This is a genomic window from Ruegeria sp. AD9 (assembly GCF_056542305.1).
Window position 1 is genome coordinate 54547 of the sequence record NZ_JBQFZP010000013.1, and the last position, 52856, is coordinate 107402.

At 58.8% G+C, this 52856-nt stretch carries 67 protein-coding genes (2 of these 67 only partly in view); 35 read left to right on the forward strand and 32 right to left on the reverse strand.

Annotation, left to right across the window (positions count from 1 at the left end):
- A protein-coding gene (locus ACR0AM_RS16655) for a hypothetical protein (RefSeq protein ID WP_480494675.1) crosses the window boundary here: on the reverse strand, positions 1–131 show its start. The gene continues 295 nt to the left of window position 1, outside the view; only the first 131 of its 426 coding nucleotides appear in the window; it begins with the start codon at positions 129–131; its stop codon lies off the left edge, out of view.
- Positions 132–157: 26 nt separating this feature from the next.
- On the reverse strand, positions 158–1351 hold the full coding sequence (locus tag ACR0AM_RS16660) for an aminotransferase-like domain-containing protein (protein ID WP_480554740.1): 1194 nt from the start codon (positions 1349–1351) through the stop codon (positions 158–160).
- Positions 1352–1501: 150 nt separating this feature from the next.
- Between ACR0AM_RS16660 and ACR0AM_RS16665 the strand changes: the two genes are divergently transcribed.
- A complete protein-coding gene (locus ACR0AM_RS16665) occupies positions 1502–2272 on the forward strand; it encodes an FCD domain-containing protein (RefSeq protein ID WP_267365974.1) in 771 nt (256 codons plus the stop codon).
- Positions 2273–2302: 30 nt separating this feature from the next.
- On the opposite strand, the gene ACR0AM_RS16670 is transcribed toward ACR0AM_RS16665, so the two are convergent.
- The 7 genes from ACR0AM_RS16670 to ACR0AM_RS16700 all read right to left on the reverse strand — a co-directional run bounded on the left by ACR0AM_RS16670 (position 2303) and on the right by ACR0AM_RS16700 (position 7031).
- Positions 2303–3157, reverse strand: coding sequence for a hypothetical protein (locus ACR0AM_RS16670; RefSeq protein WP_480623511.1), 855 nt, complete (start codon positions 3155–3157; stop codon positions 2303–2305).
- A gap of 180 nt (positions 3158–3337) precedes the next feature.
- Positions 3338–3898, reverse strand: coding sequence for a F0F1 ATP synthase subunit B (locus ACR0AM_RS16675; protein WP_480494680.1), 561 nt, complete (start codon positions 3896–3898; stop codon positions 3338–3340).
- 5 nt (positions 3899–3903) lie between these two features.
- Positions 3904–4455: a F0F1 ATP synthase subunit B' gene (locus ACR0AM_RS16680; protein ID WP_480623512.1), complete on the reverse strand. Its 552-nt coding sequence runs from the start codon at positions 4453–4455 to the stop codon at positions 3904–3906.
- A gap of 86 nt (positions 4456–4541) precedes the next feature.
- Positions 4542–4766: a F0F1 ATP synthase subunit C gene (locus ACR0AM_RS16685; RefSeq protein ID WP_005981269.1), complete on the reverse strand. Its 225-nt coding sequence runs from the start codon at positions 4764–4766 to the stop codon at positions 4542–4544.
- Positions 4767–4814: 48 nt separating this feature from the next.
- Positions 4815–5600 (reverse strand): F0F1 ATP synthase subunit A, encoded by a 786-nt coding sequence (locus tag ACR0AM_RS16690; RefSeq protein WP_267366759.1) that lies wholly within the window; start codon positions 5598–5600, stop codon positions 4815–4817.
- A gap of 2 nt (positions 5601–5602) precedes the next feature.
- Positions 5603–5935 (reverse strand): AtpZ/AtpI family protein, encoded by a 333-nt coding sequence (locus tag ACR0AM_RS16695; protein ID WP_480473911.1) that lies wholly within the window; start codon positions 5933–5935, stop codon positions 5603–5605.
- A 184-nt stretch (positions 5936–6119) separates the two neighbouring features.
- The gene (locus ACR0AM_RS16700; RefSeq protein ID WP_480494686.1) at positions 6120–7031 is read right to left on the reverse strand and encodes a DMT family transporter; all 912 of its coding nucleotides are present in this window, start codon (positions 7029–7031) and stop codon (positions 6120–6122) included.
- Positions 7032–7115: 84 nt separating this feature from the next.
- On the opposite strand from ACR0AM_RS16700, the gene ACR0AM_RS16705 reads away from it, so the two are divergent.
- Entirely contained in the window at positions 7116–7451 is a 336-nt protein-coding gene (locus tag ACR0AM_RS16705; protein ID WP_480473915.1) for an ArsR/SmtB family transcription factor, read from the forward strand.
- Here the strand turns inward: ACR0AM_RS16705 and ACR0AM_RS16710 are convergent.
- From ACR0AM_RS16710 to ACR0AM_RS16720, 3 genes are all read right to left on the reverse strand, one after another.
- Positions 7448–7861, reverse strand: coding sequence for a universal stress protein (locus ACR0AM_RS16710; RefSeq protein ID WP_480473917.1), 414 nt, complete (start codon positions 7859–7861; stop codon positions 7448–7450). The genes ACR0AM_RS16705 and ACR0AM_RS16710 overlap by 4 nt on opposite strands.
- Positions 7862–7986: 125 nt before the next feature.
- The gene (locus ACR0AM_RS16715) at positions 7987–8901 is read right to left on the reverse strand and encodes a DMT family transporter (protein WP_480623513.1); all 915 of its coding nucleotides are present in this window, start codon (positions 8899–8901) and stop codon (positions 7987–7989) included.
- Positions 8898–9776, reverse strand: a complete 879-nt coding sequence (locus ACR0AM_RS16720) for a LysR family transcriptional regulator (RefSeq protein WP_480623539.1) — start codon at positions 9774–9776, stop codon at positions 8898–8900. The genes ACR0AM_RS16715 and ACR0AM_RS16720 overlap by 4 nt, the downstream gene beginning before the upstream one ends.
- Before the next feature lie 119 nt (positions 9777–9895).
- On the opposite strand from ACR0AM_RS16720, the gene ACR0AM_RS16725 reads away from it, so the two are divergent.
- Positions 9896–10477, forward strand: coding sequence for an FMN-dependent NADH-azoreductase (locus tag ACR0AM_RS16725; RefSeq protein ID WP_480623514.1), 582 nt, complete (start codon positions 9896–9898; stop codon positions 10475–10477).
- A 72-nt stretch (positions 10478–10549) separates the two neighbouring features.
- A complete protein-coding gene (locus tag ACR0AM_RS16730) occupies positions 10550–11287 on the forward strand; it encodes an aspartate/glutamate racemase family protein (protein WP_480538732.1) in 738 nt (245 codons plus the stop codon).
- Here the strand turns inward: ACR0AM_RS16730 and ACR0AM_RS16735 are convergent, their stop codons facing one another.
- Positions 11288–11818, reverse strand: coding sequence for a prolyl-tRNA synthetase associated domain-containing protein (locus tag ACR0AM_RS16735; protein ID WP_480519429.1), 531 nt, complete (start codon positions 11816–11818; stop codon positions 11288–11290).
- An 87-nt stretch (positions 11819–11905) separates the two neighbouring features.
- On the opposite strand from ACR0AM_RS16735, the gene ACR0AM_RS16740 reads away from it, so the two are divergent.
- Entirely contained in the window at positions 11906–12421 is a 516-nt protein-coding gene (locus ACR0AM_RS16740; protein ID WP_480623515.1) for a hypothetical protein, read from the forward strand.
- Between the two features lie 3 nt (positions 12422–12424).
- Here the strand turns inward: ACR0AM_RS16740 and ACR0AM_RS16745 are convergent, their stop codons facing one another.
- On the reverse strand, positions 12425–13312 hold the full coding sequence (locus ACR0AM_RS16745; RefSeq protein ID WP_480623516.1) for a sulfotransferase domain-containing protein: 888 nt from the start codon (positions 13310–13312) through the stop codon (positions 12425–12427).
- Between the two features lie 259 nt (positions 13313–13571).
- Between ACR0AM_RS16745 and ffh the strand changes: the two genes are divergently transcribed.
- The 11 genes from ffh to ACR0AM_RS16800 all read left to right on the forward strand — a co-directional run bounded on the left by ffh (position 13572) and on the right by ACR0AM_RS16800 (position 20432).
- Positions 13572–15080, forward strand: a complete 1509-nt coding sequence (gene ffh / locus ACR0AM_RS16750) for a signal recognition particle protein (protein ID WP_480494694.1) — start codon at positions 13572–13574, stop codon at positions 15078–15080.
- Complete coding sequence (locus ACR0AM_RS16755; RefSeq protein WP_480623517.1) at positions 15080–15634, forward strand: GNAT family N-acetyltransferase; 555 nt, start codon at positions 15080–15082, stop codon at positions 15632–15634. The genes ffh and ACR0AM_RS16755 overlap by 1 nt, the downstream gene beginning before the upstream one ends.
- Positions 15631–16173: a GNAT family N-acetyltransferase gene (locus tag ACR0AM_RS16760; protein ID WP_480473928.1), complete on the forward strand. Its 543-nt coding sequence runs from the start codon at positions 15631–15633 to the stop codon at positions 16171–16173. The genes ACR0AM_RS16755 and ACR0AM_RS16760 overlap by 4 nt, the downstream gene beginning before the upstream one ends.
- Positions 16170–16466 (forward strand): chorismate mutase, encoded by a 297-nt coding sequence (locus ACR0AM_RS16765; protein ID WP_209506121.1) that lies wholly within the window; start codon positions 16170–16172, stop codon positions 16464–16466. The genes ACR0AM_RS16760 and ACR0AM_RS16765 overlap by 4 nt, the downstream gene beginning before the upstream one ends.
- A 95-nt stretch (positions 16467–16561) precedes the next feature.
- The gene (gene rpsP / locus ACR0AM_RS16770; protein WP_480623518.1) at positions 16562–16951 is read left to right on the forward strand and encodes a 30S ribosomal protein S16; all 390 of its coding nucleotides are present in this window, start codon (positions 16562–16564) and stop codon (positions 16949–16951) included.
- Between the two features lie 12 nt (positions 16952–16963).
- Positions 16964–17599, forward strand: a complete 636-nt coding sequence (gene bluB / locus ACR0AM_RS16775; protein WP_480519417.1) for a 5,6-dimethylbenzimidazole synthase — start codon at positions 16964–16966, stop codon at positions 17597–17599.
- A gap of 6 nt (positions 17600–17605) precedes the next feature.
- A complete protein-coding gene (locus tag ACR0AM_RS16780; RefSeq protein ID WP_162896811.1) occupies positions 17606–17755 on the forward strand; it encodes a hypothetical protein in 150 nt (49 codons plus the stop codon).
- Complete coding sequence (rimM, locus tag ACR0AM_RS16785) at positions 17748–18251, forward strand: ribosome maturation factor RimM (RefSeq protein ID WP_480519415.1); 504 nt, start codon at positions 17748–17750, stop codon at positions 18249–18251. Before ACR0AM_RS16780 ends, rimM begins: the two co-directional genes overlap by 8 nt.
- Positions 18251–19066, forward strand: coding sequence for a hypothetical protein (locus ACR0AM_RS16790; RefSeq protein ID WP_480623519.1), 816 nt, complete (start codon positions 18251–18253; stop codon positions 19064–19066). The genes rimM and ACR0AM_RS16790 overlap by 1 nt, the downstream gene beginning before the upstream one ends.
- Positions 19063–19872: a tRNA (guanosine(37)-N1)-methyltransferase TrmD gene (gene trmD, locus ACR0AM_RS16795; protein ID WP_480623520.1), complete on the forward strand. Its 810-nt coding sequence runs from the start codon at positions 19063–19065 to the stop codon at positions 19870–19872. Before ACR0AM_RS16790 ends, trmD begins: the two co-directional genes overlap by 4 nt.
- Before the next feature lie 134 nt (positions 19873–20006).
- Positions 20007–20432 (forward strand): hypothetical protein, encoded by a 426-nt coding sequence (locus tag ACR0AM_RS16800; protein ID WP_480473933.1) that lies wholly within the window; start codon positions 20007–20009, stop codon positions 20430–20432.
- On the opposite strand, the gene ACR0AM_RS16805 is transcribed toward ACR0AM_RS16800, so the two are convergent.
- Complete coding sequence (locus tag ACR0AM_RS16805) at positions 20429–21229, reverse strand: glycoside hydrolase family 25 protein (protein WP_480473934.1); 801 nt, start codon at positions 21227–21229, stop codon at positions 20429–20431. The two genes, ACR0AM_RS16800 and ACR0AM_RS16805, sit on opposite strands and share 4 nt — an antisense overlap.
- Positions 21230–21608: 379 nt before the next feature.
- Here ACR0AM_RS16805 and rplS point away from each other — a divergent pair, with 379 nt between their 5' ends.
- Both rplS and rpmE read left to right on the forward strand, forming a co-directional pair.
- Positions 21609–21992, forward strand: a complete 384-nt coding sequence (rplS, locus tag ACR0AM_RS16810; protein ID WP_480473935.1) for a 50S ribosomal protein L19 — start codon at positions 21609–21611, stop codon at positions 21990–21992.
- A gap of 11 nt (positions 21993–22003) precedes the next feature.
- The gene (gene rpmE / locus ACR0AM_RS16815) at positions 22004–22225 is read left to right on the forward strand and encodes a 50S ribosomal protein L31 (protein ID WP_480473936.1); all 222 of its coding nucleotides are present in this window, start codon (positions 22004–22006) and stop codon (positions 22223–22225) included.
- 54 nt (positions 22226–22279) lie between these two features.
- Here rpmE and ACR0AM_RS16820 read toward each other — a convergent pair whose 3' ends face one another.
- Complete coding sequence (locus ACR0AM_RS16820) at positions 22280–23890, reverse strand: MFS transporter (RefSeq protein WP_480623521.1); 1611 nt, start codon at positions 23888–23890, stop codon at positions 22280–22282.
- Positions 23891–24376: 486 nt separating this feature from the next.
- Between ACR0AM_RS16820 and ACR0AM_RS16825 the strand changes: the two genes are divergently transcribed.
- Positions 24377–25186, forward strand: coding sequence for a division plane positioning ATPase MipZ (locus ACR0AM_RS16825; RefSeq protein ID WP_480473938.1), 810 nt, complete (start codon positions 24377–24379; stop codon positions 25184–25186).
- A 73-nt stretch (positions 25187–25259) separates the two neighbouring features.
- Here the strand turns inward: ACR0AM_RS16825 and ACR0AM_RS16830 are convergent, their stop codons facing one another.
- From ACR0AM_RS16830 to ACR0AM_RS16840, 3 genes are all read right to left on the reverse strand, one after another.
- The gene (locus ACR0AM_RS16830; protein ID WP_480623522.1) at positions 25260–25865 is read right to left on the reverse strand and encodes a PIN domain-containing protein; all 606 of its coding nucleotides are present in this window, start codon (positions 25863–25865) and stop codon (positions 25260–25262) included.
- Between the two features lie 239 nt (positions 25866–26104).
- On the reverse strand, positions 26105–27376 hold the full coding sequence (locus ACR0AM_RS16835; RefSeq protein ID WP_480623523.1) for an adenylate/guanylate cyclase domain-containing protein: 1272 nt from the start codon (positions 27374–27376) through the stop codon (positions 26105–26107).
- 39 nt (positions 27377–27415) lie between these two features.
- A complete protein-coding gene (locus ACR0AM_RS16840) occupies positions 27416–27868 on the reverse strand; it encodes a MarR family winged helix-turn-helix transcriptional regulator (RefSeq protein WP_480623524.1) in 453 nt (150 codons plus the stop codon).
- 57 nt (positions 27869–27925) lie between these two features.
- Between ACR0AM_RS16840 and hmgA the strand changes: the two genes are divergently transcribed.
- The 8 genes from hmgA (at position 27926) to ACR0AM_RS16880 (ending at position 34811) form a co-directional block, all read left to right on the forward strand.
- Positions 27926–29281, forward strand: a complete 1356-nt coding sequence (hmgA, locus tag ACR0AM_RS16845; RefSeq protein ID WP_267365046.1) for a homogentisate 1,2-dioxygenase — start codon at positions 27926–27928, stop codon at positions 29279–29281.
- Between the two features lie 36 nt (positions 29282–29317).
- A complete protein-coding gene (locus ACR0AM_RS16850) occupies positions 29318–29452 on the forward strand; it encodes a hypothetical protein (RefSeq protein WP_480473942.1) in 135 nt (44 codons plus the stop codon).
- 44 nt (positions 29453–29496) lie between these two features.
- A complete protein-coding gene (gene fahA / locus ACR0AM_RS16855; RefSeq protein WP_480623525.1) occupies positions 29497–30753 on the forward strand; it encodes a fumarylacetoacetase in 1257 nt (418 codons plus the stop codon).
- A gap of 87 nt (positions 30754–30840) precedes the next feature.
- The gene (locus tag ACR0AM_RS16860) at positions 30841–31791 is read left to right on the forward strand and encodes an MBL fold metallo-hydrolase (RefSeq protein ID WP_209598814.1); all 951 of its coding nucleotides are present in this window, start codon (positions 30841–30843) and stop codon (positions 31789–31791) included.
- Positions 31792–31925: 134 nt separating this feature from the next.
- On the forward strand, positions 31926–33536 hold the full coding sequence (locus ACR0AM_RS16865) for an FAD-dependent oxidoreductase (protein WP_480623526.1): 1611 nt from the start codon (positions 31926–31928) through the stop codon (positions 33534–33536).
- A gap of 5 nt (positions 33537–33541) precedes the next feature.
- Positions 33542–33739, forward strand: coding sequence for a DUF2783 domain-containing protein (locus ACR0AM_RS16870; protein WP_480519396.1), 198 nt, complete (start codon positions 33542–33544; stop codon positions 33737–33739).
- A gap of 11 nt (positions 33740–33750) precedes the next feature.
- Positions 33751–34389 carry a maleylacetoacetate isomerase gene (gene maiA, locus ACR0AM_RS16875; protein ID WP_480623527.1) on the forward strand — a complete coding sequence of 213 codons (639 nt, stop codon included), beginning with the start codon at positions 33751–33753 and terminating at the stop codon, positions 34387–34389.
- 86 nt (positions 34390–34475) lie between these two features.
- The gene (locus ACR0AM_RS16880) at positions 34476–34811 is read left to right on the forward strand and encodes a DOPA 4,5-dioxygenase family protein (RefSeq protein WP_480494725.1); all 336 of its coding nucleotides are present in this window, start codon (positions 34476–34478) and stop codon (positions 34809–34811) included.
- Here ACR0AM_RS16880 and ACR0AM_RS16885 read toward each other — a convergent pair.
- A complete protein-coding gene (locus ACR0AM_RS16885; RefSeq protein WP_480623528.1) occupies positions 34808–36436 on the reverse strand; it encodes an acyl-CoA synthetase in 1629 nt (542 codons plus the stop codon). The two genes, ACR0AM_RS16880 and ACR0AM_RS16885, sit on opposite strands and share 4 nt — an antisense overlap.
- 221 nt (positions 36437–36657) lie before the next feature.
- Here ACR0AM_RS16885 and ACR0AM_RS16890 point away from each other — a divergent pair, with 221 nt between their 5' ends.
- On the forward strand, positions 36658–38049 hold the full coding sequence (locus tag ACR0AM_RS16890) for an aminotransferase family protein (protein ID WP_209506068.1): 1392 nt from the start codon (positions 36658–36660) through the stop codon (positions 38047–38049).
- Positions 38050–38138: 89 nt separating this feature from the next.
- Here the strand turns inward: ACR0AM_RS16890 and ACR0AM_RS16895 are convergent, their stop codons facing one another.
- The 5 genes from ACR0AM_RS16895 to ACR0AM_RS16915 form a co-directional block, all read right to left on the reverse strand.
- Complete coding sequence (locus ACR0AM_RS16895) at positions 38139–38948, reverse strand: hypothetical protein (RefSeq protein ID WP_480623529.1); 810 nt, start codon at positions 38946–38948, stop codon at positions 38139–38141.
- A gap of 68 nt (positions 38949–39016) precedes the next feature.
- Positions 39017–39382 carry a 50S ribosomal protein L20 gene (gene rplT / locus ACR0AM_RS16900; protein ID WP_039523695.1) on the reverse strand — a complete coding sequence of 122 codons (366 nt, stop codon included), beginning with the start codon at positions 39380–39382 and terminating at the stop codon, positions 39017–39019.
- A 15-nt stretch (positions 39383–39397) separates the two neighbouring features.
- Positions 39398–39598, reverse strand: a complete 201-nt coding sequence (rpmI, locus tag ACR0AM_RS16905; protein ID WP_010443552.1) for a 50S ribosomal protein L35 — start codon at positions 39596–39598, stop codon at positions 39398–39400.
- A 183-nt stretch (positions 39599–39781) separates the two neighbouring features.
- Positions 39782–41332, reverse strand: a complete 1551-nt coding sequence (locus tag ACR0AM_RS16910; protein WP_480559601.1) for an alanine/glycine:cation symporter family protein — start codon at positions 41330–41332, stop codon at positions 39782–39784.
- Between the two features lie 13 nt (positions 41333–41345).
- Entirely contained in the window at positions 41346–41783 is a 438-nt protein-coding gene (locus tag ACR0AM_RS16915; RefSeq protein WP_480473950.1) for a universal stress protein, read from the reverse strand.
- Between the two features lie 208 nt (positions 41784–41991).
- Between ACR0AM_RS16915 and ACR0AM_RS16920 the strand changes: the two genes are divergently transcribed.
- A complete protein-coding gene (locus ACR0AM_RS16920) occupies positions 41992–42426 on the forward strand; it encodes an Lrp/AsnC ligand binding domain-containing protein (protein ID WP_480476823.1) in 435 nt (144 codons plus the stop codon).
- A 32-nt stretch (positions 42427–42458) separates the two neighbouring features.
- Here the strand turns inward: ACR0AM_RS16920 and pyk are convergent, their stop codons facing one another.
- A complete protein-coding gene (pyk, locus tag ACR0AM_RS16925) occupies positions 42459–43904 on the reverse strand; it encodes a pyruvate kinase (protein ID WP_480623530.1) in 1446 nt (481 codons plus the stop codon).
- Between the two features lie 143 nt (positions 43905–44047).
- On the opposite strand from pyk, the gene ACR0AM_RS16930 reads away from it, so the two are divergent.
- The 3 genes from ACR0AM_RS16930 (at position 44048) to ACR0AM_RS16940 (ending at position 45514) form a co-directional block, all read left to right on the forward strand.
- On the forward strand, positions 44048–44785 hold the full coding sequence (locus ACR0AM_RS16930; protein WP_480623531.1) for an N-formylglutamate amidohydrolase: 738 nt from the start codon (positions 44048–44050) through the stop codon (positions 44783–44785).
- Positions 44786–44871: 86 nt separating this feature from the next.
- A complete protein-coding gene (locus ACR0AM_RS16935; RefSeq protein WP_267365128.1) occupies positions 44872–45111 on the forward strand; it encodes a DUF6868 family protein in 240 nt (79 codons plus the stop codon).
- A gap of 88 nt (positions 45112–45199) precedes the next feature.
- Positions 45200–45514, forward strand: coding sequence for a DUF1244 domain-containing protein (locus ACR0AM_RS16940; RefSeq protein ID WP_480623532.1), 315 nt, complete (start codon positions 45200–45202; stop codon positions 45512–45514).
- A 43-nt stretch (positions 45515–45557) separates the two neighbouring features.
- On the opposite strand, the gene ACR0AM_RS16945 is transcribed toward ACR0AM_RS16940, so the two are convergent.
- The 3 genes from ACR0AM_RS16945 to dgcN form a co-directional block, all read right to left on the reverse strand.
- Entirely contained in the window at positions 45558–46418 is an 861-nt protein-coding gene (locus tag ACR0AM_RS16945) for a D-amino-acid transaminase (protein ID WP_480473955.1), read from the reverse strand.
- Positions 46419–46428: 10 nt separating this feature from the next.
- Positions 46429–47394: an N-acetyl-D-Glu racemase DgcA gene (gene dgcA, locus ACR0AM_RS16950; RefSeq protein WP_480623533.1), complete on the reverse strand. Its 966-nt coding sequence runs from the start codon at positions 47392–47394 to the stop codon at positions 46429–46431.
- A 74-nt stretch (positions 47395–47468) separates the two neighbouring features.
- A complete protein-coding gene (dgcN, locus tag ACR0AM_RS16955) occupies positions 47469–48470 on the reverse strand; it encodes an N-acetyltransferase DgcN (RefSeq protein WP_480473957.1) in 1002 nt (333 codons plus the stop codon).
- Between the two features lie 295 nt (positions 48471–48765).
- On the opposite strand from dgcN, the gene ACR0AM_RS16960 reads away from it, so the two are divergent.
- Positions 48766–49728: an L-malyl-CoA/beta-methylmalyl-CoA lyase gene (locus ACR0AM_RS16960; RefSeq protein ID WP_480623534.1), complete on the forward strand. Its 963-nt coding sequence runs from the start codon at positions 48766–48768 to the stop codon at positions 49726–49728.
- 54 nt (positions 49729–49782) lie between these two features.
- On the opposite strand, the gene ACR0AM_RS16965 is transcribed toward ACR0AM_RS16960, so the two are convergent.
- Both ACR0AM_RS16965 and ACR0AM_RS16970 read right to left on the reverse strand, forming a co-directional pair.
- Entirely contained in the window at positions 49783–50361 is a 579-nt protein-coding gene (locus ACR0AM_RS16965; protein ID WP_480554768.1) for a PA14 domain-containing protein, read from the reverse strand.
- A 119-nt stretch (positions 50362–50480) separates the two neighbouring features.
- Positions 50481–50933, reverse strand: a complete 453-nt coding sequence (locus tag ACR0AM_RS16970; protein ID WP_480623535.1) for an Lrp/AsnC family transcriptional regulator — start codon at positions 50931–50933, stop codon at positions 50481–50483.
- A gap of 73 nt (positions 50934–51006) precedes the next feature.
- On the opposite strand from ACR0AM_RS16970, the gene ACR0AM_RS16975 reads away from it, so the two are divergent.
- Together ACR0AM_RS16975 and ACR0AM_RS16980 are read left to right on the forward strand one after the other, a co-directional pair.
- Positions 51007–51603 (forward strand): LysE family translocator, encoded by a 597-nt coding sequence (locus tag ACR0AM_RS16975; RefSeq protein ID WP_480623536.1) that lies wholly within the window; start codon positions 51007–51009, stop codon positions 51601–51603.
- A 185-nt stretch (positions 51604–51788) separates the two neighbouring features.
- Positions 51789–52751, forward strand: a complete 963-nt coding sequence (locus ACR0AM_RS16980) for an acetyl-CoA carboxylase carboxyltransferase subunit alpha (protein ID WP_480605856.1) — start codon at positions 51789–51791, stop codon at positions 52749–52751.
- Positions 52752–52754: 3 nt separating this feature from the next.
- Here the strand turns inward: ACR0AM_RS16980 and ACR0AM_RS16985 are convergent, their stop codons facing one another.
- Positions 52755–52856: the final stretch of a lytic murein transglycosylase gene (locus tag ACR0AM_RS16985; protein WP_480623537.1), read on the reverse strand. 1029 nt of this gene lie beyond the right edge of the window; 102 of the gene's 1131 nt are visible here — the last part of the coding sequence; its start codon lies beyond the right edge, outside the window — the gene reads right to left on this strand; it ends in the stop codon at positions 52755–52757.

Consider the following 52856-nt stretch of genomic DNA (forward strand, 5'->3'; position numbering starts at 1 on the left):
CGCACGTCGAACACACTGCCGTTCACCGCCACGCGGGTGGCAGGAACGTCGCGGAAATGCGGGGTCCCGGCGGCGCAGGCGGCCAGCAGAAGAGGTGCGAGAAACCGGATCATGCCGCAGAGTTGCAGCATATTGGTTAACAGAACATTTCCGGACGTCAGGCCCGCAGAACCTCGCCCAACCGGCGGATGCCTTCGCGGATCGTCGCCTCGTCCGAGTTCGAGAAGCTGAGCCGGATCGTGTTTGCCCCGCTGCCGTCTGGGAAAAACGCCTGCCCCGGCACAAAGGCCACTTTCACCGTATCCAGCGCATGCGCCAGCAGGTCAGACCCGCTGATCCCCGCCGGGAGTGTCACCCAGACGAACATACCGCCTTCGGGGCGCGTCCACGCCACCCCGTCGGGCATGTGCTGTTGCAGCGCATCCAGCATCGCATCACGGCGCGCGCGGTAAGTGTCGCGCACTTTCGGGATATGGGTGTCAAAGCACGCTTCCGCGACCTGATGCACGGCCATCTGGTTGATGGTCGCCGAATGCAGATCCGCCGCCTGTTTCAGCAGAACCATCTGCGAGATGATCGGCTTGGCCGCAACCACCCACCCCATGCGCAGACCCGGTGACAGGGTTTTCGAGAAGCTGCCACAGTATATCGTCCGGCAGTTTTCGATCGACCCCTTGCGCGCCTGTTCCAGAGCCAGGATCGGCGGGATCGGATCACCGTCATAGCGCAGCGCCTGATAGGCACCGTCTTCGATCAACGCGCAGTCCAGTTCGTCGGTCAGGTCCAGCAAGGCCTCACGGCCAGGGCGAGTCAGGGTTTCGCCTGTCGGGTTGGCAAAATCGGGCGACAGATAGGCGAATTTCACGGCGCCATTCCCTGCCGCAGCCCTGAATTCATCGGCCCCCTTGTTGCCATTGAGCCGGTCAAAGCGCGGCTCATATGCGTTGAACGCGGCAAGAGCGCCCAGATAGGTGGGCCACCCGACCAAGGCCGTGTCGCCGGGGGACAGGAACAGCTTGCCCAGATAATCCAGCGCCTGCTGCGAGCCCGAGGTGATCAGGACGTTATCCATATCACATTCCACCCCGATCTCGCGCATGTGCTGCACCAGCCACCGGCGCAGGGGCGCATAGCCTTCGCTGACCGAATACTGCAGCGCCTGCGCCTGCATGTCCGGCCCCAATGCCTGCTGAAACGCCTGCGCGAAAGCCTCAGCCGGGAAAAGCGCGGGGTCCGGAATGCCACCGGCAAACGAAATGATACCGGGCTGATCGAGCAGTTTCAGCAGCTCGCGGATTTCTGACGCCTTCATCCGGGAGGCCCGGGTGGCAAACAAAGGGTGTTGGGACATGAGGCTCCTCCGATCTCATTTCGGCGCAGCCTATGCTTTATCAAATTAAAGTCAACACTTCTGACCTAATATTTCAGCGGATTTGACCGGGTATTCTTGAACAGCCCCCCTGTCCATGGTCAAATGAGTTGACCAATTTCGGAACGAACCATGCCTTTTCAGAAAGTTCAGACGGAAAAACTGTCGCTTGCGGTCGTTCGCCAGATCGAGCTGTTGATCCTGCGCGGCATCCTGCGCCCCGGTGAGCGTCTGCCGCCCGAGCGTGAGTTGGCCGAACGGATGGGCGTGTCGCGCCCGTCCCTGCGCGATGCGGTGTCCGAGCTTCAGGAACAGGGGTTGCTGACAACAAAAGCCGGGTCCGGGATCTATGTGGCCGAGGTTTTGGGGTCGGCCTTTTCGCCAGCACTGATCCGGTTATTCAGCAGCCATGACGAGGCCGTATTCGATTACCTGTCCTTTCGCCGCGACATGGAGGGGCTGGCGGCAGAACGGGCCGCGCGGCTGGGATCAGAGAGCGACCTGAAGGTTGTTCAGGCGATCTATGACAAGATGCGGGCGGCCCATGACCGGAACGCCGCGGACCAAGAGGCGCAGCTGGATGCCGAGTTTCACATGGCCATCATCGAAGCCAGCCACAATGTGGTGATGCTGCACATGATGCGGTCAATGTATGACCTGCTGGTGCAGGGAGTGTTCTATAACCGACGGACAATGTTCCGGCAGCGCGCGACCCGCGAGGCCATTCTGGACCAGCACAGCACTATCAACGCAGCCCTTCAGGCCCGCGATCCGGCAGCCGCACGTCAGGCCGTCGAAACGCATTTGAGCTTTGTCGAGCGCTGCATGATCGATCAGCAGAAGGCAGAGCGGAACGAGGCCGTTGCGCAGCAAAGGTTGCAGCACGAAACCCGTCAGGCCTAGCGCTTTCCGAAGGCCTTCCGGGAGCGGAGCTCAGGCGGCCCCGGTCTCGGCCTGGATCAGGTGTGACGGGAAGGGTGTGCCACTGCCTTCGCCCAGATCGTCATTCGGGGCGATGGTTGTCAGGGCCGGGTCGATGAACAGCCGCGCGCCCCGGTCCCTGAGGTGTTTATGCAGCATCACATGTTCGCACACGAGGTCGCCCTTTTCATCCCGGCAGGAATAGCGCAGGCCACGCAGGGCGCGTGTCTTGTACAATCCTGCGCCGCCAAAGGCGCTATCGACCGGTATCAGGGGCATATCGGACGGAATGTGATACTGGCGGTCGAAAACCGCTGATTTCAGCAGAACTTTCCGCCATTTGCGGCGCCCGAACAGGGGCTTGCGCGTTGTCCGAATTCTTTGCCAGACGTCTTCGTCGCACCAGCCTGCGCAGCGCAGGGCATAGATATCGTAATAGGCCGGTTTGGAATTGGCGAAGACACCTTCCCAGCGTGGTACGGAACGTTGTGCGGCCGTCAGAACCGTCTGAGCGTCCAGACAGACATTCGGCCCGTTCAGATCCAGCACCAAGGTCAGGTCGTGACCGCTGTCGCGTTCTTCCAGCCTGTTGAGGACAGCGTTTCTGGCCGCCGTGATGCGCTCGACCCGGTCTGGCAGTCTGGACGCCAGACCGTCCATGCGGACAAGGTCCACATTCGGGTCGCGGCGCGCGAATTCGGACAGAACCCGATCCGTACGATCGGTGTTGTCGTTTGTCGCAATGGTCACGGAATAGCGGTGCAAGCGGGTGGTCAGGTCTTCGATCCTGTTGATGCTTTCGATCAGCGCGGCCCCGCCGTTTCTGACCACCCCAACAATATTCATCGAAACGTTTTCGCCTGCCACGGCCCGTCTTTCCCTGTTCTTTTTGCACCCGTCGATCCCGAAGGGGACCTTCAGACCCTCAGAAGGGTACAGAATCCGGGTGATGTTCCGGTCAATACAATCAGCCCCGCCCCCAAAACAAAAGACCCGACAGCGCAATGCTCTCGGGTCATCTGCGTTTTTTACCTGTCGGTGTCCCCGTCAGTGCAGCTTGGCGCCCACATCTGCGATCGAGACCTCGATCAGCTTGTTCGCCTGCGCGGCTGTCATCTGCTTGGCCAGAACCGAGCCGGCAGCGGCAATCGCAACCGAAACGGCCTGATCGCGCACGTCTTTCACAGCCGAGGCTTCGGCCGAGGCAATCTGGTCCTGCGCAGCAGCCAGACGGCGTTCGATCGACTTTTCGAGATCGACCTTCGCCTGGTCCGCAGCCAGAGCCGCGTCCTGTTTGGCCGCCTCGACAATCGCATCAGCCTGTGCCTGCACTTCACGCTGCTTGCGCTCGTACGAGGCCAGCAGGCTGCGTGCTTCTTCATGCAGGGCGCGGGCTTCGTCCAGCTCGGCCTTGATGCCTTCGGCACGGTTGTCCAGCGCACCGCCGATCATGCCCGGCACCTTGAAGTAGAACAGGACCGCGATGAAAACGATGAAGCCCAGAAGGACCACAAAGTCGGTGTTGCCAAGCGAGAAGAACGGGCCGCTTGCAGCCAGCGCGGGGCTGGCGGCACCAACGATCAGGATAAGGGCAAGAGTGTTCCGCATGTCACTTATCCTTTCATCTGCGTGCCAATGGCACTGTCGATGGCTTTGGCATCCGCCTCGCCGCCCAGCGCGGTGACCAGTTCAGCCGCCGTATCCTTGGCGACCACTTGAATGCTTTCCAGCGCACCGGCACGGATTTCGGCAATTGCCTTTTCCGATTCAGCCGCCTTTGCAGCGATTTCCGCATCCGCCCTGGCAATCGCGTCATCCAGACCAGCCTGGATTTCAGCACGGGCTTCGGCCGCGATACGCTGCGCTTCGGCACGGGCATCGGCCAGCGCCTTGTTATAGGCCTCTTCGGCCTCGACCGCTTTGGCCTTCAGATCTTCGGCCGCAGCCAGGTCATTTGTAATGGTCCCCCGGCGCTCGGCCAGGATTGCCGCGATGCGGGGCAGAGCCACGCGAGACAGGACCAGAAAGATGACGACCAGCGTAATGACCAGCCAGAAAATCTGGTTGGGGAACCAATCGAAGCAGAGCTGCGGCATCCCGATGGCAGAGCCATGCGAGTCGACGCACGCGCCAACTACTTCTTCGCTAATGGGTTCAGTCGCCATGATGTCCTCCGTCGGAACGTTGTCTTTACAACAGGTGGGCCGCTATGGCTTGGACCCACCTGCGCGTAAGGATCAGGTTCCGCAGATTAGACGGCGAACATCAGCAGCAGCGAGACCAGGAATGCGAAGATCCCCAGGGCTTCTGCGAATGCGATACCGATGAACAGGGTTGCGGTCTGCGAAGCAGCCGCCGAAGGGTTGCGCAGGGCGCCGGCAAGGAAGTTGCCTGCAACGTTGCCCACCCCGATTGCGGCTGCGCCGGAACCGATTGCTGCCAGGCCTGCGCCGATGTGTGCGAGATCGCCTTCCATGATGTTTCTCCTTACGAATTGGAAGTTTCGATGTTGGGTTGTCGGACCTTAGTGCGAAGGATGCAGCGCATCTTTCAGATAAACACAGGTCAGAATGGTGAATACGTAGGCCTGAATGAAGGCCACAAGGACCTCGAGACCATACATTGCGGTGATCGCCAGAACTGACACAGGCGAAATCAGGGAAATTGCGGCAAAGCCTGCAAACACCTTGATCACCGCGTGGCCTGCCATGACGTTACCGGCAAGACGAATGGAGTGGCTGACGGGGCGTACGAAGTACGAGATCAGCTCGATGATCGCCAGGATCGGGCGCAGCGCCAGCGGCGCGCTGGAGACCCAGAACAGGCCCAGGAACGCGGCACCGTTCTTGACGAAACCCAGAATGGTCACGGTCAGGAACACGGCCAGCGCCAGCGGGATTGTCACGGCGAAATGCGATGTGGTGGTGAACGAGGTTGGGATCAGACCCAGGAAGTTCGCGGTCACAATGAACATGAACAGGGTCATGACATAGGGGAAGAACTTGACGCCGTCCTTGCCGCAGATGTCTTCCAGCATCTTGTAGATGAAGCCATAGGCCAGTTCCGCAATCGACTGCATCCGGGTCGGGACGATGGCGCGCTTTGACGTGCTGAGAACCAGCAGGCCAAAGATCGCCACGATGGCCAGGAACAGCCACAGGGTCACGTTGGTGGGCGTGTACCAGGCAATCTCGCCACCGAACAGCGGCTTGACGATGAACTGGTCCATCGGGTGAAACACCAGGCTGCTGGCTTCTGCTGCGTGGTCTGCGCCTTCGGCGCCGTGTGCTGCGGTGGTCTCGCTTGCCACGTTCAGTCCCTCTCGTCCTTTTCGGCCTGCATATCGGCCGCTTGTTTATCTTGAACCTCTTGCGCGCTGCGGAGCATAACCTTCACGCCCGCGACAAGGCCCAGCAATGTGAACAGCACCAGAAAGATCGGGATCGTCCCGAGCAGGCTGTCCAGCCCGTATCCGATGCCAAATCCGATCCCAAGACCGGAAACCATTTCGATGACCATCCTCCAGGCAAGCTCGCCCCCGGATATGTCACTGTCAGCGCGGGCAGCCGGCTTTCTGGCCTTTTTCGCCGCCTCGATCTTGGCCTCAAGCTGCGCCATACGCTGCTTTTGGTCGTCATCGGTCACGGACGGAATCCTCGCGCTGTCTTGCGCATGGTGCTAAGGCGCGAAAGGCGCAGAGTCAACGGCGTTGATGGTGTGAAATGACGCAGGCTAATAAATTGTTTTTAAACTGTTATTTTTGGCTTGCTCGCCCGATCGAATTGCCTGCCTTTGGCCTGAGCGGCAGTAATCGCCCCAAAACCCATATTCAACCTTTTGGTTGATCTTTGCGCGCTAGCTGCGGCCACAGGCGTCGAACAAGGCGTCCGTCGATCAGCAAGAGCCCGGCAAAAATCGCCGCCATGCCCATCAAATGTTCGGGTTGCAGAGTTTCCCCCAAAACCCAGGTTCCAAGTATCAGGGCGGAAACCGGTGCGATCAGCGTGACGGTCGAAATGTTGGTTGGCCCGACTCTGGGCAGCAACCAGTAGAAGGCAATGAAAGCGGCCGAGGTCAGCACAAATCCGATCATCAACAACGAAAGCCATGTTTCAGTGCGCTCGATCATCGGCAGGCCTTCACGCCAAAGTGCCAAGGGTAAAATTGCCAAGGCCGCCCCGGTCAGTGCCAGGGCGACCAGCACCACCGGCTGCATGTCGCGGAAGGCCCGCGCAATGTTGACAGAAAACGCGTAACATATGGGTGCGCACAGGGTCAGCAGAACCGCCCAGAACTGAGATGTTTCGCCATTGTGCAAAATCGGGACGGACAACACGACAATCCCAATGAAGCCGCACACGACGCCAAGGGATTTCAACAGCGTCGCACGCTCGCTTCCCGGCCAGAAATGCGAAACGATAACGGCAAAGGCCGGTGTTGTCGCATTCACGATCCCTGCCACGCCGGACGCGATATGCTGCTGCCCAAGCGCATAGAACGCAAATGGTGCAGCATAGCTGAGCGCCCCGAACCCCAGCAGTCCAATGGCGCGCCCGAGTGTCAGGTGAACCGGCATACGGGCGGCAATCACATAGATCCAACAGCCCAGCGCCCCAAATGCAACCCGTCCCAACGATACGGATAACGGCCCAAGTTCGCGCAACAATATGGCGTTGAACATGAAAGACATGCCCCACCCGATGCCAAGGACGCAGATCACCAGCCAGTATTTCAGCGCCATTGCCGCCCCCTTTGTGCATCACCGCTGCACAGTGACGTGATAGGGTAAATTGTCAAACGGGTTCTCGCCCATTAGGAAAGACCCATGTCCAACGATCTCGACACCGTGTTCGCGGCCCTTGCCGACCCCACCCGCCGCGCCATTCTGGCGATGCTGCTGGAGGACGATATGGCCGTGACGGATGTCGCCGAGCCGTTCGAGATGTCGCTGGCGGCGATCTCGAAACATCTGGTCATCCTGACTAAAGCCGGGCTGATATCACAGGAAAAGCGCGGCCGGGTGAAGTGGTGCAAGCTGGAACCCGACGCGTTGCGCACTGCTTCGGTCTGGATGCAGGGGTTCGGCCAGTTCGAACCCATCAACCTGGATGCGTTCGAACGGTTTCTGGAAGTCGAGCTTCCGATCTCGGATGAGGCCTAGCGCACGACGAAAACCGACATGCTGGCATGTTTGGCCAGATATCCGGCGTGGCTGGAAAAGATGTAGTCGGTGATCCGGGGCGCGTGGGTGCCCACGATGATCAGGTCTGCACCAATCTCTTCCGCCGCGCGGGTCAGGTCGCTGTCCACTTCGGCAGCAACATCAACCGAGTGTATCTTGCGCACCGCGACCTCGCCCGCGCCTTCTGATACAAGCTGTTCGGTGAAGTCGGCCAGTTGCTTGTCTATCTCGGCCTCGGTTTCCGAGGATGCACCCATATGGGCCCCGCTGACACTGACCAGAGTGATCTTGGCGCCTTGCCATTTTGCCACCTGCGCGGCGACATCTGCGGCCTTGCGAACCTCGGGCGGCAGGTGGCGGTCAATCGGCAGCATGATATGTTTGAACATAATCTCCTCCTTTTGTCCGCCTTCCAAGGTAGTCCTGAGACCAAGGGCCTGCCTTGATCTGGCTCAACAGATTCTGCTTTTGGAATTCGTGGGCAATCTGTACCGGTTTCAGACCGGGAGCGGCGTTACTCAGCTGCCCGGCGTTGGGGAATGGAGCGCGGGGCCTCTTCTTTCAGCAGCATCAGCAGCGCAATGACCGTCAGCGCCACACCGCCCAGGATCAATCCCGTCGGGACAGGTTTGCCCAGCGCGATTTCCCACAGGATCACCCAGCTTGGCACCAGATAGGTATAGGCCATGACCTTGGCCGACGGCAGCCGGAGCGAGGAGAATTGCACCAGAACGAAACTGGCCGCTGTTGCGAAGAACGAGATATAGAACAACCCGATCCAGACGATGGCGGGAAGAGCTGCCCAATCGGTTGCCTTCAGGTCAGACCAGCCGAACAGGACCAATAACAGGCACCCGGCAACCAGCGTACCGAACGTGAACACGACGGCAGGTTCTCCGCAGTTCAGTCTGCGGATCATGGGGGTGTAAATCGCGTGCGCGACGCATCCCCAGAAATAGATAACCTCGCCCTCGCCGATCTGGAAGGCGCGGAACATCTGCCAGTCGGCCCGAAAGATCACCCACAGCGCCCCAATCGCACCGATGGACAGGGCTATTGCCATGCGCGGCGTGGTGATCTGGCGCAGCAGGACCCAGCCCGCAATGGCCGAGACAACGGGGGTCAGGGTGAAAACCGCGGCAGCGCTGACCGGCGGGGCGGTTTGCAGCCCGTAAAACATCAGGACAAAGTAGGTGGCGAACAACCCGCCCAGCACCAGATACCGCCAGGGCGCCTGCGCGGCACTGCGGGGCAGACCGGTTGTTGCCAAGGCCGCCACACCAATCACCACAGCCGCGAAGGCAAAGCGCACCGCATTCAAGGCAGCAGGGGCAATTTCGTTGGCAATCATCGACCCAAGCGAGAAACTGCCTGCAACAAGTGCCGAAAAAGTCAGCATGGCCAGATGGCCGCGCATCTGCGGATTCATGGGCACCAGCCTTTGGAGGCCTCTTTCAGAAAACTCAGGAACGTTTGCACCTTGGTGGTTCGGTGCAGGTCCACATGGGTCACCAGCCACAGGTTGCCGAACCATTCCGGAAGCGGGTCGATCACTTCGACCAGACTTTCATGACGGGCGGCCTCCCAACGGGCCATGAAGCCGATACCGGCCCCAGCCAGAACGGCCTCGCGCATACAGAAATTGTTGGTGCAGCGAAAGGTAATGCGGTCGGCGGATACCGTGTTGCGCAGCCACCGGGTGAACGGCGCGCGGCTGCCTTCATCGTCAGAGCTGACGAAGTGGTGGTACCCGAAATCCTCGATGCCCGAAGGTTTGCCGTGCCGTTCGATATAAGAGGTGCTGGCATAGAGGCCGACTTCTTCCTGCCGGAAGGGTTGCACAACGTTGTCGGGCTGATCCGGGGCCGATCCCGCACGGATCGCAACATGCGCTTCGCCATATTCCAACCGGAACAGGCGGTCTCCGGTCAGGTAGCGCACGATCAGCTCGGGGTGCATCTTTTGAAATTCGGTCAGCGTCGGCACCACCAATGGCGCGATGGAGCCCAGCGACGTCACCACCAGTTCACCCGATACATCGTCACCGCGCCCCTTCATCCGGCCGACAAGCTGGTTGAACTGGTCTTCGGTGGCCTGCGCCACGCGCAGCAAATCGTCGCCCGCTTCGGTCGGGGTATATCCCCGCGCGTGGCGCTGGAACAGTTTGACACCCAACCGGGCCTCGATCGCGTCGATGTGGCGGATCACTGTGGCGTGGTGCACGCCCAGAACCTCGGCCGCGCCGCTGACGGTTCCCATGCGCGCCACCTGATAGGCGGTCCGCACCTCATCCCAATTGTCCATCGTCACACCGTTCTGTGCAATTTCCAACAATAGCTGTTGATGTATCCGAGTTTTGTTCGCAAACGCAACAGCCATATTGGGATCAGAACAAGATTTCCCTGACCTAAAGGACCCGAAAAATGGCTAAAACCATCCTGCATATCGACGCCTCTGCCCGCCGCGCGGGTTCGACCACCCGCGACCTGTCTGACCGCATTGTCCGGCAGTTGGGTGCCGCCCGCATCATCCGCCGAGATCTGGCCACCCCCCTGCCCCTGCTGACCGAAGACTGGATCGCCGCCAACTTTACTCCGGCCGAGCAGCGCGACGACCTGCAACGCGACCGGCTGGCCCTTTCGGACGCGCTGGTGACCGAATTGCAAGAGGCCGATACCATCGTTATCGGCCTGCCGATCTACAACTTCTCGGTCCCCGCTGCATTCAAGGCCTGGATCGACCTGGTCGCCCGCGCGGGCCTGACCTTTTCCTATTCGGAGAACGGCCCAAAAGGGTTGCTGGAGGGGAAACGCGCCATTCTGGCAATCGCGTCGGGCGGTACTGCCGTCGGATCCGAGATCGACTTTGCCACCAACTATGTGCGTCACGTTCTGGGCTTTATCGGCATCCATGATGTAGCGGTCATCGCTGCGGATCAGATGGCGGTGAACCCCGAAGCCGCGCTGGAAAGCGCCAAAAAGGCGGTGACAGAACTGGCGGCCTGATCGCCTCTGGTCATTGAGCCCTGAAACGTCCAGTCTGCTGGTCAGATGGAACTGGCGGACCGGATGGCGCGCATGAAAAAGATCGGAATTCTGGGCGGTGTGGGTTGGGCCTCGACCGTGGACTATTACCGTGCCATTGCCGAGGGTGCCGGGCGTCACTTTGCGGCGCGCGGCCACGGCGCGCCCTTGCCGATCCCTGCCATGACCATCGAGTCCGTCACACAGGCCAAGACCCGCGCCCTGCGGGGTGTCGCCGGGGACGAAGCCAGCTGGGCGGCGTTTGATGCGGTGTTTCGCGACGCGCTGCTGACGCTGGAGCGCGCGGGATGCGATTTTGGCATCATAGCGTCCAACACCCCGCACGCGCGGCTGCACGCGATCAGACAGGGTGTTTCCATGCCCATCCTCAGCATTTTCGATGCAACGGCAGAGGCCACGGCCAGCACAGGCGTGTCAAACGCATTGGTGCTGGGAACAACCGTGACAATGCAGGCCACCAACTATGCGGATCGTCTGGCGGCCGAGGGCATCACCGCGAATGCGCGGCTGCCCGACCCCGAGATTTCCGAGATGCAGGCGATGATCGACAGTGATTTCTACGGTGGTGCCTCTGATGCGGCCCGCGCAAGACTGCTGGCCTTTTGCAACAAACATGCCCGTCCCGGAACCGCCATCCTGCTGGCCTGTACCGAGCTGCCGCTGGCCTTTCCAAAGCATCTGGATGACCCGGTATTCGAGGCCGATGGGCACCTGTTCATCAACCCGTCCGCCGCGCATGTCGCCGCCGCGCTGAAACTGGCGCTTGAGTGATCAGGGCAGCCACATAACGGTGCAACCGATGCGATCGAAGAACGCCATCACGTCGGATTGTTTCATCACAACGGTACGGTCATTGACCAACGGGTGCATATAAATCACCTCGGCCCCTTGGGCAGCGGCGTCCATGAAGAACTGCACATTGTTCTGCACACCGTTGATCATCGCCAGCGGGCTGACCGCGCCGGGGCGAATACCAAGGTTCTGCAACAGCCGGTCTGCCGAACCAAAGGACAGGGCGCCGACACCCAGTTCTGCGCCCAGCGCCTTGAGGTCAATCTCGCGGCTTTGTTCCAGCGTCACCAGGTAGTTGCGCTTTTTCTTGTCGCGCAGATACAGGTTCTTGACCCGCAACGCGTTCTCGCCCGGCACCATGAACTGGCCTTCTACGGCCTTGGAGTCCTCGACCGTACGCAAAGGAACATGGGTATGCAGGCGGTAGGGCAGCCCCCAGTCATCCAGCTGCGCCAACAGCGCGTCAGAACTGAGCGGCAATGTATCCTGAAATGTGGATGATGCGTCCATGGGGCCCTCCTGTTTGTAGCGCTCATCGCGCAACATGGCGGCGAATTCAAGCTGGGGCAGAGCAGAAAACGGTGCTAGCGTGCCGCCATGAAAGTCACACGAAACACTCCGACCCAACTGATCCTTGCCGACACGCCCTGGTTCATCGGAATCATGCTGGTCTTTTTCATACTGGCCTTTGTCGGCGCAGGGCTGGTCATGGTCAGTGACGGCGGCGAGAATATCTGGTTCGGGCTGTTCTTTGCACTAATCGGCGGCGGGCTAGGTGTCGGGGCGTTCTGCGTTTTCGTGCGGCGGGTTCAGGTCATTCTGGACCGCACAAAGAACCGCATTCTGATCCGCAGGCAGTCTGTCTTTGGCTATGAAGCGGTCGAGCATCAGCTGTCCAGCCTGTCCCATGCCGAAGTTGAAAGCTCGACTTTCCGCAGCGACAGCAGCAGTTCGACGCTGTATCGCCCGGTTCTGGTGCTGGACAAGGGAATGAGCGAAGGGCGTCATCCGATTGTCGATGCGTTCTCGAACGGGCGCGGCGCGCATAAACTGGTTGACGCGGTCAATGCATGGCTGCCCGCGCAGCAGCAAGACACGAAGGAACAGGCCTGACGATTACAGGACTTGTCCATGCTCCAGCCAGGCTCGGTCAGCCGGTGTCACCATTTCGGACAGGCGCGCGTCGTATCGGGCCATGTCATCGGTGGTCAGCTTGCCCTCCCATTTGTTGCTGGTCCCGGACGAGAAGAACTGCGCGTAATCCTGAAATGCGCTTTTGAAACCGGGCTGCTGCGAAGCGCGCCGGGCGTTTTCCTTCATTGAACCAAAGCTTGCGGCCTCAGCGATTTCGTCGATCATTTCTGGCGCGATCTCGGCCCCCAAGATGTTTGCGATCCGCGCCACCTGCCCCGGCAAATCGCGGCTGAGTTCGGCGTAATGCAGGAAATGGATGTTTGGCAGATGCCGGAAAGCGCAGAATGAACGGTAATGGTGGACATATGAGGCCAGCGTCAGATCGTCAGTGCCCTTTGACGAGGCGGGCCGGTCGAGGAACATCGCGAAGGCTTCGGACAGATCATCGGGAAACAGGTAGTCCAGCCAGTCGTCTTTCATGTTTTCCACATGGCGGCGCAGCGAGAAATGCACGTCAACCGGATGACGATGCACCACCAGATAGGTCGCATCCGGGGAATAGGTGATCCCGTCCAAAGGTGTGTGAGTCTTGATGCACCGTCTGTGCGTCTGTGCGGCAAGTATTCTGTCCTGCTCCTCACGATCTCTGAACCCGCAATCCAGCCAGGGTGAGACCGCGTTGTTGTACACGACTGGATCCGCGGTTTTGGTGATCAGCATTCGTACCAGCGTCTGCGTCCACGTGGTGCCGCATTTGGGAGGCGTGCAGACAAAGATGTCGTCGGGACGGATTACGAAGTCGGACCAGATATCGGTATTCGTGACTTCACCGACATAATCCTTGGTGCGCTGCGGCAATGGTTGACTCATGACCAAACTCCAAAACTGACCCCGACCTTTGGACGCTACACGAAAGTGGCCAGATGCTCAAAGCGTTTGCCTTGACTCGCAGCGCCCAGAGGCGTAGATGACCACCAAACATCCGGAAGCGTCTTGATCTTCCGGTCCCTTGAGTCGTTCAGGGATCGCCCCCCACCAGCGAGTTTCGCCCGTGGGGGCGTTTGTGCATTTAACCGACGCATCCTATCTAGGACGCGCCATCAGATAACCGGCTAAGGAGGCCGAAGGCATGTTTGAAAATCTATCCGAACGCCTTTCCGGCGTCTTTGACCGGCTGACCAAACAGGGTGCTCTGTCTGAAGAAGACGTCAAGACCGCCCTGCGCGAGGTCCGTGTTGCCCTGCTTGAGGCCGACGTCTCGCTGCCGGTGGCGCGTGAATTCGTAAAGAAGGTGCAGGACCAGGCGACCGGTCAGGCGGTGACCAAGTCGATCACCCCCGGTCAGCAGGTCGTCAAGATCGTGCATGACGCGCTGGTCGATACCCTGCGTGGCGAGGAAGACCCCGGCAAGCTGAAGATCGACAACCCGCCTGCCCCGATCCTGATGGTCGGTTTGCAGGGTTCGGGTAAGACCACCACCACCGGTAAACTGGCCAAGCGCCTCAAAGAGAAAGAGGGCAAGAAGGTCCTGATGGCCTCGCTCGACGTTTATCGCCCGGCGGCGATGGACCAGCTGGCGGTTCTGGGCGCGCAGGTCGGTGTTGATACGCTGCCGATTGTACCGGGCCAGAAACCCGTCGACATCGCCAAGCGCGCCAAGCAACAGGCCACATTGGGCGGCTATGACGTCTACATGCTGGATACCGCCGGTCGCCTGCATATCGACGAAGTGCTGATGGACGAGGTCGAGCAGGTCCGCAACGCGGTCGACCCGCGCGAGACCCTGCTGGTGGTTGACGGCCTGACCGGTCAGGTCGCCGTTGAGGTGGCCGAAGAATTCGACGCCAAGGTCGGCATCTCGGGCGTGGTCCTGACGCGGATGGACGGCGACGGGCGCGGCGGTGCGGCGCTGTCGATGCGCGCAGTGACTGGCAAGCCCATTCGCTTTGTCGGTCTGGGCGAGAAGATGGACGCGCTGGAGACCTTCGAGCCGGACCGGATCGCCGGACGTATTCTGGGCATGGGCGACATCGTTGCCCTGGTCGAAAAAGCCCAGGAAACGATGGAGATGGAACAGACCGAGCGCATGATGAAGCGCATGGTCAAAGGTCAGTTCAACATGAATGACCTGAAGATGCAGCTGGAACAGATGATCCAGATGGGCGGCATGCAGGGCATGATGGGCATGATGCCGGGCATGGGCAAAATGGCCAAGCAGATGGATCAGGCGGGTCTGGACGACAAGATCCTGCGCCAGCAGATCGCCTTGATCCAGTCCATGACCAAACGGGAGCGCGCCAACCCGCAGCTGCTGCAAGCCAGCCGCAAGAAACGGATTGCAGCCGGTTCGGGGATGGAGGTCAGCGACCTCAACAAGCTGCTCAAGATGCACCGGCAGATGTCGGACATGATGAAAAAGATGGGCAAGATGGGCAAAGGCAAGATGCTGAAACAGGCCATGAAGGGCATGTTCGGTAAAGGTGGCCCCAGCCCCGAAGACTTGGCCGCTGGCATGGACCCCAAGGCACTGGAACAGGCGGCCAAGGCGATGGGCGGCAGGATGCCCGGTGGTCTGCCTGGTCTGGGCGGCGGCATTGGGCTGCCTCAGGGCCTGAGCGGGTTTGGCAAGAAGAAGTAATGAACGCCTTCGCCCAACATATCCCCCGACTTGAAACCGAGCGCCTGATCCTGCGCGCGCCGTCCGAGGCTGATCTGGACGCCGATACCGCGTTTTTTGCCAGCGATGCGGCGAAGTTCGTCGGTGGACCACTGCGCCGGGATGAGGTTTGGCGACTGATCGCTTCGCTGCTGGGCCACTGGTCCCTGCGCGGTTACGGGTTCTGGAGTGCCGAGGAAAAAGCCTCGGGCACTTATGTCGGGCGGATCGGGCTTTGGTGCCCCGAAGGCTGGCCCGAACCCGAAATCGGCTGGACACTGATGAACCACGCCACCGGCAAGGGTTACGCGACCGAGGCAGCACTCGCCGCACGTTCCTATGCGTATGATGTTCTGGGGTGGGAGACGGCGATCTCGCTGATTGATCTGGACAATCTTGCCAGCAAGGCCGTGGCGAAACGGCTGGGCGCGCAGTTCGAGTATCACTATGACCACCCCAAATTCGGCAGGTCCGAAATCTGGCGTCACCCCGCGCCTGCGGATCTGGTGAATGGCGGGATGGAGGCCTACGCATGACCGCGTTCACCATCCCCACCGTTGAAACCGAACGCCTGATCCTGCGCGCGCCGCATCTGGATGATCTGCCTGCGCTGACCGCATTCTTTGCGACCGAGCGCAGCCATTTGGTGGGCGGACCCCGGGACGCGCTGGAAAGCTGGGGCATGTTGGCCAGACGCCTTGGGCACTGGGCGTTGAAAGGATTTGGCCTCTGGCACCTGACCGAGAAATCCAGCGGTCGGTTCGCTGGCGGCGTCGGCCTGATTGACGCCCCCGGCTGGGACGAGCCTGAACTGGGCTGGACCGTGATGGAAGATTTCGAAGGTAAAGGTTTTGCCTATGAGGCGGCGCTTGCCGCCCGGTCCTATGCGGCGCGGCATCAGGGCCTGAACGGGGTGATTTCGTACATCGCCCACGAAAACGATCGCTCGCGCGCTTTGGCCGAACGGTTGGGCGCAACGCTGGAGCGTGACAATGCCGAACTGCTGGGCCAGCCCTGCCAGGTGTGGCGGCACCCCAAGATTGACGTTTCGACACCCGAAAGGACCGGCCAATGAACAACCCCGTGACACGCGCGGCTGCATTGCTGAAAGAGCATCGCGAAAGCATCGACCGGCTGGATGCGATCCTTGTCTATACGCTGGGCGAGCGGTTCAAACACACACAGGCCGTTGGCAAGCTCAAGGCCGAACACAACCTTCCCCCGTCCGATCCCTCGCGTGAGGCCACGCAGATCGCACGGCTTGAAGACCTGGCGAAAGAGGCCGATCTGGACCCCGATTTCGCCAAGGCTTTTCTGAATTTCATCATTCAGGAAGTCATCCGACACCACAGGAAACACCAAGGGTGAACCAGAGGTTCAGCAACCATCAGAATTAACCGGAAAACACACCGGCCAATCAAATACACGCCTCCGGCGTGATGCCATTCAAAGGAGATACCACCATGGCAATGAAAATTCGTCTCGCCCGCGCAGGCTCGAAAAAACGTCCTTTTTACCGCATCGTGGCGGCTGACAGCCGGATGCCGCGCGACGGCCGTTTCATCGAGAAACTGGGCACCTACAACCCGCTGCTGCCGAAAGACAGCGAAGAGCGTGTGAAAATGGACATGGAACGCGTTCAGCACTGGCTGGATCAGGGCGCCCAGCCCACCGACCGTATCGCGCGTATGCTGGAAGCAGCCGGCACCCGTGACAAGGCCGAGCGCAACAACCCCAACAAGGGCACCCCGGGCAAGAAAGCTCAGGAACGCGCGGAAGAGAAAGCTGCAAAGGCTGCGGAAGCTGCCGAAGCGGCTGCTGCACCGGTTGAAGAAGCGGCTGCAGAAGAATAAGCAGGCCGAAGCGTGCGGGATCAGACCTTTACTGACGCATTTCGCACGCAGTTCGATCTGTTGTTGCGGCTCCGGCGCGATGTGCGCCGGTTCCGCGGCGACGCGGTAGACGAGGCAGTGCTTGCGCGCTGCCTCGACGCGTTTCGGCTGGCCCCATCCGTGGGGCTAAGCGAACCCTGGCGCGTGATCCGCGTCGATAGCGCAGCGGCCCGGGCTGCGGCGCTAAGGAATTTCCAAACCGCCAATGATGATGCCCTGGCGGGCTATTCCGGCGACAGGGCGCAGCTTTACAGCCGCCTGAAACTGTCGGGGATGCAGGAAGCGCCGGTGCAACTGGCCGTCTTCTGCGACGACAGTACCGACAAGGGGATGGGTCTTGGCGCGGGCTCGATGCCCGAGATGCGGCGCTATTCCGTGGTCTCTGCCATCACCCTGTTCTGGCTGGCACTGCGGACTGAGGGGCTGGGGTTGGGCTGGGTATCCATTCTGGACCCCGAACAGATGGCGCGCGATTTGGATGTACCGGACAACTGGCGTCTGATCGGGTATTTCTGTGTCGGATGGCCGGAACAGATATCTGACACCCCCGAACTTGAACAGGTTGGCTGGGAAAACCGGGCCGACAGCCTGAAGATCGAAACAAGGTAGCGCCAAATGTTCGGATTGATACGCCTTCCCATTCTGCTGCTGATCGCCTTTATTGTGGGCGTGTTCTTTGAGCGCAACAATCAGCGCGAAGCCTGCAACGGGCTTGGCGAATGGAGAAACGGGATCTGTTTGACGACGGGGGCTGCCAATGAGTGATCTGATCTGCGTCGGCAGCGTCGCGGGGTCTTATGGTGTACGCGGTGAAGTGCGCCTGAAAAGCTTCTGCGCCGTTCCCGAAGATATCGAGGCGTATTCGCCGCTGACGGATGAATCCGGCAAGGAACGCTATCCAGTGGTTCTGACGCGTACGATCAAGAACGGTTTTGCCGCCCGTCTTGGCGGCGTCGAAACCAAGGAACAGGCGGATGCCCTGAACGGTTTGCGCCTGTTTGCGCGGCGCGATCAGTTGCCCTCGTTGCCCGATGACGAGTTCTACCACACAGACCTGATTGGGCTTGAGGTCTATGACACCGGCGGCACCCTGCTGGGCAAGGTCAAATCCGTGCAGAACCACGGGGCCACGGACCTGCTGGAACTACACGGGCCGGGCCTGAAGGCGACGGTTCTGCTGCCGTTCACGATGCAGGTGGTGCCAACCGTCGATCTGGAACAGGGCCGCATCGTGGCCGACCCGCCCGAAGGCCTAATCTGATGCGACGTGTTCTGCTGCATCTGGGTTTTCACAAGACCGGCATGACGGCAGCACAGTCCTTTCTGCACGAAAACCGCGAGCTGATCTGGCCGCATTTCGCGCTGGTCCTTCCGTATAAGACCCGCAAGGCCGGGTTGAACGAAGCGGCCACGCGCCATTCGATCTATCGTCTGGATGACACGCTGGCAGGGTTTGGCGGTCAGCTGCACACGTTTTTCGACGGTCTGGATTTCGGAGCACGCCGGGGATTGATCCTGAGCGAAGAGAATTTTCTGGGCCTGCGCCCCAGCAGGAACAAAAGCGAAGGATACGGAGCCGCACCCGAACTGGCGGAAACGGTCGTCAGCGTGCTGCGCCGCCGTCTGGTGGGCGAAGAAACCGACATCACCGTCTACCTGTCGTTGCGCAATCGCGATGCGTGGTTGCGCAGCCTTTGGGCCCACGATCTTCACCTGTCGCGCATGGTTCAGGACCTGGACAGCTTTTGCGCCGATCTTGCGCATCTGCCGTCGCTACAGGACACGGCGGACCGGATTATGGACCGGTTGCCAACTGTCACGGTACGGACCGCGTGGATGGAAGCGCTGAAAGGCCACCACCTTGGATTGGGCGCACCATTTGCCGAATTTCTCGACCTGCCACCCGGGAAATCGGCGCGGCTAGTGAAGCCCGCGCATGAAAGCCCTCAGCTGTCCGACGACGTCCTGAGGGAACTGCTGGCCCTGAACCGATCATCGCTGGACGAAACGGCGTTGATCACTCAGAAAAAGGCCCTGATTCGAACCGCCCAACATGAACTGGCCCGCCAGAAATGACTGACAAACCCGGCAAATCCCATGGTCGCAAGGCGATCCGGGCCACGCTGAAACCGCGTGAGCTGATGACACCCACCCCGGACCTGCACGGCGTCTGGAAGGCCAAGATCATCACCCTGTTTCCAACTGCCTTTCCGGGCGTTCTGGGAGAAAGCCTGACCGGCAAGGCCCTGCAAGAGGGGTTGTGGCAGCTGGAAACCGTGGACTTGCGGCAGTTCGGTGTCGGCAGGCATCGCAACGTGGATGACACGCCTGCCGGGGGCGGCGCGGGTATGGTTTTGCGGCCCGATGTGTTGGGCGAAGCCATCGAGCACACCATGGCGGGCATTCAGGGCAACTGGCCACTGATTTACCTCAGCCCGCGCGGGCGGCGCATGGACCAGCGCATGATGCAGACCCTTGCGCGCTGCGATGGCATGACCCTGTTGTGTGGCCGGTTCGAAGGCGTGGATGAGCGCGTGCTGGAGCATTACGGTGTGCAGGAGGTCTCGTTGGGGGATTTCGTGATGACCGGCGGTGAGATTGCGGCGCAGGCCCTGATCGATGCCACGGTGCGCCTGATCCCCGGCGTTCTGGGCAATCAGGCCTCGACCGAAGAGGAAAGCTTTTCCTCGGGCCTGCTGGAACATCCGCAATACACCCGCCCGGCAGATTGGAAAGGCCGCCCGATACCCGAGGTTCTGATGTCGGGCCACCACGGCCGCATCGCCGAATGGCGTCACAAGATGGCTGAGGATATAACCCGCGAGCGGCGCCCGGATATCTGGGCCGACTATGCAAAATCCCGGTCGGATTCGTCTGAGTGACAGACCGAATTGTTGCAGACATGCCGCAGGTTCTGTGTTTGCCAGAATTCTATTTGCAGTTGATCATCTTCCAAAATATGCACGTTTGAAAGCCCTGCGTTTTCAGGGCCTTAAAACGAAAGACTAATTGCATTATGAAGAAGTTATTGCTTGGCGCTTTTCTGGTTGCCTCTGCCTGTACGACCAAACCACTGGGGATGTCCGTTCCAACGCAAGCCGGTCACAATCTGCATTCGGCGCGGGTAGCGGTCGATTCCTGTTCTCTGGAAGCTGACGAAGGCGGAAACAGCGCCGTCATCGGGGGATATGCAACGAATATCCTTTTATGGGGTATCCTCATCGGCCCAGCGATTACCGCCCCGATCCAGGACGAACTGCGCACGCAGGGCGAAATCGATCAGGTGGACCGCTGCCTGCAAGAGCGCGGTTTCGAACGCCGGGAACTGAGCGCAGGTGAATCGTTCTGGGTGCGCAACGCCTTTGGGGAAGAGCGTGAGCGCCGGTTGGACCATCTGGTTAGCGGCGGCACCATTGAAACCTACGGCGCACCAAAGACCTAACCCCCGGCCTTCCATCTGGCCCAGACGTCTGGCGTGCCATTGAAAGTGTTAATGTCCACCCGGCCCTGAACGCCCGGCACCAGACCAGTGCCGGTATATTGCCAGAATCGCCAGACCGCGCGGGGATAGACAGTGCGTGGGTGGCCTGCGACCGATCTCAGCCAGAACTCGGTCTTGGGCAGGCGCCCGATATCGGTGTCTTCATAGAAATCCACCGTGGTATAGACGATCGGGCGGCGGCCATAATGTCGTTCGAGAATGTCCAGAAAATGCTGCGCCTCGGCCCGGACGGTTCTGCCATCGGGGCGCAGCGTACAGGTCTTGGAATGCGGCGTCCATTCCATATCCAGCACATGCGGCAGGTCTGCCCCTTTGGGCACGTTCTGGATGAACCAGCGGGCCTGTTCCCGGGCCGAGCGGCAGAAATAATAATAGTGATAGGCGCCCCAGGGCACACCGGCCGACTGCGCGCCGCGGCGGTGATCGTCGAACAGGGGATCTGCCACGTCACCGCCTTCAGTGGCTTTCAGAAACACAAAGCTGACACCTGATGCCCGGGCCGTGCGCCAGTCAATCGGCCCCTGCCAGCGTGACACGTCAAGGCCATGGATCGGGTATTGTCCGGGGTGGCTCCCTTCCCAGTCATGGGGATCCGCGTCGCCAAAATCGGGGTAGATCACAAGTGGTGCTGTCCTGTCCACGCCCGGAACGGGTTCGACGGCCTGAGGTTTCGGGCCGCCTCGCCCGCAAGACATCAGCGCAACGGCCGTAATGGCCAGCATGAATGCCAATCGCATCATAGGGTCCTGTCTGAAATATCTGCTCATATTATTTGCCTCAGAATGCCTGATCTTGGCCGCTTGGCAACGCCTTAGTTTCAGGCTGGCGGATTCCTACCGGCCCGTTCGGCAAGACAGGGCGTTTTTCCCTTGATCCCTGCCTGCAATACCCTTAAACGACCGCAATCCGGTGCCGCGTTCTGCGACTCCGGTGTTTTGGTTTGCACCATGGCGTGACGTCCCGTTTTCTTCGGCAGGGATGCGCCGGGTCAGGCCAGACCAAAGGAACATTCGATCTGACCTCTGGCGGGCTGTACGCAGGACCCGGTGAAGACCAAGAGCTCTCAGGCCGTGCCCAACTTCGTGGACCAACCACGAGCAGATAGGAGAAAATGCGATGGACCTGATCGCACAGCTTGAGGCGGAACAGATTGCCGCCCTGGGGAAAGACATCCCCGATTTCAAAGCCGGTGACACTATCCGTGTCGGCTATAAAGTGACCGAAGGGTCGCGCACCCGTGTGCAGAACTACGAAGGCGTCTGCATCGCGCGCAACAACGGCAGCGGCATTGCCGGTTCGTTCACCGTTCGCAAGATTTCGTTTGGCGAAGGCGTGGAGCGTGTATTCCCGCTGTATTCGACCAATATCGACAGCATCACCGTTGTCCGCCGCGGCCGCGTTCGTCGCGCCAAACTGTACTATCTGCGCACCCGTCGCGGTAAATCCGCGCGTATCGCAGAGGTTTCCAACTACAAGCCCAAAGCTGGCGCCGAAGCGTAAGGAGCGGAAAGATGAAAAAAGACATCCATCCCGATTATCACGTCATCGACGTCAAGATGACCGATGGCACCATCGTTCAGATGAAATCCACCTGGGGCAGCGAAGGCGACCAGCTGGCACTGGAGATCGACCCTTCGGTACACCCTGCATGGACCGGTGGTTCGTCGCGCCTGTTGGACGCTGGCGGCCGCGTGTCGAAGTTCAAGAAGAAATACGAAGGTCTGGGTTTCTAAACCTTTGCCAAAGTCTTTCAAAGGAAGGTCGCCAACGGGCGGCCTTCTTTCGTTTCAGGCCCCTGTTTTCCCCGGTTTCTGATCCTTTGGTTTTGTAAGTTCAGCCGCGTCGTGCAATGGCGGAACCGGACCGCGCAACAGCAGCAGCGCGATCACCAGCCCTATACTGGCGGCGATCGCGGCCATGAGCATCGCCGCATCAAAGGCATTATCCCGCAGATCACGCAGCGCCCCGGCCAGCGCTGAACCAGTTGACGGGTCAAGCCCGGCAATCAGCTGTTCCACCTGTGTTGCCGTGCCATGTGTCAGGGCGCGCGCAAGGTCGTCGCGCTGCGTCGATCCGGCGGGCAGCGCGGTGATGACTTCTGACAGGCCCGAGCGGATGGTCAGAGCTTCGGCCAGACCGCCGACAACCGATCCCATCGTGGCCCCGAAATACAGGAATGCGTTGATCACCCCGGACCCCTGTCCGACATGTTCGTCAGGCAGCAAGCGAAGCCCAAGACGGGGCAGCAACGAAAAACAGATGCCGATGCCAACCCCCACAATGATCAGTTTCCACCAGATTTCAGCATAGCTGTCGATATTCGAGGTTGTTGTCAAAAGCAGGAAGCCGCAGGCCATCAACCCCATTGCAGCACTCACCGGCCATTGGAAACTGTATGGCGCAAGCAGGCGCGGCGCGGTGACAGAAATGACAAACATGCTCAGGCTCAGGGGCAGGATTGCCACGCCCGCCTCAACCGGTGAATAGCCGAACGCATCCGGGGACTGGACGAACACGTTAAAGTAGACAAAGAAACAGAACAACGCAAATCCCGCAAAGAACATCCCCGTTGCCGCCATAAGATAGCGCGGGTGCCGGAAGTACCGGAACTCGACCAGCGGATCGTCGCTGCGCCGCGAGGTGTAGACCAGACCGACAACTGCCAAAGCGGCGACACCCAAAGGAACGATGGTCAGGGCATTGTCCCATCCGTGTGCCTCACCGTTGCTGAGCGCGAAAGACAATGGGCCCAGCAGCAAGACAATGGCAATCGCCCCTGCGGTATCGAATTTTGCACCCTGAAGGCGCGTATCCGGGACATAGTTTTTCCTGCTGACCTGCAGGCCGATCACAAACGCAATGGCAAGCAGCACAAGGTCTGTGGCGAATACCCCGCGCCAGCTTAGAAAGTTGGCAAAGCTTCCTCCGACTATGGGCCCGACGCCTATCGCAAGGCCCACGATTGCGCCCCACACACCGGTCACACTGGCCCGTTGTTCCTCGGGCGTTGCGGCGGTCAGCAGGGACAATGAGGTGCCGAACAGGGCCGCAGCCCCTGCCCCCTGCGCGCCACGCCCGATCAGCAGCATCGCCGCGTTCTGTGAAAACAGCACCGAAGCCGAGCCACAGGCAAACACGATCATGCCAAAGAAAAAGACACCCATCTTGCCCGTGATATCCCCAAGCCGGCTTACAATCGTCACAAGGGCCGCACTGGCCACCGTATAGATCGCCATCACCCATTGCAGACCCGAGGGCGTCAGATCGAACTCGGCCTTCAGATATGGAAGGATGGTCGCAACAGCAGTTGTGTTGAAGCCAACGACCATCATGCAAATGGCTGTCATTGCAAGAACAACGCGTGAACCGCCTGAACTGTCCGCAGCAGTGTCCGGCATGCCTATGCCCCTTTCACCTGCTTTGAAGATGAACCGAAGAGGACCCGTGCAAAGCCTGCAAGGTTATTCGGTGTAAATCTGTTTGGTATTTAACCAAATTTTCCGCCCCCCGCATAGTTTTCACGATCCGGACCAAGCGGCGTCACCGCGAAAGGACCCTTTGGGAGCGCGATCTGTACATGTGTGAATCAGGCAAACGGCGCGATTGATTCCAGTGCGGATCGTTGCAGGCAGCGGTTGTTCAAGATGTTCGGGACTAGGCGCCGACACGGCGATATCGCTGCCAAGACCGTGATCGGATAGCCGATCAAGGCAGATCACCAGACTGGTGCCTTCCCGTAACCCGCGCACTGCGCTGTGTTTTCCAAAATAGAGTCCGATAATGCCCAAAAGCGCCGCTTGAGGTTCTTTTCATCGTAGGCGACACAACATATAGTGGGTGCCAACAACGTGTAGTCAAACACGGCAAGACTTGGGAATACAAGCATGGCACATATCATTGTGGTCGGTAACGAAAAAGGCGGCGCTGGAAAATCGACCGTGTCGATGCATGTGGCAACCGCACTGGCCCGACTGGGGCACAAGGTCAGCACGCTGGATCTGGACCTGCGGCAGCGCAGCCTTGGACGGTATTTCGAGAACCGGAACAACTTTCTGAAAAGCTCGGGCCTGACGCTGCCCGGCCCACGCCATCACGACCTGCCCGAGATTGATGCCAGCACGCTGAAGCCGGGCGAGAACATTTATGACCACCGCCTGTCTGCTGCCGTGTCGCAACTGGAAAGCGACAGTGACTTTATCCTGATCGACTGCCCCGGCTCCCATACACGCCTGAGCCAGGTGGCCCATTCGCTGGCCGACACGCTGATCACCCCTTTGAACGACAGTTTCATCGATTTTGACCTGCTGGCGCGGATTGATTCAAAGGGTGAGAAAATCCTTGGCCCGTCCGTCTATTCCGAGATGGTCTGGAACGCCCGGCAATTGCGGGCGCAGGCCGGGCTGAAGCCCATCGACTGGGTCGTTGTGCGCAACCGTGTCGGTACCCAGCGCATGGTCAACAAGGAAAAGATGCAGCGCGCGATCGAAATGCTGTCGCAGCGTATCGGCTTCCGCGTCGCGTCGGGCTTTTCCGAACGGGTGATCTTTCGCGAACTGTTTCCGCGCGGCCTGACCCTGCTGGATCTCAAGGATATTGGCGTCAAACAGCTGAACATCTCGAACATCGCAGCACGGCAGGAACTGCGCGACATGATGCGAGAGCTGAACCTGCCGGGTGTCGAAGTCGATTTCTGATCAGTTGTATTGGAGGCTGGTCTGCGCGGCAAACGGGCAATTCAAAACGCGAAATTCTCAGCCCCTAAGCCAGTCAGTGCTGGGTAATGTCGGGGCCATAACTGACTGATTGATCCGAAAAGACTACGTGACCACGTCTTTTCAACTCATCAACCAGCCTTTCCAGCTCTTCCTGCTCCAAGGTCTTTAAAAAAAGGGCGTTCATCGTTCCCTTAAGGGTTTTGATCTTCCTAGGACGCGAAGTTCCTCTAGACTTCAAGCTGTCAACAATCGCATCAATTTTTTGATCCAGCGAGCTTGCATTCGAGATTTTGACGAATGGGATCTCGGATAGGTCTGCATGACGGAAAGCGGGGAGCTTCCTTTGTCGCAGATGTGCAATCAATGGGTCGAAGCCTTTGTCACGAGAAATAACATGAAAACACGCATTGGCGTCTTTAGCAGAGAGTTCTCCTAAGTAGAACGCAATATGAAAGTCCAAGGCGTTCGAGCCATTCCCTGCTATCTTCTGATAAACAGCATTTTCTCCCAAGCTTTGCAGTGCTTGTGCAAAGTCATAGGGTATGCTTTTTTGATTGGCTCCTACGAAAACAATCAAGGTGCAAACATGTCCCCGAAGGAGTTCGAGGTTCTTGGGTTGAACATCTTCAAAGTCGATTAGTATGTAGTTGTTTTTCAAAGGCCGCACTCCAATTCGAGCTCAATGCAAATACAGGACGCCGGATCAGGTCAATATGAAGGTTTCCCTGATTACCCTGCGTAAAACCGCATTGTCGGCAATGGCCTCTAAACCAGCTATTCGTACAAATCCTCACCATTCTCGAACATTCGCTCCAACCCGCCGCTCGTACCCAGCTAAACAAAGGTGTTCCTTCACGACTTTCAGTTTCGGGACCGCTGAACGGAATAGCCTCGGTTTCACTTGGAATCTGATGGCCCGCCGGGACTGTATACCGTGAACAGCTCTTTGGGTTCGTTCACCCCGCGCAGCATGTAGCGCCCGAGCGAGATGAGGTCTTGCGCGCAGGGGCGTGCCGCGACCGCGACGTCGTCCGAGATCAGGATTCTCTGACCCAGCGACCGGTGCATTCCCGCGATGCGGGCGGCCTGATTGACGGCGGGGCCGATCACCGTGAAATCCAGCCGTGTTTCGGACCCGATATTGCCATACAGGATTTCGCCGGAATGCAGGGCCAGCGTGAAATTCGCAACCGGCAGCCCCTGCGCCTGACGTCTGGCGTTCAATTCATCCATACGGGCTTGCAGCAAGGGCACCGCGCTGAGCGCGGCACGGGCGTCCTCGTCGATTTCGCCGACATCGAACATGGCCATCAGCCCATCGCCCATGAATTTCAGGATATTCCCACCCTTGTCGTGCACAACGCCCACGGCCACGGCCAGGTAATCATTGAGCATGTCGATGATCTCGTGACCCGGCAGGTCTTCTGACAGGTTGGTGAACCCTTCCAGATCGAAATTCCAGATCACCGCATCGATCTGCTGCAATGATCCGCGACGAATCTCACCTGACAGGACGCGGCGCCCGGCATCACGACCCAGATAGACCCGCATCAGGTCTTCGGTCAGGTTCTGGTTCTTGGCGGATTTGAGCGCCAGCCCAAGATGCGGCAATACCGCGTGAATGTGCCTGAGATCGCTGTCATCAAACCCGGACGGCGCATCGCTGGCCCAGGACATCAGGACGCCATCACTGACTTTTTTGGTGCCGTCGGGGCGCATCTTCCCCGACCCCTCATACGAGATGCCGGTGGCATAATAATCGGTCGCCCCAACCTCTCTCAGGTCGTTCAACAACGGAAAGCGGCTGGGTTCATTATGGTCGACCAGTTTGACCCGGATTTCATCCAGATCCTCGTTCAGCAGCGCATAAAGCGGGCTTTGTTGCCACATTTCGCTGGGCGTATCCGTGTTTTCAAACTTCTCGGATTCACCGCCGGTGCTTTTGTACCAGCTATATCCGGTTCCGCCATAAACCGGGTGCAAGGTCGACTGCGCCGCATGAAACCGCATCAGCGGAATGCCCATATCGACCAGACTGGTGCAGAACCCTTCCAGCAACTCTTCCTGCCCGGCACCCTCAAGCCCCTTTTGGACCAACCAGTCGATCAGGGTGTGTGTGGATACCTTGGCAGGTTCAAATGACGTCATTTCAAATTCCGTATCAAGCATGACACACATCTGGGGACGGCAGGCACCAATTACCAGTGGTCAATCCGCGCCTGCCAACCGTCGCAACATCTGGCGCAGCAAGGCGGCATCTTTTTCGCTGAACAGACCCGACAGCCTGGCGTCATAGCTTGCGGCCACCCCGTACAAGTCGCGATACACGGCTTGTCCGGCTGGTGTCAGTGTCAGCCATTCCGCCCGCCGATCAGCCTCGTCCCGTGTGCGTTTCAGGTACCGGCGCTCCGCGAGCTTGGCAACTGCACGGCTGATCTTGGTTTTGTGCATTCCGGCCCGTTCACCAATTTCCTTGGCGGTCATTTCGCCAAACAGCCCCAGATGGAACAGCACCCGCCATTCGGTTCTGAGCATTCCGTACCGTCCCTTGTAGACAGCCTGAAATTCCAACGAGGCGCGCTCGGCTGCCTGGTTCAGCAGAAACGGCAGAAAATTCTGCAGGAAAAAGTCATCATTTTTTTCAGATTCGTCGTGTGTCATGCTTGTTAGTTACAAAATCAACTATTAACCGACAAGCAGCAAACGGAGGAATACGTAATGAACCGTCCGACGGATCCGCATTCATTGACGCAAGCAGCAACGCCTGTTGGTACCCATGCCGGTTACATGCCCGGCTTTGGCAACGACTTTGAAACCGAGGCGCTGCCCGATGCACTGCCGCAGGGGATGAACAGCCCGCAAAGGTGCAACTACGGACTTTACGGTGAACAGCTGAGCGGCACGGCCTTTACCGCCAACCCGCCTGAACGCACCTGGTGCTATCGTATTCGCCCGTCGGTAAAGCACTCGCACCGTTACGAAAAAATCGACTTGCCCTATTGGAAATCGGCCCCGTGCATCGACCCGGACGTGATCAGCCTGGGCCAGTATCGCTGGGACCCGGTGCCGCATTCCGACGAAGGTCTGAACTGGATGACCGGGATGCGGACCATGACGACGGCAGGGGACGTGAACACCCAGGTTGGCATGGCCTGCCACATTTATCTGGTTACCGAATCCATGGTCGACGACTATTTCTTCTCGGCTGATTCCGAGTTGCTGGTGGTGCCACAGGAAGGACGCCTGCGCTTTGCGACTGAACTGGGAATCATTGACCTTGAGCCCAAGGAAATCGCGATCATCCCGCGTGGACTGCTGTACCGGGTTGAAGTTCTGGAAGGCCCGGCACGTGGCTTTGTGTGCGAGAATTACGGCCAGAAGTTTGAACTGCCGGGTCGCGGCCCGATCGGGGCCAACTGCATGGCCAACCCGCGCGATTTCAAAGCTCCGGTCGCTGCCTATGAGGATCGTGAAACCCCGTCGACCGTGACGATCAAATGGTGCGGCCAGTTTCACACCACGAAAATCGGACACAGCCCGCTGGATGTGGTGGCGTGGCACGGCAATTATGCGCCCTACAAATACGATCTGCGCAATTATTGCCCGGTCGGCGCGATCCTGTTTGACCATCCCGACCCGTCGATCTTTACCGTTCTGACGGCGCCCTCGGGCCAGCCCGGCACCGCAAATATCGACTTTGTCCTGTTCCGCGAACGCTGGATGGTGATGGAGGATACCTTCCGCCCGCCCTGGTATCACAAGAACATCATGTCGGAACTGATGGGCAACATCTATGGCCAATACGATGCGAAACCGCAGGGCTTCGTTCCCGGTGGCACCAGCCTGCACAACATGATGATCCCGCATGGCCCCGACAGGGAAGCCTTTGACAAGGCATCCTATTCCAATCTGGGGCCGGAAAAGCTGGACCAGACGATGTCGTTCATGTTCGAAACCCGGTTCCCCCAGCACTTGACGCCGTTTGCCGCCAATGAGGCACCGTTGCAGGACGACTATATCGATTGCTGGACATCGCTAGAGAAGAAGTTCGACGGCACACCGGGCAAGAAGTGACCCTCAGACTGGGTTACCCGGACAGCACCCGTCCTGATGGCGATGAACATACCCATTCCGGTTGCAGGCGTACTGTCGCTGCAACCGGAAAACAAAGACGGGGCCTTGGCAGCCGACCTGCCGCAACCGCGCCCGTTCTGGGCTTTGGCGCCTGTCTTTCAGGGGTTATGATCGTTTCGAACCACGTACCAAGTACAACAAAATAGGGGCAAAATATGCCTTTGATGAAATCCTGGGTGGCCTCGGCCAACGACGCGGCGCATCCGTTTCCACTGAACAACCTGCCTTACGGTGTCTTCTCGACTGAAGGCGATGATCCACGCTGCGGTGTGGCCATTGGCGACATGATCCTGGACGTTACCGCCGCCGAAGCCGAAGGCCTGATCACCCTGACCGATGAACCGCAGTTCGATCTGCCGTTCTGGAACCCCCTGATGGAGGAAGGCCCCGCTGTCTGGACCGCCCTGCGTGAGCGGCTGATCAGCCTTCTGGCGGACGGCTCGGACGAACAAAGCAAGGTCGAACCGCTGCTTGTACCACAGGCCGAAGCCGAGATGCACTTGCCCTTCGCGGTCAGCGAATACACCGATTTCTATGCCGGGCGGAACCATGCCTTCAACGTGGGCACCATGTTTCGTGGCCCGGAAAACGCGCTGCCGCCGAACTGGTTGCACATTCCGATTGGTTATAACGGACGGGCGTCCTCGGTCGTGGTGTCCGGCACGGATATCCGCCGCCCTTGGGGACAGCTGAAATCCCCCGATCAGGACCTGCCCGCCTTCCTGCCCAGCCGCCGCTTTGATATCGAGTTGGAGATGGGCGCGATTGTCGGCACGCCCTCGGATGGCCCGATCACGGTTCAGGAAGCTGACGACCACATCTTCGGCTACGTTCTGCTGAACGACTGGTCGGCACGTGATATACAGGCCTGGGAATACCAGCCGCTGGGTCCGTTTCAGGCCAAGGCAACCGCAACCTCGATCAGCCCTTGGATCGTGACCAAGGCAGCCCTCGAGCCGTTCCGCTGTGATACGCCAGCCCGCGAGTTCGCGCTGCTGGACCACCTCAAGGATTGCGGCCCGATGCTTTATGACATCGATCTGGCCGTCACCATGGCACCCGAAGGCAAAGACGCCACGACCATCGCGCGGACCAACTACAACCAGATGTATTATTCCGCCGCGCAACAATTGGCCCACCACACCACATCGGGATGCCCGATGAACACCGGCGACCTGCTGGGGTCAGGCACCATATCCGGACCAACCAAGCCCGAACGCGGATCGTTGCTGGAACTCAGCTGGGGTGGGAAAGAGCCGCTGACGCTGAACACAGGTGAAACCCGCAGCTTCATCGAAGACGGCGACACGATGACCCTGACCGGCGCGGCCAGGGGCGACGGCTATACGATCGGGTTCGGCGACTGTACCGGCACCATTCTGCCTGCACTCAATTCCCCATTCGAGCGATGACGCACTGAGCTTCATCTTTTCCCAAATACTCCCGCCGGAGGCATCCAACCCCTGCCTTCCGCGCAACCGCAAAAGGACAAAACCAAGATGGCCAAAGCATTCGCGTCCCAGGGGGACATGTCGGAAAAGAAAATCTCGTTCACCGAAGTGGGCGAGGGGCTCTATGCTTTCACCGCCGAGGGCGACCCGAACTCGGGCGTGATCATCGGCGATGACAGCGTGATGATCGTCGAGGCGCAGGCGACCCCGCGCCTGGCCAACAAGGTGATCGAATGCGTGCGGTCTGTGACCGACAAGCCGATCACCCACGTGGCCCTGACCCATTATCACGCTGTACGGGTTTTAGGTGCCAGCGCTTTTGGAGCACAACAGATCCTGATGTCCGACATGGCCCGCGCCATGGTGGTTGAACGCGGTCAGGAAGACTGGGACAGCGAATTCCAGCGCTTCCCGCGCCTGTTCGAAGGGCATGAAAGCATCCCCGGCCTGACCTGGCCCACAACCACATTCAGCGACACGATGACCGTTTATCTGGGCAACCGCCGGATCGACCTGATGCATCTGGGGCGCGCCCATACCGCCGGTGATATCGTCATCCATGTGCCTGACCAGAACGTGATGTTCACCGGCGACATCGTCGAATATCACTCGGCCTGCTATTGCGGCGACGGGCATTTCAGCGACTGGGGCGACACGCTGGACGAGATCAAGTGGTTCGATGTCGACGCCATCGCACCGGGACGCGGCGACGCGCTGGTTGGCAAGGACATGGTCAATGCCGCCATCGAAAACACCCGCGATTTCGTCGAAAGCACCTACCGCCCCGCAGCCAAGGTTGCGGCGCGCGGTGGCAGCCTGAAAGAGGCATGGGACGCAGTCCGCGCCGAATGTGACCCTAAATTCGCCAGTTACGCGATCTACGAACACTGCCTGCCGTTCAACGTCGCCCGCGCCTATGACGAAGCCCGCGGTATCGACACGCCACGCATCTGGACCGCCCAACGCGATCTTGAGATGTGGGAGGCCCTGCAGGGGTAAGGAAAAACGGCCCAGTTTGATCCAGATCGTTTTAGGCGGCGGGATTCAGTGAAACCATATGCCAAAGGTTTCGGCACGTGCTGCCGGGGCACAGGACATGCAGCACTTTGGCGCATCTGCTTGGGGGGAAGCCCATGAACAAGATCTTTGAAACTCCGCTTTACGGCTATGAACGCAGCCCCGATCAGGACAGCCCGACGCCGGTTCGGCACAAGGTTATCGTGATCGGCGCGGGTCCGGTTGGTCTGGCCGCCGCGATTGATCTGGCGCAGCAAGGGGTCGACGTCGTGGTTCTGGACGAGAATGACAAGGTCAGTTTCGGCAGCCGCGCCATCTGTTTCTCGCAACGCACGCTGGAAATTGCCGACCGGCTGGGATGCGGACGCCGACTGGTCGACAAGGGCGTCCTGTGGGATCGGGGCAAGGTGTTCTTCGATGACCGACAGGTCTATGACTTCAACCTGCAACCGGAACAAGGTTATGCCAACCCTGCCTTCATCAACCTTCAGCAATACCATTTTGAGAACTATTTCGTTGAACGGGTCCGCGAGTTGCAGGCAGAAGGCGCACCGATTGAGATACGCGGGCGCAACAAGGTCGAGGCGATTGGCACGCATGACGATCACGTGCGGCTGGAGGTCGGGACGCCCGAAGGACCTTACACAATCGAAGCCGATTGGCTGATTGCCTGTGATGGCGCGACCTCCCCCGCCCGGCGGATGTTGGGCATTGATTTCGAAGGACGGATTTTCGAAGACAACTTCCTGATTGCAGACGTGATCATGGATGCGGATTTTCCGTCTGAACGCTGGTTCTGGTTCGATCCGCCGTTCAATCGCGGGCAATCCGCATTGTTGCATAAACAGCCCGACAATGTATGGCGCATCGACTTGCAGCTGGGTTGGGATATCGACAAGGAACGCGAAAAGCGCCCCGAGAACGTGATCCCCCGCCTTAAGGCAATGCTTGGGGATGATGTCGAGTTTGAGCTGGAATGGGTCTCGATCTATACGTTCCAGTGCCGTCGCATGGAAAGCTTCCGCAAGGGCCGTGTCCTGTTTGCGGGCGACAGCGCGCATCAGGTCAGCCCCTTTGGCGCGCGCGGGGCCAATTCCGGCCTTCAGGACACCGACAACCTGTGTTGGAAACTGAAGCTGGTTCTGGATGGGAAAGCACCTGAAACTCTGCTGGACAGCTACAACGCCGAACGCGTGTACGGGGCCGATGAGAACATCCTGAATTCCAGCCGGTCGACCGATTTCATCACCCCGAAATCCGAGATGTCGCGGATCCTGCGCGATGCGGTACTGGACCTGAGCGAGCATTATGACTTCGCCCGCCCGCTGGTGAATTCTGGCCGCCTGAGCCAGCCCTGCACCTATGATGGAACTTCGCTGAATTCTGCGGACGCGCTGAACGGCCCCGCCGGAACGCGACCGGGTTCGGCCTGTCCCGACGCTCCGCTTGGTGACGAGTTTCTGCTGCCCAAGCTTGCAGGCAAGTTCACGCTTCTGACCATCGATGCAGACGCCCCTGATGCCCTGGAAGAAGACGGGATCGAGGTCACGCGACTGGCGCTGTCGGTCAAGGATGACATGACGCTGGCCCTCAAACGCCGCTATCTGGGCGACGCGACCAGCGCAGTCTATCTGATCCGCCCGGACCAGCATGTGGCCGCCCGGCGTGACAGTTACGAAGAAAACACCTTCCGGCACGCGATCCGCAGAGCCTGCGGTAAGGAGTAAGCCCTATGTCAGACCTGATCCTAACCCCGAACATCAAAGACGCCGATGACTTCTATGCCGAACTTCTGGCCGCACATGAGGGCCTGGAAAAAGCCGACAGCGACGCGCTGAATGCGCGGCTGGTGCTGGTGCTGGCCAACCACATCGGTGACAGTGCAGTGCTGACGGACGCCCTTCGCGCTGCCGCTTTGACTGACAATTGACAGGCCCGGACGTGAGCGACGTCGTCCTTTATGACTATTGGCGGTCCTCGGCCAGTTACCGGGTGCGGATCGCCCTGAATCTGGCCGGGATCGCGTATCGCCCGGTTGTTGTCGATCTGGTCGGCGGCGCACAAAAGAGCGATGAACATATCGCTCGAAACCCGCAGGGCTTTGTGCCGGTTCTGGATATTGACGGGCTGCGGTTGACGCAATCGCTGGCCATCCTCGACTATCTGGACCGGACCCGGCAGTTGAACCTTCTGCCTGATGATCCGGCGGAACGTGCGCGTGTTCAGGCACTGGCTTATGCGATTGCGGTCGACATCCACCCAGTCTGCAACCTGTCGGTTGCGCGCTATGCTACGACCCTAAGCCATAATGCCCCCGACATGCCCGGCGACTGGATGCTGCATTTCATCAAACCCGGGTTGCAGGCGTTTGAAACCATGCTGGGGGATTTCGAACAGGCCCCCTACTGTGTTGGGTCAAAGCCCGGTCTCGCCGACCTCTGCCTGATCCCGCAGATCTATAACGCGCGCCGGTGGCAGGTTGATCTGTCGGATATGCCCCGCCTGCTGCGGGTTGAAGAGGCCTGCGCCAATCACCCGGCCTTTGTCGCGGCACATCCCGACGCACATGCGCAGGGTTAACATTGCACAGACCCTGTGTGCATGCGCAGCTAGGTTTTTTTCCTTTTAGGCCTTAGCTTTGAGCCAACAAAGCAGACGAGGTTCCTATGCCCGAGATCACCGGCTATCACGCCCATGTCTATTTCGACGCCGACACGCAGGACACCGCGCGACAGGTCTGTGAAGAGGCGGCCCGCCTGTTCCCTGTTCAAATGGGCCGGATGCACGCCCGAAACGTCGGCCCCCATTCGCGCTGGAGCTGCCAGCTGGGCTTTGCTGCAAGCGCATTCGACCAAGTCATCCCATGGCTGATGCTGAACCGGCAGGGCCTGACGGTCTTCACGCACCCGGAAACCGGTGAACATCTGGAGGATCACCGCGACCGCGCGCTCTGGATGGGTGAGATGCTGGCGTTGGACCTGTCGATCTTCGACAACCTTTAACCCAGCGCCCGTGCCTGATCCCGCAGAACGAATTTCTGCACCTTGCCGGTTGATGTCTTGGGCAGGGTGCCGAACACAACCGTTTTGGGTGCCTTGAAATGGGCCATCCGGTCGCGACAGAAGGCGATAAGCTCTGCCTCGGTTGCGGCTGCGCCGGGTTTCAACTCGACAAAGGCGCAGGGCGTTTCGCCCCATTTCTCATCGGGACGGGCCACCACTGCAGCCTCCATCACCGCCGGATGCTTGTAGAGGATACCTTCGACCTCGACAGATGAGATATTCTCGCCGCCCGAGATGATGATGTCCTTTGAACGGTCCTTGAGCGCGATATAGCCATCGGGGTGCATGACGCCCAGATCACCGGACGCGAACCAGCCACCGTGAAAGGCCTTGTCGGTAGCGTCGGGATTCTTGAGGTATCCTTTCATCACCACGTTGCCCTGCATGAATATCTCACCCATGGTTTCGCCATCAGCCGGAACCGGTTCCAGCGTTTCCGGGTCGGCCACCATCAGTCCGGACAACGCTGTATAGCGCACCCCTTGCCGCACCTTGAGGGCCGCGCGGTCTTCAGGCCCTTTGCTGTTCCATTCGTCTTTCCATGCGCAGACAACCGAAGGCCCATAGGTTTCGGTCAGGCCATAGACATGCGTGACCTCGACACCCATCGCCTCCATCGCTTCGATCACGGCCGCAGGCGGCGGGGCACCTGCCGTCATCACCTTGATCTGGTGGTCAAAGTCCTTCAACTCATCCGGAGCGTGGGCCAGCATATTCAGAACGATCGGCGCACCGCAGAAGTGGGTCACTTTCTCGTCCCGGAAAGCAGCATAGATCGGTTCGGCCCGCACCGCGCGCAAGCAAACGGAAACACCTGCATTGGCTGCCATGGCCCACGGGAAGCACCAGCCGTTGCAGTGGAACATCGGCAGAGTCCACAAATAGACCGAATGCTTGGGCATATCCCAGTCCAGCAAATCGGACTGCGCATTCAGGGTCGCGCCGCGATGGTGGTAAACCACGCCCTTGGGGTTGCCCGTGGTGCCCGAGGTATAATTCAGTGTGATCGCGTCCCATTCGTCCGCTGGCAGTGACCAGTCAAACGCGGGGTCACCTTCGGCCAGCAGGTCTTCATAGGTCAGGCGGCCCAGCTTTTCACCGCCGTCGAAGGTGGGGTCTTCGATATCGATGACCAGAATGTCATGATCGACCTGTTGCAGCGCATCTTTCACCACATCCGAAAACTCGGGGTCGACCAGCAGCGCCTTGGCTTCGGCATGGTTCAGGATGAATGCGACAATCGGCGCATCCAGCCGCGTGTTGATTGCGTTCAGAACAGCGCCCGTCATGGGCACGCCAAAATGCGCCTCGTACATTTCCGGGATGTTGGCCGCGATTATCGAAACGGTATCGCCCCGTCCAATCCCACGCGCTGTCAACGCACTCGCCAGACGCCGGCAACGGGCATAGGTTTCAGTCCAGGAATACCGGCGGTCCCCATAAACCACGGACGGGTAATCCGGGTAGACCTGCGCCGTCCGCTCCAGGAATGTAAGGGGCGACAGGGGTGTGTAATTCGCCCGGCATTTGTCCAAATGACGCTCGTAGATATGTGTCGCTGCCATCCGCTGTCCTCCCGAAACGCAGTTTGGGCGAATTGAGCACAAAGTTCGCGTTCTGACAAACCCGTAGAAATACGGCGGCAAAACCTACTGGCGATACGGGATGATACGATCTGGCCCTATCTACATCCGGGCTTTCGCGGTGATCTGAAGCATCTTAAACACATGCCGGGATGTGGCATTTCCATATCCCGTGCACCGCACCCTCACTGAAAGGACATGTCATGGACGGCACGTTCAACGAAAACGATCTTTCCCGCGTGGTCGAGGCCGACCGCGCCCATATCTGGCACCATCTGATTCAGCATAAACCCTTTGAAACCAATGACCCACGCATCATTGTCGAGGGCAAGGGCATGCGTGTCTGGGACCAGAAAGGCAAAGAGCATCTGGATGCGGTTTCCGGCGGCGTCTGGACCGTCAACGTCGGCTATGGACGCGAATCGATCTGCAAGGCGGTTTACGACCAGCTGATGAAGCTGTGCTATTTCGCCAATTCGGCCGGTTCCATCCCGGGTGCGCTGTTTGCCGAGCAACTGATCGACAAGATGCCGGGCATGAGCCGCGTCTATTACACCAACTCAGGTTCCGAGGCGAACGAGAAGGCGTTCAAGATGGTGCGCCAGATCGCGCACAAAAAATACGGCGGCAAAAAAACCAAGATCCTGTACCGCGATCGGGACTATCACGGCTCGACGCTGGCGACCATGTCGGCAGGCGGTCAGGACGAGCGCACAGCGCAATACGGTCCCTTTGCACCTGATTTCGTGCGCGTGCCGCATTGCATGGAATATCGCAAGCACGAGCTGGACGGCGCACCCGAAGAGAATTTCGGCGAATGGGCCGCAGATCAGATTGAAGCCGTCATTCTGCGCGAAGGCCCCGATACAGTAGGTGCCCTGTGCCTTGAGCCTGTGACAGCAGGCGGCGGTGTGATCGAAGCGCCCGAGGGTTACTGGCAGCGCGTGCAGGAGATCTGCAAGAAATACGACGTGCTGCTGCATATCGACGAGGTTGTCTGTGGCGTGGGCCGCACCGGCACGTGGTTCGGGTACCAGCAATACGGTATCAAGCCCGATTTCGTGACCATGGCCAAGGGCGTTGCATCGGGCTATGCCGCGATTGCCTGCATGGTCACCACCGAGGAAGTCTTTGACTTGTTCAAAGACGATGCCGCGGACCCAATGAACTATTTCCGCGATATCTCGACCTTTGGTGGGTGCACCGCTGGTCCGGCAGCGGCCATCGAGAACATGCGCATCATTCAGGATGAAAACCTGTTGCAGAACTGCACGGACATGGGCGCGCGCATGACGAACAACCTTCTGGCGCTGATGGACAAGCACAAGGTCATCGGCGATGTGCGCGGCAAGGGCCTGTTCCTGGGGGCCGAACTGGTTGTGGATCGCGGCACCAAAGAGCCGGTGGACGAGAAACTGGCGCAGGCCGTTACTGCCGACTGTATGGCACAGGGCGTGATCATCGGCGTGACCAACCGCTCGATCCCCGGTCGCAACAACACGCTGTGCTTCTCGCCTGCGCTGATTGCTACGGCCGATGACATCGACCAGATCACCGACGCGGTTGACGGCGCGCTGGGGCGTGTTTTTGGATGATCCAAGCCGACTAACCGCTGATCTTAGAATCTCCAATTCTCTGAACCGGCGCGCTCTGCGCCGGTTCATTCAAGCGCAGAAGTCCAGTCTCAGTTCACCCTCTTGATTTCGACTTCGTCAAATTCAAACCTGCCGGTTCCGAATGCTGCGAGGCCAATTCCCGCGCGACCGTCCGCGCCCGAGGACGTTCGTTTTGAAAACAGCGTTTGAATGACCTTTGTTCCGTTGACATAGAAGACAACATGCGCGCCTCGCACCTTAAAGGACAACTTGTTCGGAGACTCGAGCAAAATCGCGTCATGAGTGCCCGCATGCACGACGCGCAACTGACGTCCGTCTTTTTGCAGAACGTGGAAGCGCCCCTTGCCGTCCACGGCAAATACCACATATTTTCCCGCTTTCCCGCTGCCAACCAGAATGCCAACCCCGCTTTTTCCGGAAAACTCTCCGCCCACAACGGCAGATATCACCATGTCTTGCGTACTCTCCAACGAGTCCGATCCTGGAAAATTTACCCATGCCACATCGTTGAACTGAAGACTGCGGGTATCCTGCCTATTTTCCATCACAAGCTTGCCATCGGCCACATAAAACGCCCACGGCGACTTGACCGACTGAAAGTCAATCTGCCCGCCCAGCATGAGCGTCTGGTCTTCTCCGTCAAAGGTTTCAACCAACACGTCCGGAGTATCGGGCTCTGTGATAGCGTCCTGCGACCGCGCTTCATCAGAGTAACCGACTAACGTGGCAGTCAGAACAATAAGAGCTTGTATTAATTTTAGGCAAAAAGGCATTCTGGTAATTCCATTCAATCTAAAAGAGAAGTTGATTATATAATTACAGCAATTACGTGCATTATCCAGAATGGAATACCATACTTGGTTGATGCGGAAATCCACGGGTTTCTGCCAAAGAAAAAGACCGCCCCAAGGGGACGGCCTTTCTTTCACTGTCTCTTTTCAGAGGTTCAGGCAGCCAGAGCAGCCTGAGCTTTGGCGACGATCGCGCCGAACGCTTCCGGTTCGTGCACGGCCAGGTCGGCCAGAACTTTGCGGTCCACTTCGATACCGGCCAGGTTGAGACCGTTGATGAAGCGGGAATATGTCAGAGCCTCGTCATGGCTGCGCACAGCAGCGTTGATCCGCTGGATCCACAGCGCGCGGAAGTTGCGCTTGCGGTTCTTGCGGTCACGGGTCGCGTACTGGTTGGCCTTGTCGACGGCCTGAGTTGCGACTTTGAAGTTGCTCTTGCGACGACCATAATAGCCTTTTGCGGCCTTGATGATCTTCTTGTGACGGGCGTGAGTTACGGTTCCACCTTTAACGCGGGACATCTCTTACATCTCCTCTTAGCGGTCGTAGGGCATGTAGCCCTTGACGATCTTTGCGTCGGGGGCGGACAGGGTGGTGTTGCCACGGGCATCGCGGATGAATTTCTTGGTCCGCTTGATCATGCCGTGCCGTTTGCCGGCCTGGCCAGCAAGGACCTTACCGGTCGCAGTCACCTTGAAGCGCTTCTTGGCGCTTGATTTGGTCTTCATCTTAGGCATTTCCGTCTCCTTTTCCGGGTTCGGTTTCAGACGCGACTCGGCATGCCATCTCGGCCGGTCACGCGATCAGAAGCGCCGTTTACGCAAGTTCGGTCATACTGGCAAGGGGGTTTGGACCAGAATCTATGCTTTTTGCAGGCTGGTCAGGCCCCGGGGCGACACAAGCCGCCCCGGTGATTGGACTTAGTGTTCAAATTTGCGGATTTCACCGCTCTTCAGCCTTGCGGAGTAGGACGCCAGTTCCTGCCGCACCACTTTCATCAGGAAGTAGAGGGCAAAGACGTTCACAACCGCCATCGCAAAGATCGCCGCATCCGAGAAGTCGATAACCGGACCGAGGTTGGCTGCAGCACCGATCACCACGAAGACGCAGAAGATGATCTTGAAGATCAGCTCTTTTGTGTGACCTTCTCCGAACAGGTAGGTCCAGGCCTTCAGGCCATAGTAGGACCAGCTGATCATTGTCGAGAAGGCAAACAGGATCACCGCGATCGCAAGGATGTACGGGAACCAGCTGAACGCGCTGGCAAAGGCGGCAGAGGTCAGGCTGACGCCGGAATTGCCATCCACTGTTGCGATGGCGGAACCCGCCTCGTTCAGCATGTAGTTGCCGGTTTGAGGGTCGATGATCAGCTGTTGCGTGATGATGATCACCAGTGCCGTCATGGTACAGATCACGACGGTATCGATGAACGGTTCAAGCAGCGATACAAAACCCTCGGTGATCGGTTCCTTGGTCCGAACCGCCGAGTGCGCAATCGCCGCCGAGCCAACGCCCGCCTCGTTCGAGAATGCCGCGCGCTTGAAGCCCTGGATCAGCGCGCCGACCATGCCCCCTGCTACGCCCAGCCCCGTGAAGGCACCGGCAAAGATCTGACCAAAGGCCCAGCCGATCATGTCCGCATTCATCGCGATGATGACCAGTGCGGTGGCGACATACAGCACACCCATGAACGGCACGACCTTTTCAGTCACCCGAGCGATGGATTTCAGACCGCCAACAATGACCATGAACACGACCGCGGCAAAAACAATACCGGTAATCCAGCCCGGATAGTCGCCAACGATACCGGCGATCTGCTGATGCGCCTGGTTAGCCTGGAACATGTTCCCGCCGCCCAACGCGCCCAGAATACAGAAGATCGAGAACAGCACCGCCAGGATCTTACCACCGGGCAGACCCAGCTCGTCGAAGCCCTTGGACATGTAATACATCGGGCCACCTGAAACGGTGCCGTCTTCGTATTCATTGCGGTATTTCACGCCCAGCGTACATTCGGTGAACTTCGATGCCATGCCCAGAAGACCCGCAAGGATCATCCAGAAGGTTGCGCCTGGCCCACCGATGCCAATGGCAACGGCCACGCCCGCGATGTTCCCCAGGCCCACAGTGCCGGACAGCGCCGTGGCCAATGCCTGAAAGTGGCTGACCTCGCCCGCGTCGTTGGGATCGGAATAGTCACCTTTGACAAGGCTGATCGCGTGACCAAAAAACCGCAACTGCACAAGCGCGAAATACAGCGTGAAAACCGATGCAGCGATGACCAGCCACATAACGATCCACGGAAAGCTGGTTCCGGGCAGCGGTGCAAATATGAAGCTGACAAACGGCCCGGTCAGGTTTGCAAAGGCCTGATTGATTTTTTCGTCCAGTCCCGGCGCCTCTTGCGCAAGGGCAGGGCTGGCGGCAATGGTGGCGGCCGTTACGGCGCCAAGTGTTTTTAGCGTTCTCATTTTAGCCCTCCCCTCAGTTCACGACCGTAACCGGAACGTCGGCATGCATCACCAGATATTGCGTCGAACTGCCGAACAGGCGTTTCTTGATCCCGTCCGCAGATGCCCGGCCCACGACGATTTGCGAGCCTCCGTTTTCGACAGTGATGGCGTTCAGCGTTTCCGCCACATCGCCATGGCGCACAATGCCCTGCGCCTCGAAACCCGCTGCCCTGAGGGCCTCTACGGCTGGTGTCACGACACGCGACAACGCCAGATCAACCTCTTCTTCGCGGCGCTTGTGGCGCTGGGCGTTTTCTTCAGGTGTCTGGAATGTGTAAGGTGACCATTCGATCACATAAGCGACCAGCAAATCGCACGTTCCGATCAGCTTTGCCAAATCCTTGGCAAAGGCAATCGCACGCTCGCCGGTTTCAGTCCCGTCGAGTCCTATGACAATCTTTGTTGTCATTTCGTTCCTCCGTTTTTGTTGTTAAGGCCGGGGCCCACGCCCCCGGCAGGGCGGCCGGAACTTGGAACTTTTCAACAAGACCGCCCTTTGGTAAGTATTAGGAAATTTCACTAGGAATTGGAGATTTTTTTGGGCCATTTTCAGTGTAATTTATCGAATTGCGCCAAAAATACAGGGAATTTTACTGATTAGCAGAGATTTAGACAATATCGATCAACGCATCCTGTACGAGCTGGAGGCCAATGGCCGGCTCTCGATAGTTGAGTTGGCGGCGCGCGTAAACCTTACCAATACGCCCTGTTCCGAGCGTGTAAAACGACTTGAGAAGAATGGTTATATCAAAGGGTACAGAGCCGTCGTCGACAAGGAAAGGATGGGGCTGGCGCTGCTGACCGTGGTGCAGGTATCCCTGGTCGCAACTGCGGAACAATCCCTTGTGAAATTCAATGAGGCTGTTCGGAATGTGTCGGAAATCGAAAGCTGCCTGATGGTGGCGGGATCGTTTGATTATCTGTTGACTGTTCGAACGCGCGACATTGCACATTTCCGGCTGGTTCTGGGCGAGAAGATCAACAAGCTGCCGGGGATACATCAGACCAGCTCTTTTACAGTTATGGAGATTGTAAAAGAGCCGGTTGGCTGACACGACACTCGGGCCCGAGTGTCGGCCTTCGGTTATTCCGGATCCGTGCTGTAGATCAGCCGTTCATCACACGGGGCCACGCGCAGAATGTTAGTCGTGCCCGGTACGTTGAAGGGGACACCGGCCGTAACCACGATCTGGTCGGTTTCGGTTGCAAACCCCCCTGCCCGCGCCGCGCGGGCCGCGTTGACCACGGCGCTTTTGAACCGCTGAAGTTCGGGCGTCATGACGCAGTTGCACCCCCAGCTCAGGCAAAGCCTGCGCGCGGTCCCCATCAACGATGTCATCGCGATGATCGGAACACCGGGACGTTCGCGGGCTGTCAATGAGGCGGTCGTTCCGCTTTGCGTAAAGCAGCAGATGGCTTTGATATCGGTCTTTTCAGCAATCTCGCGGGCAGCCGCGACGATGGCATCGGCCACAGTGCTTCCTTTTGCCGTGCGGGACGCGGCGATGATCTGGGAATAGGTCGGGTCGGCCTCGACCTCGATGGCGACCTCATTCATGGTCTGCACGGCCTCAACCGGATAAGCACCTGCCGCCGATTCCGCGCTGAGCATAATGGCGTCCGTGCCCTCATAGATCGCGGTGGCCACATCCGACACTTCGGCACGCGTGGGCATCGGGCTTTCGATCATGCTTTCCAGCATCTGGGTGGCGACAATGACCGGCTTGGCGGCACTACGGCACTTGCGGACCAGCCTTTTTTGAATGGGCGGCACCGCGGATACCGGCAGTTCCACGCCCAGATCGCCCCGCGCCACCATGATCCCGTCCGAGGCATCGAGGATGTCGTCGAACGCCTCGACCGCGGCGGGCTTTTCGATCTTCGACAGGATCGCGGCGCGTCCATCAGCCAGCGCGCGGGCCTCAAACACATCTTTCGCACGCTGAACAAAGCTCAACGCCAGCCAATCAACACCCAGTTGGCACACAAACTCCAGATCATCACGGTCCTTCGCCGACAAGGCCGCCAGCGGCAGCACCACATCCGGGACGTTCACGCCCTTGCGATTCGAAATCGTACCGCCCACTTCGACCGTGCAATTGGCAAAGTCTTGGCCGCAATCCTGAACGATCAGACGGATCTTGCCGTCATTGACCAGAAGGCGCGCGCCCGGTTCAAGGGCTGCAAAAATCTCGGGATGCGGCAGGCACACGCGGGTGATGTCACCGGGGGCTGAATCAAGGTCCAGACGGAACGCCGCGCCCTCTTCCAGCTCCTCCGTATCATTTGCAAAAACACCAACCCGCAGCTTGGGGCCCTGAAGATCGGCCAGAATGGCAATTGGGCTGTCCAGATCCTTTTCAACCCGCCGAATGATCCTGTGGCGTTCACGTATCTCATCATGGCTGCCGTGGCTCATGTTCAGACGGAACACATCCGCCCCGGCCTCGTGCAGGGCACGAATGGTGTCATAGTCACTGGACGCCGGTCCCAGCGTCGCCACGATTTTTACATTCCTCAGGCGTCGCATTGGTCTTGACCTCCTCATGCCGGTTCAGATCACGCAGATCAGCTTTTGCAATATGTTACCGCAAACACTGCTGTGGCGCTTATTGCGCAATTCCCTTTTTAAAGCAACTGCCCTACACCTGCGACAAACTAGATGACAGGCTTATGACTTACACCCCGTTTTTCGTTCACGGCGCGGATCGCCCGTCCCGATGGCTGATCACATGCGACCACGCAACCAACACCGTCCCCCCCGAGGTCAATGACGGAGACCTTGGCCTGCCACGCGAGGATATGGAGCGCCATATCGCCTATGATGTCGGAGCGTATGAGGTATCAAAACATCTGGGCGAGATTCTGAACGCGCCGGTGATTGCCGCCAATTTCTCGCGCCTCGTAATCGACCCGAACCGAGGGGAAGATGACCCCACATTGCTGATGAAGTTGTATGACGGGTCGATCATTCCCGGCAACCGCCATGCCGATGCCGCCGAGCGCGAACGCCGCCTAGACATGTGTTATCGCCCCTACCACACAGCGTTGGCTGAGATGGCGGCACTGCCACATGCGGTAATTGTGTCGATGCATTCCTTCACGCGCCAGTTGCGCGGACGTGATCCGCGTCCGTGGCACATTGGTGTACTGCACACCCCGGACGAGCGGTTTTCGCGCCCTTTGATCAACCGGCTGCAACAGGAAAATGACCTGTGCGTTGGTGTCAATGAACCCTATACCGGCGTTTTGCCAGGTGACGCGATTGACAAGCACTGCACCGCTTTTAGCCGCCCCAATGCATTGATTGAGCTGCGCAATGATCTGATCGCCGACCATGCCGGTCAACGGCATTGGGCCGAGCGGCTGGCGGTAATCCTGCAAGATGCGCTGGACGCCAGCGACCTTTGACCGCAAGGTTTGCTGGGGCATTCCGCCCCTCACGCCATTGTGAGCAATGCCCCTGATCCCCATATAATGCGGGAAAGGGGATCGTCATGACACATGAGTTTCTGACAACGTTTTTTGGTTGGATGGCCGCGCTTAATATCGCGGTATTGCTGTTCACCACCGTCATGATTCTGCTTTTGCAGGACTGGATCGCTGGCATTCACGGCAGAATGTTTCAGATGGATCGCGCCGACGTGAAACGCGCCTATTTCAGATACCTTGCCAACTACAAGATCCTGACACTGATCTTTTGCATCGTGCCCTGGCTGGCCTTGAAACTGATGTAGGTAGCACTGACCACAAGCACCGTTGTTGTAACGACACGGCAGGATTGTTACGTCAGAAGAAACACACACTGCCTTCCGGAGCCACAAGATGGACAAGCAAACCGAAATTGAACTTCAGGCTGCCGCATTTCGTCGGCTGCAAAAGCACCTGATGGAAGACCGCACCGACGTGCAGAACATCGACATGATGAATCTGGCCGGGTTCTGCCGCAACTGCCTGTCGCGCTGGTATCAGGAAGCGGCCAATGAAAAGGGGATCGAGATGGGCAAGGGCGAGGCCCGTGAACTTTTCTACGGCATGACCATGGATGAATGGAAAGCCAATTATCAAACCGAGGCCAGCACTGAAAAACAGGCCGCCTTCAAGGTCGCGTTTGAAGAGAATGTAACAAAAAAGGGCTAGGCCCAATACGAAAAAGGCCCGCCAGATTGGCGGGCCTTTTTCTTTAGATCGCCGCCTTGCGGCTTTCGTCCAGATAAATCTCGCGCAGGCGTTTTGCAATCGGTCCCGGCGTACCGTCACCCAGCGCAACTCCGTCGATTTCAACCACAGGCATCACAAAGGCGCTGGCCGAGGTGGTGAATGCTTCATCAGCCTCTTTGGCTTCGTCGATGGTGAACAGACGTTCTTCGATTTCCATCTGCGCCTCAGCCGCCATGCGCAACACGGCCTTTCGGGTGATGCCGTGCAGAATGTCGTTGGATAGCGGGCGAGTGACAATCTTGCCGTTTTTGACGAAATAGGCGTTGTTGCTGGTGCCCTCGGTCACAAAGCCGTCCTCGACCAGCCATGCGTCGTCGCAACCTGCCTTCTTGGCCATCATCTTGCCCATCGACGGGTAGAGCAATTGCACCGTTTTGATGTCGCGCCGGCCCCAGCGGATGTCTTCGATCGAGATGATCTTGGCGCCTTTCCTGGCCGCCGGGCTGTCAGCCAGCCCGGGCTTGTTCTGCGTGAACAAAACGAGGCTGGGCTTGGTATCTGCCGACGGAAACACGAAATCCCGGTCGCCATCGCTGCCGCGCGAGACCTGCAAATAGACCAGACCTTCCTCGATGCCGTTCAGCTCAATCAGCTTGCGGTGGATCTCCAGCAGTTCGTCCTTGGTGCAGGGCTCGGCCATCTCCAGCTCGTCCAGCGAGCGCTTCAGACGGACTGAGTGACCTTCGAAGTCGATCAGCTTGCCGTCCAGCACACTGGTGACTTCGTAAACCGCGTCCGCAAACAGGAAGCCACGGTCAAATATGGAAACCTTGGCCTCGGTCTCCGGCAGGTATTCGCCATTTACGTAAACGGTACGGGTCATATTCGTCTCCTCAACCCCAAAGTGCGGCCGCAGGCGGGTGCACTCCGGCGTCGTCAAAATCCAGCGGGGTGTCGCGGTCTTCGGCCAACAGAAGCGGGCCGTCAAGGTCCGTTACCATCGCACCCTGTGCCAGCAATGTCGCAGGTGCCATGGCAAGCGAGCTGCCGACCATGCATCCCACCATTATGTCATAGCCTTCGGCAATCGCTGCCTTGCGCAACTCCAGCGCCTCGGTCAGGCCCCCGGTCTTGTCGAGCTTGATGTTGATGACATCATATTTACCCTTCAACTTGGGCAGGCTGGAACGGTCATGGCAGGATTCGTCAGCGCAGACTGGCACCGGGCGCTTCATCCCGATCAATGCATCGTCATCTCCTGCGGGCAAAGGCTGTTCCACCAATGCCACGCCCAGCCGCACCAGATGCGGGGCGAGGTCGGCGTAAACCTCGGCAGACCAGCCTTCGTTTGCATCCACAATGATCTTGGAATTCGGAGCACCGGCGCGCACCGCCTCAAGCCGGGGCATATCATCGGGCGTGCCCAGCTTGATCTTCAGAAGCGGGCGGTGCGCGTTCCCGGCGGCCTGCGCCTGCATTGCCTCGGGCGTGTCCAGCGACAATGTATAGGCGGTGATCTCGGGGCCGGGCTTTGGCAGACCTGCCAGGTCCCAGGCGCGCTTGCCAACACGTTTGCACTCCAGGTCCCACAAGGCACAATCCACGGCGTTCCGCGCGGCGCCTGCGGGCAGCAGATCCGTCAGCGACTGGCGGGTGACATCTGCGGGAAGACCGGCAATCTCAGCCTCAACAGACTCGAGCGTTTCGTCATAACGCGCGTAAGGAACGCATTCGCCCCAGCCGTGATGGCTTCCGTCCGAAACCCGAACCGTCAGCACCTTTGCTTCGGTCCGCGACCCGCGCGAGATGGTGAAGACCTGCGCCAGCCGGAACACATCGCGAGAAACCTCAATCTGCACGCACCCGCTCCTTCATCTTTTCCCAAATACTCACGCCGGAGGCGGAACAGTCCGCCACCGGCGCGTTGTTCAGATCATATTGCGGCCAGCGCGTCCACCAGCTTGCCCGAACCAAAACGGAACGGGTCGGTCGCAGGCAAGCCCATATCCTCTTCGATCTTGGCCAGATAGGCGGTCGCGTCTGCCTCGGACATGTGCTGGGTGTTGACCGAAACGCCAACAACCTGACAATCCGGGTTTGCCACCTTGGCCAGCGCCAGCGCGGTGTCGCGCAGGGCTTCCAATGTTGGCAGTTGATAGGTTGGCAAGCCGCGCATATGCGCACGGGTCGGTTCATGGCTCAGGATCAGGGCGTCCGGCTGGCCGCCATGGATCAGTGCCATGGTCACGCCGGAATAGGATACGTGGAACAATGACCCCTGCCCTTCGATCAGGTCCCAGTGATCATCGTCATTGTCCGGTGTCAGCCATTCGACCGAACCCGCCATGAAGTCAGCAATGACTGCATCCAGCGGCACACCGTCACCGGTGATCAGGATGCCGGTTTGGCCGGTCGCGCGGAAGGTCGATTTCATCCCGCGCTCACGCATCTCGGCGTCCATCGCCAGCGCGGTGTACATCTTGCCAACCGAACAGTCTGTTCCGACGGCCAGACACCGCTTGCCCTTGCGCTTGATCCCGTTTGCAATCGGATAATTGATTTCAGGCACCCGCACGTCGTGCAGTTTCCGTCCTGTTGCTTCGGCAACCGCTACCAGGTCCGGCTCATCCCGCAGCAGGTTATGCAACCCCGAGGCCAGGTCGAACCCTTCCTCAAGCGCCATGACCAGAACCTTTTTCCAGTCCTGGCTGATCACACCGCCGCGGTTTGCCACACCGATCACCAGTGTCTTGGCACCGGCTTCCTTCGCTTCGGTCAGGGTCATGTCAGCCAAGCCCAGATCGGCCTTGCAGCCGTCCATTCGATACTGGCCCACGGCGTTTTCCGGACGCCAGTCCTTGATCCCAACAGCCACTTTGGCCGCCAATTGGTCGGGCGCATCGCCCAGGAACAGCAGGTACGGTGTCTCGATCATTGCGGTCACTCCTTTGATTCCGGGGCAGGCTAGAGAAGCGGTAAAACGAGCGCTTCGCGTTTTGGCCCGTCAACCACGGCCTATGCGCGAGTTTCTTGCGCAGTGTTCTCGATGTGCGCAAAAATCTTCGAAGTTTTTAAAGTGATTAAACTTTAATCACCCCACTCGGGCAGTTTTGAAGCTGCTTTCTGCAACCGCATTGCCGCAGGTGCACAATCGCTCTTGCGCCGCACCGCGCAATTTAATACCTCATTGAGCAGGAAAATCGTAATTTCATTACTCAGACGAGGTCCAGATGAGCTTTCGCATCCAACCTGCCGCACCGGCGCGTCCCAATCGCTGTCAGCTGTTTGGCCCGGGGTCGAACACCAAACTGTTCCCGAAGATGGCAGCATCCGCTGCGGATGTGATCAACCTCGATCTTGAAGACTCGGTTGCGCCTTCGGACAAGGATACGGCCCGCGCCAATGTCATCGAAGCACTGAACACCGTGGACTGGGGTAAAAAATACATGTCCGTTCGCATCAACGGATTGGATACCCCGTACTGGTATCGCGACGTTGTAGATGTACTGGAACAGGCGGGCGACCGTCTGGATCAGATCATGATCCCCAAAGTCGGCTGCGCGGCAGATGTCTATGCGGTGGACGCACTGGTTACCGCCATCGAACGCGCCAAAGGTCGCCCCAAACCAATCAGCTTTGAGGTTATCATCGAATCTTCCGCCGGCATCGCCCATGTCGAAGAAATCGCAGCCTCCTCGCCTCGTTTGCAGGCTATGAGCCTTGGCGCGGCTGATTTTGCCGCTTCGATGGGGATGCAAACCACCGGCATCGGCGGCACGCAGGAAAACTATTACATGCTGCACGAGGGTGCGAAACACTGGTCCGATCCATGGCACTGGGCACAGGCCGCCATCGTTGCCGCATGCCGCACCCATGGCGTGCTGCCAGTCGACGGGCCCTTCGGTGATTTCAGCGATGACGAGGGGTACATTGCGCAGGCCAAACGCTCGGCCACGCTGGGCATGGTGGGCAAATGGGCCATCCATCCCAAGCAGATCGCGCTGGCCAATCAGGTGTTCACCCCCTCGGAAGAAGCCGTGTCAGAGGCCCGCGAAATCCTCACCGCGATGGAGCAAGCCAAAGCCAATGGCGAAGGTGCGACGGTTTACAAAGGACGTCTGGTCGACATCGCTTCGATCAAGCAGGCCGAGGTGATCGTGGCACAGGCCGAGTTGATCGCGGCCAACGGCTGATGCACAATAAAAAAGGCGCCCGACCCGGCGCCTTTTTCCAACTTTGTTCTGGTATCACCGCCCAAAAACAGCATTCGGCGTCCAGGTGAACCTTTCGCCCTTTTTACCCGACTTCATCATCAGGCAGGATGTTCCAAGCTTTTGGAAATAGATGATCTTGAGCGGGTACCACCCTGCCTTGGGCACTTCGACTTCGGTCCGCTGGTTGGCCTCACAACCCTGAATACCCGAGACATAGCCGATATTTTGGCCTCCGACGAATGCTTCTATCCCGTCATTCGACCAGGTTTCCAACTCGTAAACCCCAGGCGAGTCGAACCGCATATATCCCGTAATCTCGGCAGCAACATTGTAAGCGCCGTCGAATGTCATGACATTGTCACCCTGACTGGTGTCCCTGTAATCCAGTCCCTGCAGCGGTTGCCCAGGCTGCGCTTTGGACAGCATGCTTTTTGCCTGACTCAGATCGCGGATCTTCTTGTGTTGATTGCCTGTGCCAATGTACTTCACATTCAGCCCCGCTTTCGGAGAAGGCTGCGGGTTGGCAGGTTGCAGTTTCAGCGGGGCAGACAAGGCGGCCCCGGCAACCACTGACAAGGCAACTGCGGCCGCCACTGTTCGAACGCGTTTCATCGTAATCTCCCTGTTTGCGTGCCGTTCTGGCTGGGCGTATCCCAAGGCAACGTCATTTCCATGACTTTAGGCTGTGAGTTTTCGCCCTGCAAGAGAGTGTGCCTTCACAATTCAAGGCGTCACGCCCGCAAATTCTTGGGTGAATCCATAACCACATAGGATGTGATCGATGTGACATGCGGCAAGGTCCCCAACACCTCGGTATGGAAGGTCTTGTAAGACGGCAGGTCTGCACATTCGACCCGCAGCAGGTATTCGATTGTTCCCGTGATGTTGTGGCATTCGACAACTTCCGGCGCTAGTTGGAGCGCGCGTTCAAACCCCTCCTGCGCGGCCTTTGTATGCTCGCCCAGCCCTACACCGATGTAAGCGACAAAGCCGATACCCATCGCCGCCGGGTCCAGAACTGCGCGATAGCCTGTGATCACCCCGACCCTTTCAAGCTCTTGCACGCGGCGCAGGCAGGCCGAAGGGGAAAGGCCCACACGCTCAGCCAGATACAGATTGCTGATCCATCCGTCACGGGTCAGCTCCTGCAATATCTGGCGGTTTATTCTGTCATTTTTCATCATTGATTGCACAACTACAGGAAACACGCACAAAAAAGCAATTTCATTTGCCGCAGAGCGGACAATACTTCGCGCCATGACTTATGACATCCTGATGGCCCTGATCGCCTTTGCCTTCGTAACCTCGATCACACCGGGGCCGAACAACCTGATGCTGATGGCTTCGGGGGCAAATTTCGGCTTTCGACGTTCGATTCCGCATATGCTGGGCATTGGGCTTGGCTTTACCTTCATGGTGCTGCTCGTCGGATCTGGTCTGGTGCAGGTCTTTGATCGGTATCCCGTCAGCTATTCGGTGCTGAAAATCCTATCGGTGATTTATCTGCTCTATCTGGCCTGGAAGATCGCGCATGCCGCGCCGGCAAACAGCGCCGAGGCGACCGGCGTGCCGATGACATTCCTGCAAGCCGCTGCGTTTCAATGGGTTAACCCAAAAGCCTGGGCCATGGCCCTGACCGCCACCACGGCCTATACACCGGATCGGACGATGTATGCGATTGCCATCGTGGCGCTTGTCTTCGGGGCCGTCAACTTACCGTCCGTCAGCACATGGACCGTTCTGGGACAGCAGATGGCGCGGATGCTGACAAACCCGCGCCGATTGGTTGTCTTCAACTGGACAATGGCTGTGCTGCTTGTGGTTTCGCTCTACCCAGTGCTTTGGCCGGAGTGAGTTTCCCCATTAGTCGATTTCAGCGATTGTTCTGCTGGGCATGTCGGGAATGTGCTGGCAAGCAAACGAATCTCTTAATCTGATCAACGGCTTTTGACATGAACGATGCCGCTTCAGTGTCATCTAGTTGCATCTGAGGCCAGCCAGCGGCATATAGCTAGGAAATTTCACGCAGATGAGGCGTCATGACCCAGTATCTGGATTTCGAAAAACCGCTGGCCGAGATTGAAGGCAAAGCTGAAGAGCTGCGCGCGCTGGCCCGTGCCAACGAAGAAATGGATGTGGCCGAAGAAGCCGCCGCACTGGATGCCAAAGCCTCCAAGCTGCTGGATGAACTCTATCGCGACCTGACACCCTGGCGGAAGTGCCAGGTGGCGCGTCACCCGGAGCGCCCGCATTGCAAGGATTACGTGGACGCATTGTTCACCGAGTTCACCCCGCTGGCCGGTGACCGGAACTTTGCCGACGATCTGGCCGTTATCGGTGGTCTTGCACGCTTTGACGATAAGCCGGTGATGGTGATCGGTCACGAAAAGGGCAGCGATACCAAGTCGCGGATCGAACGCAATTTCGGGATGGCCCGACCTGAAGGGTATCGCAAGGCAGTTCGTCTGATGGAGATGGCCGGGCGTTTTGGACTGCCTGTCATTACCTTGATCGACACTGCTGGCGCCTATCCGGGCAAAGGAGCAGAGGAACGCGGCCAATCCGAGGCGATTGCCCGGTCGACCGAAATGTGTCTGAAAATCGGCGTGCCGCTGGTTTCGGTCATCATCGGCGAAGGCGGCTCGGGCGGCGCTGTGGCGTTTGCTACCGCAAACCGCGTGGCGATGCTGGAGCATTCGGTCTATTCGGTGATCTCGCCGGAAGGCTGCGCATCGATCCTGTGGAAAGATGCCGAAAAGATGCGTGAAGCGGCCGAGGCGCTGCGTTTGACCGCTCAGGATTTGCACAAGCTGGGCGTATGTGACCGGATCATCCCGGAACCCAAGGGTGGCGCACATCGCGATCGACCGGCAACGGTTGAGTCGGTGCGCGCGGCCATCACCGCCATGTTGACTGAACTGGACGGCAAGGATGGGGCGGCCCTGATAAAGGACCGCCGTCAGAAATTCCTTGATATCGGGTCGAAGGGGCTGGCGGCGTAACCGTCAGCCACCCAACCTGCGCAGCAAAGCAACCGAAGGCTCACCTGTCACGGGCAGACCGTTGGCGCTTTGATAAGCGCTGATGGCTGTGGTGGTGTTGTTTCC

What these genes read in the sequence shown, in the direction of transcription:
- ACR0AM_RS16820 (WP_480623521.1), bottom strand. Translation starts at nt 23,890, where the DNA reads ATGCCGGACACTGCTGCGGACAGTTCAGGCGGTTCACGCGTTGTTCTT.
- ACR0AM_RS16825 (WP_480473938.1), top strand. Translation starts at nt 24,377, where the DNA reads ATGGCACATATCATTGTGGTCGGTAACGAAAAAGGCGGCGCTGGAAAA.
- ACR0AM_RS16715 (WP_480623513.1), bottom strand. Translation starts at nt 8,901, where the DNA reads ATGAATCCGCAGATGCGCGGCCATCTGGCCATGCTGACTTTTTCGGCA.
- rpmI (WP_010443552.1), bottom strand. Translation starts at nt 39,598, where the DNA reads ATGCCTAAGATGAAGACCAAATCAAGCGCCAAGAAGCGCTTCAAGGTG.
- ffh (WP_480494694.1), top strand. Translation starts at nt 13,572, where the DNA reads ATGTTTGAAAATCTATCCGAACGCCTTTCCGGCGTCTTTGACCGGCTG.
- ACR0AM_RS16880 (WP_480494725.1), top strand. Translation starts at nt 34,476, where the DNA reads ATGCCCGAGATCACCGGCTATCACGCCCATGTCTATTTCGACGCCGAC.
- ACR0AM_RS16870 (WP_480519396.1), top strand. Translation starts at nt 33,542, where the DNA reads ATGTCAGACCTGATCCTAACCCCGAACATCAAAGACGCCGATGACTTC.
- rpsP (WP_480623518.1), top strand. Translation starts at nt 16,562, where the DNA reads ATGGCAATGAAAATTCGTCTCGCCCGCGCAGGCTCGAAAAAACGTCCT.
- ACR0AM_RS16760 (WP_480473928.1), top strand. Translation starts at nt 15,631, where the DNA reads ATGACCGCGTTCACCATCCCCACCGTTGAAACCGAACGCCTGATCCTG.
- ACR0AM_RS16800 (WP_480473933.1), top strand. Translation starts at nt 20,007, where the DNA reads ATGAAGAAGTTATTGCTTGGCGCTTTTCTGGTTGCCTCTGCCTGTACG.
- ACR0AM_RS16705 (WP_480473915.1), top strand. Translation starts at nt 7,116, where the DNA reads ATGTCCAACGATCTCGACACCGTGTTCGCGGCCCTTGCCGACCCCACC.
- rimM (WP_480519415.1), top strand. Translation starts at nt 17,748, where the DNA reads ATGAGTGATCTGATCTGCGTCGGCAGCGTCGCGGGGTCTTATGGTGTA.
- ACR0AM_RS16685 (WP_005981269.1), bottom strand. Translation starts at nt 4,766, where the DNA reads ATGGAAGGCGATCTCGCACACATCGGCGCAGGCCTGGCAGCAATCGGT.
- ACR0AM_RS16720 (WP_480623539.1), bottom strand. Translation starts at nt 9,776, where the DNA reads ATGGACAATTGGGATGAGGTGCGGACCGCCTATCAGGTGGCGCGCATG.
- ACR0AM_RS16665 (WP_267365974.1), top strand. Translation starts at nt 1,502, where the DNA reads ATGCCTTTTCAGAAAGTTCAGACGGAAAAACTGTCGCTTGCGGTCGTT.
- ACR0AM_RS16675 (WP_480494680.1), bottom strand. Translation starts at nt 3,898, where the DNA reads ATGCGGAACACTCTTGCCCTTATCCTGATCGTTGGTGCCGCCAGCCCC.
- ACR0AM_RS16965 (WP_480554768.1), bottom strand. Translation starts at nt 50,361, where the DNA reads ATGAAACGCGTTCGAACAGTGGCGGCCGCAGTTGCCTTGTCAGTGGTT.
- ACR0AM_RS16730 (WP_480538732.1), top strand. Translation starts at nt 10,550, where the DNA reads ATGAAAAAGATCGGAATTCTGGGCGGTGTGGGTTGGGCCTCGACCGTG.
- ACR0AM_RS16745 (WP_480623516.1), bottom strand. Translation starts at nt 13,312, where the DNA reads ATGAGTCAACCATTGCCGCAGCGCACCAAGGATTATGTCGGTGAAGTC.
- ACR0AM_RS16940 (WP_480623532.1), top strand. Translation starts at nt 45,200, where the DNA reads ATGGACAAGCAAACCGAAATTGAACTTCAGGCTGCCGCATTTCGTCGG.
- ACR0AM_RS16935 (WP_267365128.1), top strand. Translation starts at nt 44,872, where the DNA reads ATGACACATGAGTTTCTGACAACGTTTTTTGGTTGGATGGCCGCGCTT.
- ACR0AM_RS16805 (WP_480473934.1), bottom strand. Translation starts at nt 21,229, where the DNA reads ATGCGATTGGCATTCATGCTGGCCATTACGGCCGTTGCGCTGATGTCT.
- ACR0AM_RS16910 (WP_480559601.1), bottom strand. Translation starts at nt 41,332, where the DNA reads ATGAGAACGCTAAAAACACTTGGCGCCGTAACGGCCGCCACCATTGCC.
- ACR0AM_RS16680 (WP_480623512.1), bottom strand. Translation starts at nt 4,455, where the DNA reads ATGGCGACTGAACCCATTAGCGAAGAAGTAGTTGGCGCGTGCGTCGAC.
- ACR0AM_RS16790 (WP_480623519.1), top strand. Translation starts at nt 18,251, where the DNA reads ATGCGACGTGTTCTGCTGCATCTGGGTTTTCACAAGACCGGCATGACG.
- pyk (WP_480623530.1), bottom strand. Translation starts at nt 43,904, where the DNA reads ATGCGACGCCTGAGGAATGTAAAAATCGTGGCGACGCTGGGACCGGCG.
- ACR0AM_RS16755 (WP_480623517.1), top strand. Translation starts at nt 15,080, where the DNA reads ATGAACGCCTTCGCCCAACATATCCCCCGACTTGAAACCGAGCGCCTG.
- ACR0AM_RS16710 (WP_480473917.1), bottom strand. Translation starts at nt 7,861, where the DNA reads ATGTTCAAACATATCATGCTGCCGATTGACCGCCACCTGCCGCCCGAG.
- ACR0AM_RS16660 (WP_480554740.1), bottom strand. Translation starts at nt 1,351, where the DNA reads ATGTCCCAACACCCTTTGTTTGCCACCCGGGCCTCCCGGATGAAGGCG.
- ACR0AM_RS16975 (WP_480623536.1), top strand. Translation starts at nt 51,007, where the DNA reads ATGACTTATGACATCCTGATGGCCCTGATCGCCTTTGCCTTCGTAACC.
- ACR0AM_RS16890 (WP_209506068.1), top strand. Translation starts at nt 36,658, where the DNA reads ATGGACGGCACGTTCAACGAAAACGATCTTTCCCGCGTGGTCGAGGCC.
- ACR0AM_RS16860 (WP_209598814.1), top strand. Translation starts at nt 30,841, where the DNA reads ATGGCCAAAGCATTCGCGTCCCAGGGGGACATGTCGGAAAAGAAAATC.
- ACR0AM_RS16740 (WP_480623515.1), top strand. Translation starts at nt 11,906, where the DNA reads ATGAAAGTCACACGAAACACTCCGACCCAACTGATCCTTGCCGACACG.
- ACR0AM_RS16700 (WP_480494686.1), bottom strand. Translation starts at nt 7,031, where the DNA reads ATGGCGCTGAAATACTGGCTGGTGATCTGCGTCCTTGGCATCGGGTGG.
- ACR0AM_RS16915 (WP_480473950.1), bottom strand. Translation starts at nt 41,783, where the DNA reads ATGACAACAAAGATTGTCATAGGACTCGACGGGACTGAAACCGGCGAG.
- ACR0AM_RS16980 (WP_480605856.1), top strand. Translation starts at nt 51,789, where the DNA reads ATGACCCAGTATCTGGATTTCGAAAAACCGCTGGCCGAGATTGAAGGC.
- ACR0AM_RS16780 (WP_162896811.1), top strand. Translation starts at nt 17,606, where the DNA reads ATGTTCGGATTGATACGCCTTCCCATTCTGCTGCTGATCGCCTTTATT.
- rpmE (WP_480473936.1), top strand. Translation starts at nt 22,004, where the DNA reads ATGAAAAAAGACATCCATCCCGATTATCACGTCATCGACGTCAAGATG.
- hmgA (WP_267365046.1), top strand. Translation starts at nt 27,926, where the DNA reads ATGAACCGTCCGACGGATCCGCATTCATTGACGCAAGCAGCAACGCCT.
- fahA (WP_480623525.1), top strand. Translation starts at nt 29,497, where the DNA reads ATGCCTTTGATGAAATCCTGGGTGGCCTCGGCCAACGACGCGGCGCAT.
- ACR0AM_RS16735 (WP_480519429.1), bottom strand. Translation starts at nt 11,818, where the DNA reads ATGGACGCATCATCCACATTTCAGGATACATTGCCGCTCAGTTCTGAC.
- rplS (WP_480473935.1), top strand. Translation starts at nt 21,609, where the DNA reads ATGGACCTGATCGCACAGCTTGAGGCGGAACAGATTGCCGCCCTGGGG.
- ACR0AM_RS16835 (WP_480623523.1), bottom strand. Translation starts at nt 27,376, where the DNA reads ATGCTTGATACGGAATTTGAAATGACGTCATTTGAACCTGCCAAGGTA.
- ACR0AM_RS16865 (WP_480623526.1), top strand. Translation starts at nt 31,926, where the DNA reads ATGAACAAGATCTTTGAAACTCCGCTTTACGGCTATGAACGCAGCCCC.
- ACR0AM_RS16885 (WP_480623528.1), bottom strand. Translation starts at nt 36,436, where the DNA reads ATGGCAGCGACACATATCTACGAGCGTCATTTGGACAAATGCCGGGCG.
- ACR0AM_RS16725 (WP_480623514.1), top strand. Translation starts at nt 9,896, where the DNA reads ATGGCTAAAACCATCCTGCATATCGACGCCTCTGCCCGCCGCGCGGGT.
- ACR0AM_RS16930 (WP_480623531.1), top strand. Translation starts at nt 44,048, where the DNA reads ATGACTTACACCCCGTTTTTCGTTCACGGCGCGGATCGCCCGTCCCGA.
- trmD (WP_480623520.1), top strand. Translation starts at nt 19,063, where the DNA reads ATGACTGACAAACCCGGCAAATCCCATGGTCGCAAGGCGATCCGGGCC.
- rplT (WP_039523695.1), bottom strand. Translation starts at nt 39,382, where the DNA reads ATGTCCCGCGTTAAAGGTGGAACCGTAACTCACGCCCGTCACAAGAAG.
- ACR0AM_RS16960 (WP_480623534.1), top strand. Translation starts at nt 48,766, where the DNA reads ATGAGCTTTCGCATCCAACCTGCCGCACCGGCGCGTCCCAATCGCTGT.
- ACR0AM_RS16850 (WP_480473942.1), top strand. Translation starts at nt 29,318, where the DNA reads ATGGCGATGAACATACCCATTCCGGTTGCAGGCGTACTGTCGCTGCAA.
- ACR0AM_RS16970 (WP_480623535.1), bottom strand. Translation starts at nt 50,933, where the DNA reads ATGATGAAAAATGACAGAATAAACCGCCAGATATTGCAGGAGCTGACC.
- ACR0AM_RS16945 (WP_480473955.1), bottom strand. Translation starts at nt 46,418, where the DNA reads ATGACCCGTACCGTTTACGTAAATGGCGAATACCTGCCGGAGACCGAG.
- dgcN (WP_480473957.1), bottom strand. Translation starts at nt 48,470, where the DNA reads ATGATCGAGACACCGTACCTGCTGTTCCTGGGCGATGCGCCCGACCAA.
- ACR0AM_RS16765 (WP_209506121.1), top strand. Translation starts at nt 16,170, where the DNA reads ATGAACAACCCCGTGACACGCGCGGCTGCATTGCTGAAAGAGCATCGC.
- ACR0AM_RS16840 (WP_480623524.1), bottom strand. Translation starts at nt 27,868, where the DNA reads ATGACACACGACGAATCTGAAAAAAATGATGACTTTTTCCTGCAGAAT.